This is a genomic window from Muriicola sp. (genome assembly GCF_049669965.1).
In the GTDB taxonomy this organism is placed as follows: domain Bacteria; phylum Bacteroidota; class Bacteroidia; order Flavobacteriales; family Flavobacteriaceae; genus Muriicola.
In genome coordinates this window covers 1-43,265 of the sequence record NZ_JBATLB010000221.1, presented here as the reverse complement: position 1 = coordinate 43,265, position 43,265 = coordinate 1, and the positions used below count along the sequence as shown (strand labels likewise).

The following is a 43,265-nucleotide window of genomic DNA, read 5'->3' as shown; positions in this document are numbered from 1 at the left end:
TTGCAGGTAAAACCATGCGCGAACATTTTAAATTTGCGGTTGCCTATTGGCATTCATTCTGCGGGCAAGGTGCAGATCCCTTTGGATCCGGAACTCAAACATTTCCCTGGGATCTGCCTTCAGACCCCCTGGAAGCGGCTAAGGCCAAAGCCGATGCGGCATTCGAATTTATCACTAAATTGGGATTTGAATATTTCTGTTTCCATGATTTTGATCTTATACGGGAGGGAAATTCGCTAACCGAATCGGAAAACAGACTTGCTGCTATCGTAGCCTATATAAAAGAAAAACAAAAAGACTCCGGGGTAAAACTTCTCTGGGGCACCGCTAATTGTTTTTCTAATCCCCGCTATATGAATGGCGCAGCTACAAATCCCGATTTCGGGGTAGTTTCACACGCTGGTGCTCAGGTTAAACTCGCTTTAGACGCCACTATGGAACTACAAGGTGAGAACTATGTTTTCTGGGGCGGCAGGGAAGGCTATATGTCGCTCCTGAACACCGATATGAAACGAGAATTAGATCATATGGGTAAATTTCTAGGAATGGCCAGGGATTATGCCCGAAGTCGTGGGTTTAAAGGAAACTTCTTTATTGAACCTAAACCCATGGAGCCTATGAAACATCAATACGACTTTGATGCGGCCACGGTGGTTGGCTTTTTACACCAATACGGACTTCAGGACGATTTTAAACTTAATTTAGAATTCAATCACGCTACCCTGGCCAACCATACCATGCAACACGAAATGTCTGTGGCAGCCTCCCACAACATGTTGGGCAGCCTGGATGCGAACAGGGGTGACTATCAGAATGGCTGGGATACAGATCAGTTTCCCAATAACCTCTATGAAGTAACCGAGGCCATGCTTGTGTTTTTGAAAGCAGGCGGTCTACAGGGCGGTGGCATTAATTTTGATGCGAAGATTCGCAGGAACTCAACGGATGTAGATGACCTCTTTCATGCACATATTGGTGGAGCAGATACCTTTGCAAGGGCGCTTATGGCAGCAGAAAAGATACTTACCCAGTCTCCTTATGCTCAACTGATAAAAGATAGATATAACAGTTTTGACTCCGGGAAAGGGAAAGACTTTGAACAAGGTAAACTAACAATGGAAGACCTGTATACCCTATCCCTGCATGCGGATGAATCCCCGCGAAAAAGTGGGAAACAAGAAATGATAGAAAATATTATTAACCAGTATCTCTAAGTTGGCGTGTCAGAAAACGGCCAATCATAAAATTTACAATTGGGTAACTCCCAGATTTTACTACTTGGCAAAGTAAATATAAATCCCCACTACGATAACCACGATGATGGCACCAAACTGTTTAACGTACTTAAACGGCGTAATTTCGACCTGTTTGGTGTATTCCTGAACATAAGGGGTTGCCCTTGGCCTTAATTTTCCAATCAGAAGCATAATAGCTATGTTCGTAATAAAAAGAATGGCCATCACATGCAAATAATGAGGATAAGCATCTGCTTGTATCAGGGATAGTTCCGCAGCATCAGTTACCCCATTTGCTGCCGCTTCTTCCAAGGCTGCATCTACAAACTTGTCTTGCAACCAGAATTGAGAAATAGTATAAAGTAAGGAGCCAGAGATAATACCTATTTTGGCTGCTATAGCAGGCACTCTTTTGGTCGTATACCCGATGACAATTATGGTTAATATTGGAATACTGTAAATTCCGTTGATCTGTTGTAAATAATTAAATAAACTACCTGCATTCGCGATCATTGGTGCGATAAACATGGCCGCCAGGGCCAAACAAACCCCAAATATCTTCCCATACTTTACGACCGTTTTTTCCGGGGCTTCCTGGTTGATATGCTGTTTGTAAATATCAATCCCGAACAGTGTTACAGAGCTGTTAAGTACGCTATTAAAGGAACTCAATATAGCTCCAAATAATACGGCAGCGAAAAACCCGATCAAAGGTTTGGGCAATACCGCACGCACCAGTTCCGGATAGGCAAGATCTGAGGTAGCCAACCCACCTTCAAAATAATGATAGGCGATCATCCCCGGCAATACCAGAATTAAGGGCCCTAATATTTTTAAAAATGAGGCAAGAAGCAGTCCTTTTTGTCCTTCTGCTAAATTTTTTGCTGCCAGGGCACGCTGTATGATCTGCTGATTGGTACCCCAATAAAATAACTGTACCAGCATCATCCCGGTAAATATAGTTGAGAATGGCACTTCTTGTCCTGGTTCACCGGTAGAATCGAATCGTTCGGGGTTTGTGGCCATCAGGGTATCGAGACCTCCTAATATACTGCCATCTCCAATCGCCATTAATCCAAATACAGGAATAAGAATTCCGCCAATAATAAGGCCGATCGCATTGATACTATCCGAAACGGCTACCGCCTTTAACCCTCCAAAGACCGCATAAATAGACCCGATAATACCAATCCCCCAGATGCACAGCACCAAGGCGGTATTATCCGAAACGTCCAGGAGTTCAGGAACATTGAACATCCCACTGATTGCGACAGAGCCAGAGTACAGAATTACAGGAAGTAGCACCACCACGTATCCGGTAAGAAACAAGGCAGAAGTAATGGTCTTTGTGGTTACATCAAACCTTTTTGCCAGGAATTGAGGAACTGTGGTAAGACCGCCTTTGAGGTAGCGTGGTAACAGAAATACGGCAGTTACCACAATGGCAATGGCCGCTAACGTTTCCCAGGCCATAACCGATAAACCGTCTTTGTAGGCACTACCATTAAGCCCCACTATTTGTTCGGTGGAAAGATTAGTTAACAGCAATGATCCTGCGATTACTCCGGCCGTAAGGCTCCTTCCTCCAAGAAAATAGCCGTCTGACGAAGTTTCATCGGTCGACCTTGTTGCAAAATATGAAATAATGGCCACCATGGCAGTAAAGCCAACAAAGGATAAGATTCCGATCATGGTAAAGGGTAGTTAGTTCGTTTGTTTGCCTAAATATATTGGATTATTTGCAAACAACGTTATTCCTTGTCTATTAAAACAGATGAGTTCTAATAAATCAATAACACTACACTCTCTCCAAAATCCTCATACATCATATACATTTAATTCTTGTCACTATTCGTGACAGCAATTCCCTGTATACAGTTGCCGATTAAAGCAGGTAGATGTTGTGAAATCGCAGTCAAGAATTTGGCAATTGTAAACTGTTAAAAAATCTGATTATTTTCAAAATACTTCCTGAATACATAGGAAGAAAGCCTAACAAACTCTAATTTTGAGGGTTATGTAGTATAGAGTTCTTATAACATGCTAAAATGGGCCATTTTTGCATTCCAGATCCAACCTTCAAAAGAAATAGGTCATTCCATTGATCAAATATCTGGAAAACGAACCTAGTAAAAGAAAATTAAAGTCTACAAATAATGCGTTCTCAAAAGTTAACTTTTATATCCATTTTGTTTTTAATTAGTCTGTTTTTAGGTTGTACTCCAAAAAAAAATAATGACAGTGAATTAAAGGCAACAAAACCCACATTGTTTTCACTCCTGCCACCTGAAAAAACAGGAATTAATTTTATTAATAAAGTAGAAAATCAAAAAAACTTCAACATTTTTAAATACCGTAATTTCTATAACGGTGGCGGGGTCGCCATTGGTGATATAAACAACGATGGTCTTTCTGATATCTTCCTTACAGGGAACATGGTTGGCAATAAACTTTATCTCAATAAGGGAAAACTACGTTTTGAGGATATTTCTGCTACTGCCGGCGTTGAAGGCAGTAAACCCTGGTCTACAGGCGTGGTCATGGTAGATATTAACCAGGATGGTTTACTCGATATCTATGTGAGCAATGCAGGGAATATGGAAGGAAATAATCACGATAATGACCTTTACATCAATAATGGCGACCTTACTTTTACAGAAAATGCAGCAGAATACAATCTGGCAAAAACAGGATTTTCTACCCACGCTTCCTTTTTTGACTACGATAAGGATGGTGATCTGGATGCCTACATATTAAACAACAGTAATATTCCGGTGAGTAGTTTGGGCTATGCCGGGCAGCGAGATGTGCGAGCCCAGGATTGGAAAGGCGTTCCAGATATTTTTAAAGGGGTTGGGGATATGCTACTCCGTAATGATAACGGAAAATTTGTGGACGTAAGTGAAGAAGCAGGCATTTACGGAAGCCTTATTGGATTTGGTCTTGGAATAATGGTCACCGACATAAACAAAGATCTCTATCCCGATATATATGTGTCTAACGACTTTTACGAAAGAGACTATCTCTATATCAATAACCAGGACGGGACGTTTACAGAGGATATTAAGGGATGGACAAGCCATCTTTCTCTTTCTGCCATGGGGATTGATATGGCCGATATAAATAATGACGGGAATGCAGAGATCTTTATCACAGATATGCTACCAGAAGCAGATGAACGGGTTAAGTCTGTCATGGAATTTGATGGGTATGACGTATTTCGATTAAAGCAGGATAAAGATTTCTATCAACAATACATACAAAATACCCTGCAACTCAATAATGGAAATGGTTCATTTTCGGAAATCGCCTATTACAGCGGCGTAGATGCGACCGACTGGAGTTGGGCCGGACTACTATTGGACATGGACAACGACGGGTTCAGGGATATTTTTATTACCAATGGGATTAATCACGATCTTACCGACTTGGATTTTGTAGATTTCTTTGCGAATGAGATCATTCAAAAAATGGCGTTGACAGGGCGTAAAGAATCTATCGATTCTATAATCAACAAAATGCCCATCAGACCACAACCCAACTATGCCTATAAAAACAATAAGGACCTGACCTTTACAAATGCCAATAAAGAATGGGGGTTTGAATTACCTTCCATGTCTAATGGTGCGGCCTATGGGGATCTGGATAATGACGGGGATCTTGATCTGGTTATAAACAATGTGAATATGGAGGCCTTTGTCTATGAAAATCACACCGATTCCATGACAGAGAATCATTACATTAAACTAAAGTTTGAAGGTCCGGAAAGCAACAAATTTGCAATAGGCACCTCCGTAAATCTCTACTATGATAATAATGTGGTATTTCAAGAACTAATTCCATCCCGAGGATTCCAATCCTCTATGGACTACGAGATGACCATAGGATTGGGCAGCACCATAGCAATCGACTCAATACGGGTAATTTGGCCGGATGATCTGACGCAGCTTACTCAAAATGTAAGTGCAGATCAAACCATGGTTTTTAAGCATACAGCTGCAACCGAAAAATATAAACCATTAAAGCCTGAAAGTAGTAAGCCCCATTTACAGGAAGTAAAAAACAACTCCCTATTGGCGCATAAAGAGAATAATTACAATGACTTTGATTACGAAGGACTCATCTACAAATTACTGTCTGAGGAAGGGCCAGCGCTGGCAGTAGGAGATATAGACGGAGATGGTAACGAGGATATATTTTTAGGTGGGGCCAACGGCCAGGCCGGAACTCTTTACAGGCATTTGGGCAATGGAAATGTGCGGCCTATGCCACAAGGAGTCTTTCAAGATGACATGGCTTATGAAGATACTGCAGCGGCCTTTTTCGATGCTGACGGGGACGGAGATCTTGATCTGATGGTAGGTACAGGAGGAAATCAGGTGGGTGAGGAAAGTACCTACCGAAGCAGGTTATATCTCAATAACGGCAAAGGGAATTTTAGTCGGGCCCCAGAAATGCTACCCTCTACCTTTAAAAACATTTCTACCATAGCTCCTTACGATTTTGATGGAGATGGAGATATGGATGTCTTTGTTGGCTCAAGAAGTGTAGTAGGCACATATGGGGTAGACCCGGATCATTTATTCCTTGAGAATGATGGAAAAGGAAGTTTTAAAGATGCTACGGAACGCCTAGCATACGATCTAAAAGACGCCGGCATGGTTACCAGCGCTGTATGGGCCGATATGGATGGGGATGATAAAAAAGATCTTGTAACGGTATCCGAATGGGGAACCCCTAAAATATTTAGGAATTCCGGCAGACGGCTGGCTAAAATGTCTACCTCACTAGACAGTCTTGATGGTCTTTGGAACGTAGTAGAATCAGTAGACCTTGATAATGATGGTGATATTGATCTTGTCCTGGGAAATCAGGGTGCAAATTTGCATTATAAACCTACCTTGAAAAATCCAATGAAAATGTGGATCAATGATTTTGATGGCAACGGCACCATAGAACAAATCGTAACGCTTAATGAGAACGGGAAGGACTATCCCCTGCATCAGAAGAAGGAGCTAACCAATCAGATCGTTTCCCTTAAAAAGCAAAATCTGAAAGCTTCAGAATACGCAAAAAAGACCGTTAATGAACTGTGGTCCGCCGAGGTATTTGGGAATTCTATAATGAGGAAGTCTGGCATCTCAGAATCTGTCATTGCCATCAATGAAGGAGATGGGCAATTCAGTATAAAGATTCTGCCCCCAAGGGTACAACTATCGTGTATCTGTGGAATTTCCTGTGCTGATGTCAATAAAGATGGGTATATAGATCTTATAATGGGAGGAAACAATTTTGAATTTAAGCCTCAATATTCCAGATTAGATGCCAACTACGGCAATGTGCTACTCGGGAATGCAGACGTAAACTTTCAATGGGAAGATTATAACAAAAGTGGATTCTTTATCAGAGAAGAGATCAAGCATTTAAAACTGTTTAAAGATAATAAGGGGCATACGTACGTCATTGCTGCCTTGAATGATACACAACCCAAGATCTACAGGCTTAATGACTAAAACGATTTTATTTTCCGGTGTATTTTTGCTTTTGTTGGGTTGTGGTAAAAGCGGGGGTGATCTTTTTACGAATCCAAGTGAAGAGGAAACTGGTATAACTTTTAGCAACAAGCTTACGGAGACCAACGACCTAAACATTTTAGACTACCTCTACTTTTATAATGGTGGCGGTGTGGCCATTGGCGATATAAACGGAGACGATTTACCAGACATTTATTTCTCAGGCAACCAGGTCAGAAACAAACTATATCTGAATAAAGGAAACCTGACATTCGAAGACATTACCGAAAAAGCCGGGGTTGCCGGGAATAGCACCTGGAATACCGGAGCAATCATGGGCGATGTAAATGGAGATGGACTATTAGATATCTATGTTTGTGCGGTTGTGGGTATAAATGGTTTTAATGGGTATAATGAACTATTTATTAATAATGGTGACCTAAGTTTTACAGAAAGTGCGGCAAACTACGGACTGGATTTTGACACCTTCAGTTCCAACGCAGCCTTTCTAGACTTCGATCAAGACGGGGATCTGGACCTCTATCTACTCAACCACGCAGTGCATACCCAGGAATCTTTTGGCAAAGCCGATCTTCGGTACACCAGAGATTTCCAGACTGGAGATAGGTTATTGCGCAATGATGGGGAAGTATTTGTGGATGTCAGCGAAGAAGCTGGTATTTTTGGTGGGATCAATGGATACGGACTAGGCGTTGCCATTAGTGATTTTAATCAGGATGGATATCCCGATATTTATGTAGGGAACGACTTTCATGAAGATGATTATTACTATCTGAACAATGGAGATGGCACTTTCTCTGAGAATTTAAAAACCTATTTTACCCATACCACCAGGTTTTCCATGGGGAGTGATGTTGCAGATGTGAACCACGACGGTTGGCCAGATATTCTATCCCTGGATATGCTTCCTGAAGACGAGATGGTCCTAAAATCTTCAGAGGGCGATGACGACCTTCAGATCCAAAAAATGAGGATTAACCAATACGGGTATCACTATCAATTTACGCGAAATATGTTGCAGGTGAACAGGCCCGGGTTCGACTTTGAAGAAACTGCTCTTATGAGTGGCATTGCTGCTACCGACTGGTCCTGGAGCGCTCTTTTTGCAGATTATAATTCCGATGGGGAACAAGATGTTTTTATCTCCAATGGCATCCCAAAGCGGCCAAATAACCTGGATTTTATCAATTTTGCATCCGATGATCATATCAAAAAGAAACTGAATAATACAAAATTAGTAGATCAACAGGCACTCAATATGATGCCATCAGGAACCATCCAAAACTATGTATTCCAGGGTACGGATAGTTTAAATTTCATAGACCGTTCTAAAGAATGGATTGCGAAAGATACACTTGTGTCCGGGGCAACAGCCATGGGTGATTTGGACAATGACGGCGACCTGGATCTGGTGACCAATAATATCAATAGCGCAGCTACACTCTATATCAACCAGACCAACGGGGATGCTAACTATTTGAAAATTAAACTCCGTTTTCCAGGAAAGAATTCATTTGGGATCGGCACAAAAATACTTTCCTACCACAAGGGCATACTTCAATTTAAAGAACTTTATACAGTACGAGGATTCCAGGCTTCTTCAGAGCCTATCATACATTTTGGCTATGGAAAAAATACGAAAGTAGATTCATTAAGGATCCTTTGGCCAGACAATACAACACAGGTTTTAAAGAATGTAGATGTAAATCAAACACTGAACATACAACCAGAGGATATTCAGAACTTCACCTATCCCTGGATAAAAGCGACGAGAACCATGCTCTTTAAAAAGCTGGAAGACACCTTAGGAATAGAGTATACCCACCAGGAGGATCCCTATGTAGATTTCAACCGCCAAAAGCTGATCCCCTATGAAGTATCGGATCGTGGTCCGGCCCTGGCTATAGGAGATTTAAATGGTGATGGAGAAGACGACCTGTTCTTTGGGAGTTCTAAGTTTAAACCCTCAACAGTCTATATTCGAACCGCCTATGGATTCCAGGAAACCACCTTCCCCGCAATTGCCAATGATTCCATTAATGAGGATGTTGTGGCTGTTATAGAGGATTTTAATGCCGATGGTCAGAACGATCTGTTCGTAGGTACCGGCGGGGCCGATTTCTTCAATGAGATGGCACCTTTGCTCGATTCATATTACCTGAGATCCGATTCTACCTTTATAAAGCAGGATATACCGGCCTTATTTCAAAATGCTTCCGTCCTTGCACCCGCTGATTACGACATGGATGGAGATATGGACATTTTTATTGGGAATCAGATTATAACGAATGATTTTGGCAAGAACCCAACCTCATATATATTAAAGAACAACAACGGAATATTTGAGCAAGTAGAGAATAAAGACTTAGCCGATCTGGGTATGCTTACCGATGCTATCTGGGACGATTATAATAATGATGGAACCCCGGATCTGATCGTAGTGGGCGAATGGATGGCGCCTGTATTCTTTAAAAATGTAAAGGGCACCCTCGTAAAGGATAAGGTCCTGGAGGATACTTACAGCGGACTTTGGGAAAGTTTGGTGGCTTTTGATATAGATAAAGACGGTGATACTGACTATTTACTGGGCAATTGGGGACTAAACACAAAGTTTAAGGCTTCCGAAAATGCCCCTATGAAAATGTACTACTCAGATTTTGATGAGAATGGCAGCACAGAAACCATTCTATGTATTGAAAAAAACGGAGAATACTATCCCATTGAAGGACTAAAAGGACTTGCAGAACAAATGGTGGGCTTACGCAAAAAGTTTACTACCTATAAGGACTTTGCAGGCAAGTCTATAGAAAAAATATTGGAAAGAGAACAACTAGAACAGGCAACTGTATTAGAGATCAATGAACTACAGTCGGGATATCTGGAAAATAATAGTGGCCGGTTTCGGTTTGTCCCCTTCTCACGTCAGCTGCAAGTAGCCCCCATCATGACCTTTTTAAAGTACGATTTCGATGCCGATGGTACAGAGGAAGTATTGGCCGCAGGGAATTATTTTGGCGTAAAACCCTATCACGGAAGATTGGGCGCCTTTGCCGGAGCTATGATAAAAGGGAAAAATAATGTAATTTTAGGTGATCATTTGGGATTAGACCTCGCACAAAGGTCCATACGACATCTAAGTATCCTTACCATACAGAACCAACCTTATTTATTGGCCACTTTTAATAACGAAAAGGTTCAATTATACCAATTAATGAATAAAAGAGACAAATGATGAAGAAATACCTCCTATTAGTGGTTTTGGTAGTCCTCAGCTGTCAAAAGGAAGAAACGCCTATTGTGGTTACCCCACAACAATTACACAGCTCCATTGATAAAGTTACCGAGATTATGATTCACGATATCTTTTCTCCCCCGGTGGCGAGTCGAATTTACGCTTATCCAAATATTGCCGCCTATGAGATTATAAGTCTAAAGGACGACAGCTATACCTCTTTGGCCGGTCAGATACATGAATTGACCCCCATCCCTTCTCCTGATACCTCCAAGCCCGTGAATAACGATTTGGCAGCTCTAATTGCACACATGGATCTTAGCAGGCGTTTAATTTTTAGCGAAGATAAAATGGAAGCTTTTCGGGATAGTCTGTATACCATATGGTCCACACAAAACAGGAAAGAATTTGAAGCTTCTAAAGAATTTGGCCTGCAAGTGGCAGATCATATTGCAGCCTGGATGGACAAAGACAATTATAAGCAAACCAGAACCATGCCCAAATTTACGGTGAATACGGATGAAGTTTCAAGATGGCAACCCACGCCCCCATCCTATATGGCAGGTATTGAGCCCCATTGGAGCAAAATAAGGCCCTTTGTTATTGAAACAGCAGACCAGTTTAAGCCGGTTCCTCCTCCACCCTTTTCGATGGAAGAAGGCACAGATTTTTACAAGGAAGTAAAAGAGGTCTATGACATTAGTCAGAAAATGACTGAGGAAGGCGACAGTTCTGAAGAAGTACAAATTGCAAAATTCTGGGATTGCAATCCGTATGTATCAGTTAATAGGGGTCACTTAATGTTTGCCACTAAAAAGATCACCCCGGGGGCTCATTGGATAGGCATTACAAAGATTGCCTGTATACAATCGGAAAGTGATTTTGACAAGACCGTCTATGCGTACACGAAGACCTCTATGGCCATTGCAGATGCCTTCATTAGTTGTTGGGATGAAAAATACCGCAGTAATCTAATACGACCAGAAACCCTGATCAACGAACATATTGATGAGAGCTGGAAGCCAGTACTGCAAACTCCACCCTTCCCTGAATACACTAGTGGTCATAGTGTAGTTTCAGGAGCTGCGTCTACCGTACTTACTGACGTTTTTGGTGAAAATTTCTCTTTTAAAGACGATACTGAATTACCCTATGGCCTGCCAGCAAGGACCTTCTCTTCTTTTAAGCAAGCTGCAGACGAAGCGGCCATTAGCCGAATGTACGGAGGGATACATTACCGTGCAGCGGTTGAAGTTGGTGTAAAACAAGGCAGGGATCTTGGATCTTTTGTGGTAGATAAGCTCTCCATGAAAAATAAATCTCGTTTGGCTCAAACCCAGTAATTTTATGAAGAAAGTTAGTTTTCTCCTTTTGTTCCTGGTATTAGGAGGAATTGTTTGGTATGTATTTGTTTACCCCTACGACTATTTGGTAACTATGCGGGTAAAAGCAAATACGGGTACTATTAACCAAACTGTTAAACTTTGGAATACCAATCTGAAAGACTCCAAACTGCAATGGAGCGAAGATCTGACACATTTATCTCAAACCATACATTTTAATGATTCTACGCATATCTATGACTGGAACATTAGCAAGGTCAATGATTCCGTTTCAAAAATTAAGATCTTTACCAAGGATAGCGCACATTCTATTATCAATAAAATTAAGATCCCATTCCTAAATACCAATTTTGAAAAACGCACCAAGAATACCCTGGAAGAATTCACTAAACTTTTAGCTGAAGATCTAAAATTCATCAAGGTGGAAGTAGTAGGAGAAGCTGAGATAGATTCTACCTATTACGCATACGTAAGTAATAAGACGAGTCAGTTTGGGAAAGCCGGAGGAATGATGAGAGACTTTCCCCTCCTGGATCCTTATTTGGTGAACAGGGGTGTAGAATTAAATGGTAAGCCCTTTATTGAAGTAACACATTGGGATATGGCAAATGATAGCCTGGAATTCAATTTCTGTTATCCGATCATCAAAAATGATAGCCTGCCTTTTCATCCGGACCTTAAATATGGCATAAGAAAAAAACAGCAAGCGCTTAAAGCCATCTACAATGGCAATTACATAACCTCTGACAGGGCCTGGTACGCTCTTTTAGACTACGCAGAGAAGAACAACATTAAGACCACAGGTCTGCCTGTTGAAATATTTTATAACAACCCAAATTTAGGAGGTGATGAAATTAACTGGAAGGCAGAAGTATTTATGCCCCTTGCTGAACAGCCTTAAAACGATTTTTTTTCTCTTTTTTAGTATTTTAAGAAACGATTTCCGGCAGCACGGGCAACTAACCTTAGCCATAGATCTACCATATGAAGTAAATATTGCAGGAAACCCCTGAGAGGATTTAAAGCAAAAACTACCAAGATTGGGGAGAGAGAAGAAATTATGAAAGATGGGCGATGTTCCTCACTTTTTTTAAGATATTTATATAAAATTACCCTATGTCTTCCAATACAAGGCTAAACAGCGCCTTCGAGAATTCCCAAACATTGTTATTTGATGATTCTTCAAAGTTTATCTTCTTTAGTGACTGTCATAGGGGAGATAATAGTTTTGCTGACGATTTTGCCAATAACAGGAATATTTATTTTCACGCTATACGTCATTATTACAAGGAAGGATTTCAGTATTGCGAATTGGGTGACGGTGATGAACTTTGGGAAAATATCCATTTTGAAGATATTTTTGAAGCACACAAGAACGTGTACCAGCAGCTTCGGGAATACCATTTGAATGATCGTCTTCATATGATCTGGGGAAACCATGACATGGTGTACAAAGACCCGGATTACGTTAAAAAACATTTGAGTAGTTATTTTGAACCCATCGATGAATCTAACAAAGAACTTTTTAAGGATATTACCTATCACGAAGCATTGATTTTACAACATCGCGATACCGGGCAGCAGATCTTTCTGGTGCACGGACATCAGGCAGACTGGTGGAACTATATTTTTTGGCGCTGGGCCAGATTTTTAGTGAGAGTATTATGGAAGCCTTTACAAGTATGGGGTATTGCAGATCCTACGAGTCCTGCAAAAAACTACAAAGAACTTATTAAGGTGGAACGGCGTATTAAAAAATGGATTTTGAACCACCATAATCTATTAACCATTGTTGGGCATACCCACAGACCGCGTTTTGCACAACCCGGTGAGATTCCTTTTTTTAATGACGGCAGCTGCGTACACCCCCGAAGTATAACAGGTATTGAGATCTCAAAAGGCGAAATCGTTTTGATCAAATGGCAAATTGCAACCAAGGAAGATGGTACCCTGCAAATTGTGAGAGTGGTACTTGAGGGGCCTAGAAAGCTTGCCGATTACCATAAAAACTAGATCCATCTCAGCAATTGCCACATCTGGAGCAATTTTTGAAATGGATCTTTGTAAAATGTCCTTTATTGTATCATAAAATTGATAGGGATGCTATATGGGACGGAAACAGCTCTTCCCCTTTGTTTCCCTGGGGTCATCCTGGGTAACGTAGCTACAATCCTTTCGGCTTCCTTCTCCAGGGTCCTATCCGGACCTCTCATCCTGATTCCTCCGATATTGCCTTTAGAATCTATTAGAAACTGTACAAATACTCTACCTTGAATTCCTAGTTCGAGAGCAGAAGGCGGATACGTAAATTCTTTGTTGATGTGTTCTTGTATCATTTTTTGAAAACAAAGCTTACGTTCTTCATTATTAGTAGCGGATTCGCATCCTGGAAAAATAGGAACGTTCTCAATAATAGCAAAAGGAACTGTTATTTCTTCATCCTCTTCCCCTACTTCCACATCGTCCACTGCTATCACTTCTTCAATTACAGTTTCCTGACTAATTTCAGTACTTTCTATAATAGTTTCTTCGATCTCCTCAGAATCTTCTACCACCTCAATTACTTCAGGTGCCGAAGGGGGTGGAGGGGGTGGGGGGGTTTTAATGCTCTCTGTAATAGGTACATCTTCTTTGAGATCGTCCACGGCCATTGTCATATTTAAGGTTTCAAAATCTTCAGGATATGTTTTATATTCTAAAGCGCGCCATGTTAGGAACAAGACAATAGTGAGCCCTATTACAAAATAAAGGCCACTATTTCTATTTAAATCGAATTTTGGGTTTTTTTTGACTTGCATGATATTGACTTTTAATACATTGAATTTAAGACCAATACCAAAGGATTACTATGACATTTGTCAGTTTTTAAAAGTCTGATTTTAAGTCATCTGAATTCGAGCCGAAAATAAAATTTAAACAGAAGACAGTAGTACCTCATCAAAATTAATCCCTTCCACAGGAATAATTTGTTGCTGTTCATCATCCCATTCTATCCTTCTGCCTAATTTATAGGCGAGTCCCGTCATATGTGCTGTAATCGCTTCCTCAAAACCTTCTTGAATACCGCAGCTCAAATTTCCGCCATTTCGTATGCAACTAAGCCACTCTCTTAAATGAAGGAATGTAGAGTTTACTCTAACACCGTCTATATACGTCCACATAAGGCCTTTATCGGCAAAATATTGAGAAGTAGCAGAAGATACTGCATCTGGCATGTTTGCCCCCGGATTATAATGATAGATGGGCACATTGGGTTTCATTTTTCCAGCCTCTATCATGGCCGCATACTTGGTGGAACCACCATCTGGCCATACCGTAAGATTGTTTCCCAGTTCCATGGTCGCATCATGACCCATTAAAATAGTGGGCCTGTTAAAACCGTTCCCCAGGGTTGCACTATAGGTAAAGGTCATACCTTTTTCCTTCCCTTTTTGCTGACTACTACCCGTACTAAAATCTGGGAATTCCATATTTACCTGCAACACATCCGGCACATTTCGGCCGTCATTGTGTGTGTATACACCTCCCGAGGCTGTTATACTCTGTGGAATTCCCATTCCTAACACACAATTTAATCGATCGTAGTCATGGGTAAGCAGATCTCCGGATAATCCTGAACCATAAGCCCACCATTTGCGCCAGCGAAAGAAATGATTCTTATTAAATGGAACCTTTGGAGCACTTCCCAAAAAGAGATCCCAATCTATGGTCTGCTCATTTGCCTTTTCATCAATATCATAGTTCCATGCACCATTGTCGTCATTTCTGTTTGTAAACGTTTGTATGATAGAGATATGTCCCAGAACGCCTTTCTTAACAATATCATTGGCCGTTTTAAAACTAAGGGTTTGTCTGTGCTGATGGCCCACCATAAGAAGAGCATTAGAGCTTTTGGCAGCCTCCCTAAGTTGATAAGTTTCCTCTATAGTATGGGTCATTGGTTTTTCTACATATACATGTACATTATTATTCAGGGCCTCTATTGCCATGGGGGCATGCCAGTGATCTGGAGTAGCTATAACTACGGCATCTACCTCCCCACTCTGTATCATTTCCTGATGGGTGTTAAACCGTTTTACAGTATTTTCGGGAGTAGAAAAAGAGGCAATGACATGATCGGCCCTTACATCAAAGACATCACAGACCGCATTTATTTGGATGTTTAGCTCCTCTTGATCCAGAAACTCTTGTAATTGAGTGTTCCCGTTAAGTTCTTCTTCAAGTTTCATCTCGTCGAGCCAATCTTGCGTGGCAAAGCCCAATGCACGGCAGAGTTGCTCTCCCCTGATACCAAATCCTATGATCCCAAGTCGGATCGGTGGTCCATCGAGACCAGGCAGTGCTGAAGGTAAGGATGGTTGAATTTTTAATTGTTCCAGAATCTCAGAGCGGTCTTTGCTTTTAACCAATGCATTTGCAGTACCTGCCCACCAAATAGATCCCAGGATGGGCAACCCGCCTAATCCTTTTAATACATCGCGTCTTGTCCATTTCATAATTGTGGTGTTTTTGCTGTGTTAGTTCTTTGACTTTTTAAATAATCCAATCCAAAATAAAAACCTGTGGGATATTGATACAGCACCCATAATGCGGCTAGTTCAATCAAATTCTTATTCACAAACCAATAACTTCCTTCAACATTAAGTTGCTCTAACCAGGGAAATGGAGGATGAGCAAAATAGTACATACCCAAAAGTACCATGCCTGTCAAAGCGCCTAGTTTTTCATAAAACCCGAGGATGAGTGTAATCCCAACAAAGATGAGTGTAATCATATTCAGGGTATCTACCCATCCAATAATTGCCTCGTTCGCCATGGAGATAAACAGCCAATCTAAAGGTCCCTGAGCTGTGGCCAGGTATCCAAAAGCTGTCCAGTCCGGATTAAAAAGTTTAATGACCCCTTCATAGAGAAAGTGCCATCCGATAAGGATCCGCAAAAAAACCAAACTCCTGCTGAGCGATTCTTTGTGAAGAATGTCTGTCATTATTTCTAGATTTTGAATTAATAAATCTGCGCATCTACCTGTGGCAGATGACGTTAAGGGCATTCTGGAAAATGATCAAAACTACTGGCTGTCCTTAAGAAATACTATGATTTTTATCAGTTTAATACAATCCGAGCCTAGGACTTCTTACACGCGTGCTGCCAGGGTCTTCATGGCGCTAATGAATTGGTCCAATTCATTTGTAGTGGTATAGACATTGGGTGTTATCCTACAACCGCGCACATTCTCCTGGTCTATAGCCACTGTAAATATCTTAAATTCCTCCAGTAAGGTTGTTGCCAGATCTGAAGGTTTTATTCCATCAATTCCCACATTGGCAATGCCACAGCTTCGATGCTCTTCCACAGGGGTATTGATGATCACATTCTTTGTGTTCCTTAGGGCATCTGACCAATACCGTTGTAAAAACCTAAGACGTTGTTCTTTTCTTTCCAATCCTATAAGATCCAGGTAGTCCATGGCATCATTGATCGTAAGATCGGTATGAACAGGATGAGTACCAATGTGGTTCAACCTGCCGATGTCATCGTCTTCCCGATGATGTTCCGCTAATAGTGGCCAAATCTTAGCAATATTTTTCTTCGCAACAAAAAGTAGTCCGGCGCCCAGAGGAGTACTCAGCCATTTATGGAGGCTAGATCCGTAGTAATCGCATTGCAGTTCTGATATATTTACGCTAATATGGCCTACACAATGAGCTCCATCCACCATAACCTCCACTCCATGCTTGTGGGCCATATCGCAAATCTTACGTATAGGCATAATCTGGCCCGTAATGTTTACCATATGACAGACCATGAGTAATTTCGTTTTTGGAGTTATTTGGGATTCATATAGAGCGACTAATTCTTCGTCCGTCTTTGGATGGTTAGGGATGGAAACGGTTTTATTAATTATCCCATAACGTTTGGCTATAAGTTTAAAATGCTCGCGCATGGCCCCATAGTCCTGAACAGCAAAGATGGCTTCATCACCTGCTTTCCAGGGAAAGCCGCCAATGATCATATCGAGCGATTCGGTAGTGTTTCTGGTGATGACCAATTCATCGGCACTGCACCCTACTAAGGAAGCCAAACGATTAGCTATGCGTTTCTTATTATCCCACTGAACGGTCCTCATATAATAAGACCCTTCATAATTTACCTGTTCTATATGCTTGTGAAACTTCTGTATGGTAGGGACAGGCGCAATATTATAATATCCATTTTCCAGGTTAATATAGTCTGGTTTCAACGCATAATCTACCCGTATACGATGCCAGAATTCATCATCGGTAGATACCTCATAAGAAGGTATGGAAATAGAGGTATTTGCTGAAAGCTGATAGGGTAAAAAAGGAGTGATAACTGCTGCCTGCCCTATTTTTCGTAAAAAAGATCGTTTGTCCATATGGCCCGGATTGTTTTACAATATAAAAAATAGATCACTTATATCTCTTTTCAAATTGTATATTTATTACGTAAAGCTTTTAGACAACCGCCAAAATAGAACCATGCCCTTAGTAATCGTCATAATTGGGATCCTTATCCTATTTTTCCTGATAGCCCGATGCAAACTAAACCCATTTATAACCTTTATCCTGGTTTCACTTTTTGTGGGTATTGCCGAAGGAATGGACCTGGAAACCGTGGTATCCTCTATAGAAAACGGGATTGGAAATACCCTGGGTTTTCTGGTGATGATCCTTGGTCTGGGAGCCATGCTTGGCAAACTGGTTGCCGATAGTGGGGCCGCACAACGAATTACCTCCAAGTTGGTTGAAAGATTTGGTCGGAAGTATATCCAATGGGCTGCAGTTCTTACTGGTTTCATCGTGGGGATCCCTTTATTCTATTCCGTTGGTTTTGTTATTCTGGTACCCTTAGTATTTACGGTTGCAGCCGCAACAGGCCTGCCCCTTCTCTATGTTGGCCTGCCAATGCTTGCATCGCTTTCCGTTACCCATGGTTACCTCCCACCCCATCCAGCACCAACGGCCATTACCGTAATGTTCAACGCAGATTTGGGTAAAACACTTATCTATGGAATACTTGTCGCGATACCAGCCATCATTATCGGCGGACCATTATTTTCCCGAACCTTAAAAAATATTAATGCAACGCCCTTAAAAGAATTTGTCAATCCCAGAATTCTTACGGATGAAGAAATGCCCAGTATGCGTATAAGCATCTTTACGGCCCTATTACCTATTATACTTATCGCCTTGGCTACCTTGTCCGATCTACTGATACCAGCAGACTTTCTATTAAAAGATGGTATCGCTTTTGTGGGAAATCCTGTTATAGCGATGCTTATCTCTGTCTTAGTAGCAATCTATACCCTGGGGTTACGTAGAGGAAAAAAAATGACCGAAGTAATGGATTCTGTGGGAAATTCTATCTCCGGTATCACCATGGTGCTATTAATTATCGCGGGAGCCGGGGCCCTAAAACAAGTACTTATAGACAGTGGGGTAAGTGAGTATATTGCCGATCTGCTAAAGGATTCTTCCCTGTCTCCATTATTCTTAGCCTGGCTAATTGCCACCGTGATACGAGTTTGCGTGGGGTCGGCAACGGTAGCCGGACTAACAGCAGCAGGTATTGTGCTTCCCTTAATTGAAGCCACGGGAGTAAGCCCTGAATTAATGGTCCTGGCTATAGGGTCCGGAAGTTTAATGCTCTCTCATGTAAATGACAGCGGATTTTGGTTGTTTAAGGAATATTTTAATTTGTCTGTCAGGGATACGTTGAGAAGCTGGACATTGATGGAAACAACCGTTGGGGTCGTTGGCCTTATTGGAATCTTGATTTTAAACCAATTTATATAATATACGATATGAACAAAACTCCTTCACAAAGATTACAGGAACTTGGATTAGTGCTGCCCCCGGCACCTCCGCCTGCAGGTTTATACAAGCCCGTACTGGTTTTAGATGGGTTTCTCTATGTTTCAGGGCAGGGGCCCATGCAAAATGATGGTACCTATATTGTAGGCAAAGTTGGGGATACCATGAATCTTGGCGAGGCCAAACTAGCCGCAGAACAGGTGGGACTTACCATGCTCTCCACCATTCAAACACATTTCGGTAATATCGATCAGATCAAAAGATTGGTGAAAACGCTGGGGATGGTAAATTCCACACCAGATTTTGATCAACACCCTTTGGTGATCAATGGATTCAGTGAATTGATGGCCGATATCTTTGGAAATGATCTGGGAGTAGGGGTTCGCTCTGCAGTGGGGATGACTCTTCCCGGAAAAATTCCTGTCGAAATTGAAGCCATGTTTCAACTACATTGAAATAAGTACCTATGACAAATAAAGCCTGGTATCAAATATCAAATGCTGAGGAAATAGTCTCGCCAACACTACTTATATATCCCGAAAGGATTGAAAAGAATATCCAAATAATGGTTAAGATGGTCGGGGAAGTGGAGCGACTAAGACCGCATATCAAAACACATAAGACCAGAGAGATAATTGAAATGCAAATGGCATATGGTATTCACAAATTTAAATGTGCCACAATTGCCGAAGCAGAACTTCTTGGGCAATGCAAGGCTAAAGACATTCTCCTGGCCATCCAGCCTGTTGGTGTAAACATTACCCGCCTTTTTCAATTAATCGATAAATTTCCGAAATCTTGCTTTTCAGCCATTGTTGATAATGCAGATGTTGTTCGACGTATTTCCGAAAAAGCAGCTTCCCATGGAATTTGCATGCCTTTATTTCTGGATGTGAATACGGGAATGAACCGCACGGGTATAGCGCCAAATGACGAGGCAGTTGCTGTGTGTTCATTAATTTCCGGAGATCCTAATCTAACATTCAGAGGCCTTCATGCCTATGACGGTCATATTAGGGATTCAGATTTAGATAAACGCAAGCAAGTGTGCGACGCTTCTTATGATCTGGTTACAAAATTCAAAACTGTCTTAGAAAAGAAAGGTATTCACGTTGAGACCATAGTAATGGGAGGGTCTCCTACTTTTCCTATCCATGCAAAAAGAAAGGAAGTAGAGGCCAGCCCAGGGACAACCCTTTTATGGGATGAGCGATATTCGAGCTCTTTCCCGGATATGGAATTTTTACATGCCGCGATTTTACTTACCAGAATAATCAGCAAGCCCAAACCGAATATCATTTGTTTAGACCTTGGGCACAAATCGGTTGCGCCCGAAATGAACTTTCCCAGGGTTAAAATTTTTGGTTTAGAAGACTGTGAGCAAATAGGACAAAGTGAAGAACACTTGGTGCTCAGTTGCCCGGATAACATATCACCCCAGCTTGGAGAAGTATTCTATGCCGTTCCTATGCACGTTTGTCCCACGGTGGCAAAATATCCTAAATCGCTTACCGTGTTCAATGGTAAGGTTACAGGATCATGGCAAGTAGCAGCAAGGGACCATAGCCTGGTTATTTAATTTACTCTTATGTTAATATTTGATGCTCATTTGGATCTTGCCATGAACGCCCTGGAATGGAACAGGGATCTCACTACTTCCGTACAAACGATACGGAAGCGGGAAGAAGGGATGACAGACAAACCAGATCGTGGAAAAAATACGGTTTCTCTCCAGGCATTGAGAAAGGGTAAGGTGGGTATTTGTGTGGCTACCCAGATAGCTCGATATTCAAAAATTGGAAATTCCCTGCCGGGCTGGAATTCACCACAGCAGGCAAGGGCGCAAACACAGGGACAGCTAGCATGGTATAAAGAAATGGAGGCGATTGGGGAAATGACCCAAATTACTAATCTTGCACAATTAGATGATCATCTTGCTCTTTGGAAGGGGGATACTGGTAAAAAGAGACCTATAGGCTATATACTTAGCCTGGAAGGTGCAGATTCTATAGTATCTATGGAGCATCTGCAAACGTCTTACGAACATGGGTTGAGAGCCATAGGCCCTGCTCACTACGGCCCGGGGACCTATGCCTATGGCACTAATTCTAGTGGAGGAATAGGTAATAAGGGAAAGGAATTACTACGAGAGATAGAACGCCTGAATCTTATTCTGGATGCCACCCATTTATGTGATGAAAGTTTTTGGGAGACAATGGATGTGTATAATGGACCTGTTTGGGCGAGTCACAATAATTGCAGAACCCTGGTAAATCATAACCGGCAGTTCTCTGATGAACAGATCAAGGAATTAATTGGCCGAAGTGCCGTTATAGGAATGGCACTAGACGCATGGATGATGGTTCCTGATTGGGTGCGTGGCCAATCAACGCCTGAAGAAATGGGAGTAAGCTTGCAAACCATGGCAGACCATATAGATCATATTTGTCAACTTTCAGGGAATTCTCATCATGCAGGAATTGGCACCGATCTGGATGGCGGTTTTGGCAAGGAGCAATGCCCTGCAGATATAGATACCATTGCAGATCTTCAAACTGTTCCCACATTGTTGGCCACAAGGGGGTATTCCAGGGAAGACATTGAAAATATCATGCATAAAAATTTTCTTCGATTTTTACACCGAACCTGGAAGACTACTTAACAATATTTCAAATACGTTTCTTAGTATCAGATAATCCTCTCTTCCCTGAGAAATGTATCTAGGCTGTCTGCTATATCGAAACACCGGCTCACTTTTTCTGCCCCTTCACAATAGCGTGATGATACTTCATGAGAATGACAATTGAACCCTGCCAGGTCTACATTTTCGAAACGGTTATTGATCTTTATGCAACGTTGGTACATCGCATCAATGGTTTCATTTTCTTCCGTTTTTATCTCATTTTTTAAGAGATATCCTTTCAGAAAGTTATGAATGGCACTTTGGGCATTTTTACAAACCAGATAAGATACCACATCTTCTTCAGGTCTGTAAAGCTCCTTCCCTGCCTGCTTCATTTTACTGATTGCTTGGTCAAAATAATTGTTGGCTAAAGCTTCCATCTTATTGAAATTATGATTAAAAATGAATTGCTGGTACTCTAATAATATATGCTACAAAGAGAGAAAAATGAACTTACATATTTCTAAAAAGCTCCAATCGCTCCCATTTGGTAGTTACTTCTTCCTGGGCTTGTTTTAACAATTTTGCTCCTAATTTTGGATCATCTTTAACAACCCGGGTGAAGCGCGTTTCCTTATACATAAAATCCTCTAAAGGTTTTATGGGTCCTTTGGAATCTAGTTTAAACTTTTTTCCTTTGGGTTTAGAAGGATCGAATCTAAATAGTGGCCAATACCCTGTTTCCACCGCTCTTTCCTGATGCATTGCTCCTTCCTTTAAATCATAGCCATGTTCCCCACAATGAGAATAAGCAACAATCAGAGAAGGTCCGGGATATGCTGCCGCCTCTTCTATCGCCCTCAGGGTTTGCATGTCTTTTGCTCCCAGGGCCACTTGTGCAACATACACATTCTCATAAGAAACAGCTTGTAGTGCCAGACTTTTCTTTCCGGTTCGTTTACCAGAAACTGAAAATTTTGCACTGGCACCCAATGGGGTGGCTTTAGATGTTTGCCCGCCTGTATTGGAATACACCTCGGTGTCTAATACCATAATATTGATATCTTCTCCAGAGGCAAGAACATGATCTACACCTCCATATCCTATATCATAGGCCCAACCATCTCCCCCCAGGATCCAAACTGCTTTCTTCCGGAGGTATTCCGTGAGATTCAATAACTTTTTGGCATCAGAATTGTCCTGATGTTTAGATAATCTCTCTTTAAGTATATCGAGGTCTTTAAATTTCTCTTTGCGTTGCGTTTCATCCTCTTCAAGGTTATTAAGAATGGCGTCAACCAGCTCCTTGCCTACCACCTTTTCAAGGGATGTTAGCAAGCCAACGGCAATCTCTTGTTTTTTAGTCAGTGCGAGTTTCATCCCAAACCCAAACTCAGCATTGTCTTCAAACAATGAGTTGGCCCATGCAGGACCCCTTCCCTCTTTATTGGTTTTATACGGAGTGGTGGGTAAATTTCCTCCATAAATAGAAGAACATCCGGTGGCATTGGCTATCAAAATACTATCCCCGAATAGCTGTGTCAATAATTTTATATAGGGGGTTTCGCCACAACCGGAACATGCCCCTGAAAATTCAAATAATGGTTCCAGAAATTGTGAACCTTTTATGTTTGTTATTTGTAAAGCGGTACGGTCATAGTCCGGAAGTTTTGAAAAATAGTCCCAATGTGTATTTTCTAACACATCGTTTTCCAGTTTTTTCCTCATATTAATTGCTTTGAAGTCAGGGATTTCCTTACTTTCTGCCGGACATACGGCTACACAGAGATCGCATCCGGTACAATCTTCAGGGGACACCTGTAAAATGTAAGATTCTGTTTCACTTGTAAAAGGCCTGCCTTTGGCCGGACTCCTTTTTAGAGATGCCGGAGCGTCTTTTAGGGTTTCATTCGATACAACTTTGGCCCGTATGGCGGCATGTGGACAAATAACAACACATTTATTACACTGAGTGCATAATTCTTCTGAATCCCAGATAGGGATAAAATCGGCAATACCTCTTTTCTCATATTGTGTGGTACCTGTTGGAAAGGTTCCGTCTATTGGAAAGTAACTTACGGGTAACTCGTCTCCACGGCCTGCCAGTATCTTGCCCAATACTTCCTTAACGAACGGATCTGGTTCTCCAGACATAATAGATCGCAAGCCCCTGTCATTGGTGGTTTTTTGAGGATAGGTTACTTTTTGCAGATGTTCCAGGGATTTATCTACAGCGTTAAAATTCATTTTTACCACTTTATCCCCTTTGTGAGAATATGATTTTACAATAGCACTTTTAATTTTTTCAATGGCTTCTTCCTGGGGTAAAATACCGGAAATAGCAAAGAAACAAGTCTGCAAAACAGTATTGGTCCGTTTTCCAAGTTTAGCCTCCTGTGCTACCTTTGTAGCATCTACCACATAGAAATTCAATTGATTTTCAATAATCTCTTCCTGCATTATACGGGGTAATTTATCCCAGATTTCATCTTTTGAAAATGGCGCATTTAATAAGAAAGTACCTCCTTTTTTAATATGTGCCAGGACATCGTATTTTTCAATAAAATTAAACTGATGACAGGCAATAAAGTCGGCCGTATTAATTAAATAGGATGAATAAATGGGTTGTGGTCCAAAACGCAAGTGTGAAATAGTTTGTGCCCCTGCCTTTTTGGAATCGTATACAAAATATCCCTGAACATAATTGTCTGTGGTATCTCCTATAATTTTTATGGAGTTCTTATTGGCCCCTACGGTTCCGTCCGAACCAAGACCATAGAACATACAATTGAAGGTGGTTTTTCTGGTTTTAAATACGGGGTTGTATTCAAGGCTGGTATGTCCCAGATCGTCATTTATTCCAATGGTGAAATGATTCTTGGGTTGCTCTTTTAACAATTCATCGAAAATTCCTTTTACCATTGCGGGATTAAATTCCTTGGAAGACAATCCATATCTTCCCCCAACAATGGCTGGCATTTTTCGGTGGCTCTCAACATAGGCGGTTACCACGTCCAGATAGAGAGGCTCTCCAATACTACCGGGTTCTTTGGTCCTGTCTAGCACAGCAATTTTCTTAATGCTTTCCGGCAATTGCTCAAGGAAATAATCGATCGCAAAAGGTCGGTATAGCCTCACCAACAACGCTCCTACTTTTTCGTTTTGTTCCACAAGCGTTTCAACCGTTTCCCGTACGGCACCCTCTCCAGATCCCATAATAATGATAACTCGCTCAGCCTCCGGATGTCCTATATAATCGAAGAGGTCATAGCGGCGACCAGTGTGTTTGTAAAATTCATCCATTACTTCCTTAACAATACCCGGCACTTTTGCATAGTGTGGATTCGAAGCTTCTCGTGCCTGAAAAAAAACATCCGGGTTTTGCGAAGTCCCCCGAATTACGGGATGATCCGGGTCTAAGGATCTATTCTTATGTTCCATGATCTTATCATCGGGCATCATGGCTTTGATCACCTCAACGGGTATATCATCAATTTTGGATATCTCATGGGAGGTACGGAAACCATCAAAGATATTGAGGAAAGGCACCCTGGTTTTTAAGGTGGCTACCTGCGAGATCAATGCAAAGTCCATAGCCTCCTGAACCGAACTTCCAAATAACATAGAAAATCCTGTCTGCCTGGTAGCCATCACATCAGAATGATCTCCAAAAATAGAAAGGGCATGCGTCGCTACGGTCCTGGCCGCCACATGAATAACCGCAGGTAATAATTCTCCGGCTATTTTGTACATGTTAGGGATCATTAATAACAATCCCTGGGAGGCCGTAAAGGTAGTGGTTAGCGCTCCTGCCTGCAGTGATCCGTGAACTGCTCCTGCAGCGCCTCCTTCACTTTGCATTTCAACAATCCTGGGAACATTACCCCAAATATTCTTTTGTCCCTCTGAGCTATATACATCTACATGCTCTCCCATTGGGGAAGCCGGGGTAATCGGATAAATAGCGCAAACTTCATTGGTCTTATGCGCTATCCTTGCTACTGCCTCATTAGCATCACATATTAGTTTTGGAAATTCTTTTTTCATGATAAATAAATTTCATTACGGATCCCTTGTTTATTAACTACACCTAACTTATTTAATTAGTAAAAGACCATTCCATATCATTGAGAATGAACCTATTGTAAAAAGTGTAATTTGCTAAAAGTAGCATTCCTTCTAAGGGAAAACTATGACATTTGTCAGTTACTCAATTCCCTGTTTTATGAGGTGATATGTCAATAAAATACGATACAGGAAATATCTTTTCAGGAATGAAAAATTGAATAACCAGGTGATTATAAAATAAAAAACTACCCTTTATTTATTGGAAATAAAGGGTGGTGATTTCGAATTAGACAATGGCAGAACATTACCGAATATCTGCAAGTATTTTGCAAGTCAATTCTTTAAGTACAAATTTTTATTCGCCGTGCAACCAGGCCTTTTTACCAAGCAGCTGTTCTTCAGATTCTACGTGGTTTTCATCAGGGATACAACAATCCACCGGACAAACGGATGCGCACTGAGGCTCGTCATGAAAGCCTTTGCATTCAGTACACTTATCTGGCACAATGAAATAAAACTCATCCGATATAGGATCGTTTTCCCCATCAGCATCCACTTCTTTTCCCCCTGGGGTTTGAACGATGCCCGCCAAGGCAGTTTCATCTGAATAAGACCACTCCTGATCTGGCTCGTAAATAGCATTGTTTGGACACTCTGAAATACAGGCATCACAGTTAATGCACTCGTCGGTTATAATAATAGCCATAATTTCTAATTTGAAAAATTCGCACTATAAAAGTAATCTTCCTCTAAGGGGTAATTAATGATAAAAATCATGTTTCCTTGCCAATGAAGAAATTAAATTTGATCTTTAATAGTCCCTTACATTTCAAAGAGGTCTATTCCTAATTTTGATTATGATGGAAGCGAAAACCGAGAATCCACAAGAAATCCTTGAAGCCGTAATTATACGCTTTGTTGGTGATTCTGGAGATGGAATGCAGCTCACCGGAACTCAATTTTCAGATACATCGGCCATGTTTGGGAACGATGTGGCTACTTTTCCAAATTATCCTTCAGAAATAAGGGCGCCCCAGGGAAGTTTATACGGCGTATCTGGCTATCAGGTCCATATTGGGAGTGTAGAGGTAAGTACGCCAGGTGATGAGGTAGACCTCCTCATCGCCATGAATCCTGCCGGCTTAAAAACTAATTTGCACGCGGTAAAACCCGGACATACTATCATTGTAGATACTGATTCATTTACAAAGAAGAACTTGGAAAAAGCTTTGTATGAGTTGAATCCCCTGGAAGATAAAAGTCTTGAGAATTACCGGGTAATTGAAGTGGCGATGACCTCCCTTACCAAAGAAGCATTGAAAAGTGTCCAGGGTTTAGATAACAAGGCCATCACCAGGAGTAAGAATATGTTTGCCCTTGGGATGGTATATTGGATGTACCACCGGTCTACAGAACATACTATAGATTTCTTCAAAAAGAAATTCAGTCAGAAACCTGAGATCATCGAAGCCAACACCAAGGTCCTCAACGCCGGATATTACTTCGCAGAAACCCTGGAATTAATCCCCAATGCCTACACAATCTCCCCAGCTAAAATGGCCGCAGGCACCTATAGGATCATCATGGGAAACACGGCTACCGCTTGGGGTTTCCTGGCAGCCGCTGAAAAGTCAGGATTGGAATTATTTCTAGGTTCCTATCCTATTACGCCCGCATCAGACATTTTACATGAGTTGGTAAAGCATAAGCATTTTGGAGTAAAAACACTTCAGGCAGAAGATGAAATAGCCGGAATTACTTCAGCAATCGGAGCTTCCTTCGCCGGAGACCTGGCCATTACAACTACCTCAGGACCGGGCCTGGCGTTGAAAGGAGAGGCTCTTGGCCTGGCCATGATGATAGAGCTGCCTTTGGTTGTAGTTGATGTTCAGAGGGGAGGCCCCTCAACAGGTCTTCCCACAAAAACGGAACAGTCCGATCTATTACAGGCCATGTATGGCAGAAATGGGGAAAGTCCGGTTATTGTGATTGCTGCCAGTACACCAGCAAATTGCTTTAATTATGCTTATGAAGCAGCAAGACTTACGCTGGAACATATGACCCCCGTTATTTTATTAACGGATGGGTATATTGCGAATGGTTCTGCACCCTGGAAGATACAGACCGTAGATGAAATGCCTCCCATAAAAAACAAGAAATTAAAACAATTCAAGGGCGAGTATCATCCTTATGAACGCGACAAAGATTCACTAGCCAGGTTCTGGGCCGTTCCGGGAACTCCGGGAATGGAACACCGGGTAGGCGGACTTGAAAAAGACAAGTTAACCGGGAATGTGTCCTATGTACCCGAGAACCACGAATATATGACCAACATTCGCGCAGAAAAGATCCGACGCGTGCAGAATTATATTCCAGATCAGGAGACAGAATTTGCAGATTCGGGTGATTTACTTGTGGTAGGCTGGGGAGGCACATATGGCGGTCTCCACTCAGCGGTAAAGCATCTTACCGAAGAAGGGTATTCCAATATAGGTTTTTTGCATTTTCACTACCTAAACCCCATGCCGAAAAACACGGAAGCTATTTTAAAACGGTTTAAAAATATCATTGTTTGTGAATTAAATGCAGGTCAGTTGGTTAAAATTCTGAGGTCTAATTATGTCGGATTTGAATTTTTGCAATTCAATAAGATTCAGGGCTTGCCATTTGCCAACCACGAACTGATAAGTAAGTTTAAACAAATTCTATCGTAACCATGGAAGCAGCTGTACAGGAATACACATACAAAGATTTTGCCAGTGATCAGGAAGTGAGGTGGTGTCCTGGTTGTGATGATTATGTGATCCTTCGATCTGTACAAAAGGCCCTCCCAGAAATAGGGGTGAATAAGGAAAATATTGTCTTTATCTCAGGAATAGGATGTTCATCTCGCTTTCCTTACTATATGAATACCTACGGGATGCATAGTATTCATGGCAGGGCAACAGCTATTGCATCGGGAGTGAAGCTCGCAAATCCAGCACTAAGCGTTTGGGTGATTACAGGTGATGGAGATTCCATGGCCATTGGCGGTAACCACTTTATCCATGTGCTCAGAAGAAATATTAATCTAAATATTATCCTGTTCAATAATGAGATCTACGGACTCACCAAAGGACAATTCTCCCCAACCTCCCTGGTTGGTCAAAAGACAAAGTCGTCCCCATATGGAAATACTCAGCCTCCTTTCTCGGCCGGTGAACTGGCTCTGGGTGCACAGGCCCGGTTTTTCGCCCGAATAGGCGGGAATACTCCAAAAGAGATGACAGACATCTTCATTGCCTCAGAAAAGTATAAGGGCACTGCTTTGGTAGAAGTCCTGCAAAATTGTCCCATCTTCAACGATGGTTGTTATGCAAAATACACCGATAAAAATGTTCGGGAAGACAGGCAATTGTACGTTGAGCATGGAAAACCAATGATTTTTGGCAAGAACAAGGACAAGGGATTATTCCTTAAAGGACTTCGTCTGGAAGTAGCGACCATAGGCGAAAATGGTGTGGAAGAATCCGATATTCTTATTCACAATGCCAAGGAAGAGGATCCTACTTTACATCAGATGCTCGTACGCCTCGAATACCCAATGGTCACAGGTATAATACGAAGTTTTGAGGACGTTACCTTTGAGGAACGTGAAGATGCCTTAACAGTCAAAGTAAAAGCCAATACCTCTTTTAGAAAAACAGCAGATCTGTTCTTCTCAGGGGATACTTATGAAGTCCATTGATCCAAGCATATAGACACTTCTGATTAAACCAAGCCTGCAAATCCTAAAAAAGCCAGGGATAATAGTCCGGCCACCAACAAATTTATGGGTACCCCCTTCATGCCCTCTGGGATGTCCGCAAGTTCGAGATACTCCCGTATGCTTGCGAAAACTATCAGGGCCAGCCCAAAACCAATGGAGCTAGAAAAGGCGAAGAATACGGCCTTCAGTAAAGTACTATCTTCCATCCCCAAAGCAAGGATGGCGACGCCCAAAACCGCACAATTCGTAGTAATCAAGGGGAGAAATACCCCTAAAGCCTGATATAATGGAGGACTAACTTTTTTTAATATGATCTCTACCATTTGCACAAGGGCAGCAATGACCAAAATAAAAGTGATTGTACGCAAATAATACAAGCCGGCGGGTACCAGCACATATTGATGCAATAAATACGTTACAGTAGTAGCTATGGTCATCACAAACATAACCGCTCCGGACATCCCCACAGAGGTAGAGACTTTGTTTGAAACCCCAAGGAATGGGCAAATTCCCAAAAACTGGGACAATACTATGTTGTTAACAAAGACAGCGCTGATTAGGATGACGAAATATTCCATACTATGCGACTTTATGAGTTATTTTGTTAAATAGTACAGCAAGGTAAGCCAGGGCGATAAAGGCCCCAGGGGGGAGAATAAACAGGATAAATGTATTGGTATCCTCCGAGATAAATCTAAAATCGAAAATACTACCATTGCCGAGAATCTCTCGCGTAGCGCCTAAGGCCGTAAGGGCAACGACAAATCCCAATCCCATCCCTAGGGCATCAATTACCGAGGCTGCCAGATCATTTTTTGAGGCAAAGGCCTCGGCCCTTCCCAGGATCAAACAGTTCACCACGATCAGGGGAATAAAAATCCCCAATTGCTCGTACAAAAATGGGATATAGGCTTCCAATACCATTTCCACCACGGTCACAAACGAGGCAATGATTACGATGAATGCCGGGATACGAACCTTGTTCGGGATCTGTGATTTGATCAGGGAGACTACGATATTGGACATCAACAAAACAAATAAGGTGGCCAGGCCCATGCCCAGCCCATTAAAAGCCGACGAAGTTACCCCAAGGGTGGGGCACATTCCAAGCAGCATCACAAAGACCGGATTTTCTTTTATGATACCCTTTAAAAAGTTTTGTCTATAGTCTAAGGGTTTAGCCATATTTTAATTATCTGAATTCATTTCTATTTCACCATATACTAAATACACCTCATAAGCTTGCCGTGTAGCTTCAGAAAAGGCCCGTGTACTTATCGTAGCCCCGGCAAGGGCATCTACATCACCTCCATCTTTCTTTACCCTGAGGTCAAAGCTGGCAGGGTTCTTCCCTCGAAACTGCCTTAAAAACTTTTCCCCCTTCATTTTGGTGCCCAAACCCGGAGTTTCCTTTTGTTCCAAGACAGTGATGTTTTTGATTTTTCCGTCTGGCTCAAATCCTACAATAAGCTTTACCAATCCGTTGTATCCTTTCTCTGAAGACCCCGTTACCGCGGCCCCAACAAGAACACTGTCCTTAGAAGCCGGATAAAATTCAATACTGTCCATAACAGCTTCTACTTTAACTTTAAACCCATCTGCCATCGGGTTATTGTCATACAGAGGCAACACTAAATTAAGGGCCTTCATTTTTTTAGCCAGCCTCGCCCTCCCTTTTGGTTCCAGAGTAATTTCATTTACATATCCCAGGGACAGACCTGCTGTTAAGGTGATCAAGAAAAGAACAACCACCATATTCACTAATGTTGATTCTTTTTTTTTCACGATCATATGATTTTAGCTTTGATCTTTGACCCAAACCTTCTGGGTTTAAAATAGCTGTTGATAAGAGGAACAAAAGCATTCATGATCAGGATGGCAAAAGAGATCCCTTCAGGATAAGATCCCCATAAACGTATTACCACGGTTATAATTCCAATACCTATAGCAAAAACCACCATCCCCTTTTTGGTTACCGGGCTGGTCACCAAATCTGTGGCCATAAAGAATGCACCCAAGACGGCCCCACCAGAAAGCACATGAATCAGTGGATTGGCGTAAATCTCAGGGTTAATTACCCAAAAGACGCCGGTCATTACTGCTATGGTAGCTAATACTGTAATGGGAATATGCCAGGAAATCACTTTTCTAATAAGGAGAAATCCTCCGCCAACAATAAGTGCAATTGCAGATATTTCGCCTATGGAACCTGCCGTTATCCCCAAAAACATATCCGAGGTAGAGGGTATCTGTGTACTGATGACGGTCATGGTCTCTCCAAACTGAAGTCCTTCTTTAATAAGACCCAGAGTAGTAGCCCCCGTAACTGCGTCTACCAGGGTTGTATTGTTTTCGACGGCCGAAGGCCATAGAGTCATCTCCACAGGAAAAGACACGAGCAAAAATACCCTGCCCACCAGGGCCGGGTTGAATATATTGAACCCAAGTCCCCCGAAGGAAAGTTTAGCGATACCTATGGCCACTAAACTTCCCGCAACGATCATCCACACCGGTATTCCCGCAGGCAGGTTAAAAGCCAACAAGATCCCTGTGATCAAAGCAGAACCATCGGTTATGGTAACATTTGTTTTTAAAAGGTGTCTTTGGATGAGATACTCGAACAACACACAGGAAATAACCGCTACTAGGGTAGCGATCAGCGCATTGATCCCAAAGACGTATAGTGAGACGAGAAATACCGGAATCAGGGCAATGACAACATCGTACATCAGTTTTTGAGAAGTTCTATCCGAATGCACGTGAGGTGAGGCTGAAACGATAATGGTCTGACCATTCATAGCTAGGCTTTTTTAGAATGGAGTTGCTTTCCTATCGATTTACCAAATCTGATATAATCTAGTAGTGGGCGATGAGAAGGACAAACATAACTACACGAACCGCATTCTATACAGGTGAGAATATCTTCCTGAAGGGCTTTCTCATACATGCCCTTTTCGGACAAGTTCATCAATAAATGAGGTTCAAGACCCATAGGGCATACGTCAACGCATTCCCCGCATCGGATACAATTTTTTGGTTCTCCTCTACTGGCTTCATCTTCTGAAATGACCAAAATTCCCGAAGTGCCTTTGGTAACGGGCACATCAGTATTTTTTAGGGCCTTTCCCATCATGGGACCACCACTAACGATTTTTCGGGTGTCTTCCGGCACACCCCCAACCGCATCAATCAGGTTGCTGATAGGAGTTCCGATCTTAACCCAGAAGTTCGACGGATTTTGCAATTTTTTTCCGGTCACTGTGACGACCCTTTCCAATAGGGGTCTGTTGTGTTGAACAGCCTGGTAGATAGCAAAAACAGTACCTACATTGTGAACCACCACACCTACATCAAGGGGCAGTCCGTTTTTAGGGACTTCTCTTTTCAGAATTGCCCTGACCAACTGTTTTTCCCCACCTTGAGGGTATTTGACCTGTAGAGCCGCAATCTGGATCCCGGATTTTCCGTTAGTAAGTTTTTTGAATATGTCAATGGCATCTTTCTTATTGTTTTCAATTCCAATAATAGCCCTTTTCACATGCAAGGCATGCATCAGGATCCGGATACCGACCAGGATCTCTTCCGCCTTTTCGAGCATTAACCGATGGTCTGACGTCAAATATGGTTCACACTCCACCCCATTGATTATCAGGCAATCTATGCGTGTATCATTTTTGACCTGCAACTTCACATGTGATGGAAAGGTTGCCCCTCCCAGTCCAACTATACCATAGTCTGAAATGCGTTTCAGGATCTCTTCCGGTTCAATAGTGATGTCCTCCTTGAGTGGAAATTCCACTTCCTGAAAATTCGATTCATTTTTATCATCGGTTCTGATCACGATACACTGCTTCTTGTAACCTTTGGTATCCACAATCATATCCAGTTTAGTAACCGTACCGGCTAAAGGGGCATGAATATTGGATGAAACAAAACCGCCTGATTTGGCAATTACCTGCCCAATCTCTACCTTTTGCTTTACCTCTACTACTATTTCTGCAGGGATGCCAATATGCTGTGATATCGGAACATACACTACCTTAGGCGTTGGTAGCCTTTTGATGGGTGTTGACGATGTCAATTTATTCTCCGGGGGGTGTATGCCTCCTTTTGGAAATGTCTTAAGCATCGTTTTGAGGCTTTATCGATTCGACTTTAACTTTAACCCCATCATCCACTTTCTTTTCCTTCCGTGGTGGAAAATTAGTTTCGATAATGGAATGGGTTGGGCACACTGGAACACATTTTCTGCATAGTGTGCAATATGCCGGGTCGATATAGGCCAGGTTGTTCTCTATGGTAATAGCATCTTTAGGACAAACATCTAAACACTTGGAGCAGCCTATACATGCCACTGAGCAAGCTCTTTTGGCAATACCCGCCTTCTCCTCATTCAGACAACCTACAAAGATTTTAAGATCTCTTTTATGCTTAGGGTGCATTTCGATAATATCTCTGGGACAGGCGTCTACGCACATACCACATGAGGTACACTTATCAGTAATAACCACTGGTAAACCTGTCTCTTCATCCATGTACATCGCGTCAAACTTGCAGACGGCAACACAATCCCCATCTCCCAGACACCCGTATTGACAATCCGTTTCTCCACTGTAGATCAAAGCTGAAATAGCACAAGATTTAGGCCCCTGGTATTCTGAGGTCTTTGGCCGCACGTCGCAACTACCCTGGCAACGTACAACGGCAACAGTAGGATCCTGCTCTGCGACCTCTTTTCCCAAGGTTTCCGATACCAATTTCATAATATCATTCCCTCCAACGGGACAGAACAAATCGGATATATCATCAGAGCTTACTAACTTTTCAGCAAAAGACCTGCAGCCCGGAAAACCACAGCCCGCACAATTGGCAGCAGGTAAAAGTCCCTCCACCTCAGCGATCAAAGGATCTTCATAAACATAAAACTTCTTGGAAACCAAATACAGCACCAAGGCGGCAATTAACCCTAAAATGGCCAGTAAAACTGCACTGTTAAGAATTGAGTCTGCCATATCTGATTAAATTCTCAGAATCGAAATTCTGAAGGTTTTCTGAAAATAATTTTTTTGTGCGTATAAGGTTGCATAATAGGGTATAAGAACAAAGAGCGATAGAAGACCAGCCATCCACTCTGCAACAAAGAAGGAAGCGGTCAATAAGGCCGAAATCATGAGGATAAAGGGAAAAATGTACGCCCAAAAGACAGCTTTTTGACCCAAATTCTTTTTTAAGGTCACCTGCACCGGATCATTGAGCTTAAATGTACCGTTAGAATCAAAGATTTCTACTTCCTTAGAAGCAGAATCTGAAACTCCGCAAGCCCCTTTAGCGCTGCAGGATTCACAATGAACGTTCTTGTCAAGGGAAACAATGACAGATTTACCGTCTATATGCGAAACCACACCCGAATGGATAAATACACTATTTTCCTTTGGCTGTCCTTGCATGACACTTGCTATTTACCTGTACAATTGTTGTGAAATGGAATAATTGTACAGGTAAATCTAATACAATAGATCAAGTAATTTTATGATATATATCAGTCTTACAGATTACTGGTGAGATTGGTAAACTACCAACAAAAAGTCTGTCTGATGTATTCCGAATGTCTCAGAAAATACCGTGAACGTATATCGTATACCTATGAAAAAGGCATAAAAAGGGCCATAGGCCTTTGCCACTTGGAGTACTTGCAAGGGAAGCATTTATCGAATTTAACAGTGATTTAAGTCCTCATGGCAGGGTATTTGCTACCTTTAACCAAAACTAAGTGTTGCTATGAAAGCCTTTGTTAGCCTTTTTTTTATGCTAGGTTTTATTGCGATCGGAATGTCGCAAACCGATATTCCGAAAACACAGCCTTTAAAGATAGGACCAAAGCCGAACCTTGATATGAAAGCCAATCCTATCCAAAATAACGGACTTAGGATGCCATCGGTGATTGATATAAGTAAAACCCCAAACCTTAAAGACTCTCTAATGACTCCCAATATCAAAATGCTTCCAGATAGGGAATTGAGGCAAGCGGGCTATGATATGAAAATTGATCCTAAAGTTGGGGAGCGCGAAAAAGGGAATAGCAAGGAGCATTATGGTGATATGTATTTAGGTGATATTAAAACTACTTCTAAATTTGTTGGAATAGTTTGCCGAGATCATGAATATGTAGACGGAGACAGAGTAAAGATCTATGCCAACGAGGAAGTTATAGATCCTAACATATTACTTACAGGTAGCTTTAAAGGGGTAAACCTTACACTTGATAAGGGTTTTAACCGTCTGGATTTTGAAGCGTTAAACCAAGGGACCTCCGGGCCTAATACGGCTCAGGTAGATGTCTATGACGATATGGGGAAACTGATCTACTCCAACAAATGGTTGTTATCTACAGGGTCTAAAGCCTCCCTTATTATTGTAAAAGAGTAGACTATTTTCGTTTTCCAGGCTTATAGGTTTCTTCTGCCCTTTTTAAAACATCCTCTTTGTAAAATGGCACATCTTTAAATTGCACCTTGGCATAAGGCAGTGCCTGGTCATCAAAATGAGGGGACGAGGGATCACCGCTCTGCCCACCAGCAAGGATACTTTTCGCCTTTACTTTTTCTCCGAATTCTACCACCGCCACAAAACTATTTCCACGAGTACCATAAAGCTTTTTGGTATCATTGGTATATCTGGCTCCGTAGGCCGCCAAGGCACCCCACCTGCCAGAGGCAAAGCCAATTGGAATGCTTGGTTTGGAATCGTCAAAGGGTTGACGGATATCTCCGTTTAATCGCTGGTATCGGTTTACCTCGCCCCAAGGCAACTTCCAGGTTCCGAAATCAGTATTTAAATTAGTAATAACCATTGAGAATAGGCTTAGCATGGATTCATCAGAAATGTAAACACTGGGATTACTTAATGCTTCCAATTCACTTGGTCTTTTTTCCATCTTTCCAGTCATAGCCCAACGTAAGGCTGCAGTTCCATAATAATGAGCTAAAGTCATCGCCACTGATTCCTCCGATGTCTTGAAATCCCAATCTGTAAGCACTTCAATTGCTTCTTTTATTTCATTGTCCTGATTACCAGCCCTGTTTGCAGCCGAAATTAAGTCTGGAATAAGGGCTTCAAAGGCTGGCAAATAGGGGTCATATGCCAGTTTTATGAGGCTATCCAGGGTATATCCTTTTCGTTTCCTCAAAAGCTCTATCGCGTGGATCCCTCGGAAATTTTCACGATCAATAGACATATAGTTAGGATAATTCTCCTTTTTAGGACTGTGTTCCAGGGCAGCCGTATAGGGCGTAGAATTACAATTCTGTATCCAGCCATTGGGGGGATTCAGGACCAGGATATTCTCATCTACTGAGTGCAAACCTTGCCAATCTGTGTTGGGATCATTGCCTTCCACAGGCTGCGAGTAATCATAGAGCGTATCGCGCACGGGGATAAAATTCCCGTGGAAATAGGCAATGTTCCCTTCCGCATCGGCATACACCGTATTATTAGAAGAATTAGTGCGGATATCCATCATCTTCCTAAAACCTTCGTACCCTTGCTGTTTGGAACGTATATATGATTGTTCCAGGGCTTTGACAGGTTCCCACATCATGGCCGAAGCTACTACCCGTTCTCCTTCCATATGGGTAACAGGCCCGTGATGGGTACTGTATGTAGGAAAGGTCTTTTCTTTCACTTGGTCTCCGTCTTTATACTTTAATGTAATTTCAGAAACGGTCACTGGTCGTAGTTCTTCTCCGTATTGATACAACAGCTGCCCGTCCTGCTCTATCACGGTTTCAATAAATTCATCCATAACATCTGTATACGTTGAGGTATGCATCCAGCCTGTTTTTTCATTAAACCCCTGGTAGATAAAGAACTGCCCCCAGGTTACTGCCCCATAGGCATTTAAACCTTCTTCACTGACCATATGGACCTCCCCCCTAAAATAAAAGGACGTATGAGGATTAATTAAGAGCATCGCATTACCAGACTGTGTAAGTTCTCCGGAAATAGCTATCCCGTTAGATCCCTGAGGTTCAACTTCCGCTTCCTTGCGTTCTAATTCCAATTCAACGCTTTCGGTAAAAGAGATCCCCTTTTCATACATTGCCTTTAATTTGCCAGTACTGATCCGCTCAATATCACCTCCTATAGAGCCTTCACTAAAATACATGGGCATCCAGGGTTCAAACCTTGCAAATAATTTGGGTGTAACCTCCGGATGGGTATGTAAATAGTAATTTATCCCTGCAGCAAAGGCATCGCATAATTCCCGTAACCATTCAGGACTTTGTTCGTAGTTGGCGATCGCCTCTTCCTGGGTCATAAACAGCTGTGCCCTAAGGTCGCTGTAAATTGCTTCCTCTCCATCCACCTCAGCCAGGCGGCCTGTGGCCCAGATGTAGTTTTGTTCCACCCTGTTAAAATCATCTTCGCATTGCGCAAATAACAATCCGAAAACAGCATCTGCATCTGTTTTTCCATAAATATGCGGCACGCCAAAGTCATCCCTGATAATGGTTGTATTCCCGGCGTATTCTTCCCATTTCTCTAGCTCGGAAGAATTACCATTAGACTTACAGGAGACTATACATATAATCGCGAGAAAAATATAAAAGTGCCTCATAACTATGCTTTTTTTAAGAATTGAGTTTTAAGAACTATAGTGCTTTTACCTATTCTGCATTCTACCAACTGAGAATCTGAACCAAGTCGGATATTCTTGATCAGGTCACCTCTCTTTAAAGTTTTCTGCATCCCTTTCACTTTAAGATCTTTTGTTACATGTACATTGTCTCCGTCTTCGAGTATATTCCCATTGCTGTCCAAGGTTTCCATATCAATTTTTTATTGCGGAGTGAATTTACCAGTCTTCTTGATGAATTACTAATTTAGGACAAATATTTACTTCGGATATGATGTACAGAATACGCTAGATTTATGTGTAACTTGGGGGCCTTCTACTAATTTTCATTATTTTATTTATGGCTGATAAAAAAGTTAGCATCCTCAAAGCATTCAAGACCATTATTTGGCCAAGGCGCAATCTTGTTTTCATAGGTCTCATTTTAATTGTTATCAGTAAGGCTGCCAGTTTTGTGGCTCCTATGTCCTTGAAATATTTAATGGACGATATTATCCCAAATAAGGATTTACCCTTTTTAAAGCTCCTTATTGGGATCGTAATCCTTGCCATAATGGTACAGGCAATCACCTCCTTTCTATTAACGAAAATATTAAGCGTACAGGCACAGTATATGATCTCTGAACTACGCGCCCAGGTACAACATAAGATCCTTGCCCTCCCTATACGCTTCTTTGATAATACAAAATCTGGCGAATTGGTATCCAGGATCATGACCGATGTTGAAGGTGTGAGAAATCTTATAGGTACTGGTTTGGTACAATTGGTTGGAGGGACTATTACAGCTATAGTAGCCCTGATACTTTTGCTGAACATCAGCGTTACTATGACCCTTTTTACACTTATCCCTCTGGCTATATTTGCAATTGTTGCCCTTAAAGCCTTTAAGATCATTCGTCCAATTTTTCGAACCCGGGGAAAGATCAATGCGGAAGTAACGGGCCGACTTACAGAAACCTTGGGAGGCATAAGGGTCATTAAAGGTTTTAATGCAGAAGTGCAGGAACACGATGTCTTTAAAGAGGGTGTTTATCGACTTTACCAAAATGTGAAGAAAAGTTTGACAGCAACAGCCGTTATGACCAGTTCTTCTACCTTCCTGTTAGGGGTGGCCACCACTGGAATCATGGGCATAGGGGGTTACAAAATTATGAATGACCAACTTACCCTGGGGGAGTTTTTAGAATTCACCTTCTTACTCGGACTTATGGTAGCTCCCATAGTGCAAATGAGTAATATTGGCAGCCAACTAAGTGAAGCATTGGCCGGGCTGGACAGAACGGAAGAGCTGATGAATATGACGGAAGAAGAAAATCCTGAAGAGCGCACTATTACAATTGAAAAGATTAAAGGCGATATAGAATTCAAGGATGTTTCCTTTGCCTATGAGGAAGAAAAAGAAGTTCTTCATAATATTACCTTTTCCGTTCCTTCGGGCTCCGTAGTTGCGCTTGTTGGCAGCTCCGGCTCGGGAAAAAGTACCATCGCAGGTTTGGCAGCCAGTTTTTTGAATCCAGATTCGGGTGTCATCACCGTAGATGGAAACGATTTGTCCAAAGTTTCTTTAGGTAGTTATAGAAAACATCTCGGTGTGGTATTGCAAGACGATTTCCTTTTTGAAGGTACCATTCGGGAGAACATACTCTTCCCCAGGCCTAATGCCACGGAGGAACAACTATTGGAAGCAGTAAAAGCCGCTTATGTAAATGAATTTACGGATCGTTTTGAAGAAGGTTTAGATACCCTCATAGGGGAAAGAGGTATTAAACTATCTGGCGGGCAACGACAGCGAATTGCCATTGCAAGAGCAATATTGGCAGATCCACGGGTACTCATTCTAGACGAAGCTACTTCTAACCTGGATACCGAAAGTGAGGGCTTAATTCAGCAGAGTTTGGCAGCTTTGACCAAAGGCAGGACCACCTTTGTGATTGCCCATAGGCTTAGTACTATCAGAAAAGCAGACCAGATACTGGTCATTGAAGATGGTCTTATTGCAGAAACTGGCACCCATGATGAGCTTATTGCCAAAGAGGGGCGCTACTTTAACTTATTTACCTATCAGGCAAGGATTTAAGCTTTACCCCTCTGGGGCAATAGTAACTCTAAGTTCGTTCAGGTCTCCTTCCAAATTTATTTGGCAACCTAATCTACTATGTTCTTCAACATAGAACGCCTCAGAAAGCATGGCTTCTTCCTCATCAGTTTTTTCCGGCAGTTGGTGTGGCGAAGTAATATAGATCTGACAGGAAGCGCACATGGCCATTCCGCCACAAACACCAATCGTTCCCTCGGGGGCCAGCTCATATGAGCGTATAAGCTCCATCAAATTCATGTTCATGTCTGTTGGAGCGGTAACATCATGAATCTTTCCTGTCCTATCCGTAATGGTGATGCTGATATCGCTCATATACTAAACAATCGCTTTAACGACGGCTTTGGGTGCTTCTTTTGAAGAGCCATCAAAACCCTGAACACCTCCAACAGTGGTGTACTTTAATACGTACTTTTTATTAGGATGGATCCGTTGATAAGCACTATGACACATGAGGGTGGCTTCATGGAAACCACACAAGATCAATTTTAATTTACCGGGATACGTATTCACATCCCCTATTGCATAGATCCCGGGAATACAGGTCTGATAATCCAGGGTATTGTCTACCTTAATGGCATTTCTTTCAATTTCCAATCCCCAGTTGGCTATAGGTCCTAATTTAGGAGATAGACCGAAAAGAGGAATAAAGTGATCCAGATTCAGTCTGAAATCTTCAGTGCTGTCCTTGTCTATGCTTCTTCTTACCACAGCCCATTCAAGACGATCTTTCCCTCCTATTTCCACGATCTCAGCCGGAGTAATCAGTCTAACTTTTCCTTTGTCTTTAAGTGCCTGAACTTTTTCCACTGAGTCTAAGGCTCCCCGAAATTCATTTCTCCTGTGAACCAGTGTCACCTCCTTCGCTATTTCCGCCAGAAAGATGGTCCAGTCGAGCGCAGAATCGCCTCCACCGGCTAACAAAACCCGCTTCCCACAATACTTCTCAGGGTCTTTGATCATGTATTCTACCCCCTTGTCTTCAAAACCTGCAAGGTTCGCCAACAGGGGTTTTCGTGGCTCAAAACTACCTAAGCCCCCGGCAATAGCCACTACAGGGGCTTGATGCTGCGTACCGAGATTGGTGGTAACCACAAATGTCCCATCTTCTTTCTGTTCAATAGTGGTAGCCTGCTCTCCCAACGTAAAACCCGGTTGAAATGGTTTTATTTGCTCCATTAGATTGTCCACAAGCTCTCCTGCCAAGATCTCAGGGAAACCCGGAATATCATAAATGGGTTTTTTAGGATATAATTCCGCACATTGACCGCCAGGCTGCGGGAGGGTGTCAATTATATGGCATTTAAGCTGTAATAATCCCGCTTCAAAAACGGCAAATAAGCCAGTGGGACCTGCTCCTATTATGAGTATATCTGTTTTAATCATGATTGTAAATACTTAAATCAGCAAAAGGGAAGGAAGTGGAACAACATATTAATTGACCATATTAATAACCTGTTCTATTTGAGGCACATATTTCTTAATCGTCATTTCCACACCACTTTTCAAGGTCATTTGGTTTACGGTACAACCCACACAATTTCCTTCCAAACGAACCTTTACCAGGGTACCGCCTTCAATAGAAACCAGTGAAATATCACCACCATCACTTTGCAAAAACGGACGAATCTCATCCAGGGCTTTTTCAACATTAATTTTTAATTCATCAGGAGTCATTATCCTTTCTTTTTAACGGCAGCACATCCTGCCATTGTTGTTATCTTAATTGCCTCTGTAGGAGGCAAGCCTGTATTTCTACGAACAAGTTCTTGAACGGTATTCCTGGTGATCTGTTCAAAGGAAGCTTCAATAGGAGTTGATGATTGAAGCGCCGCAGGTCTTCCTGCATCACTGGCTTCCCTAATACTTTGAACCAAGGGTAACTCGCCTAAAAATGGAACTTCCATATCCTCGGCCAAATGCTTAGCCCCTTCTTTCCCAAAAATATAATATCTGTGATCCGGAAGTTCAGCAGGGGTAAAGTAGGCCATATTTTCAACGATCCCGAGAACAGGCACATTTATAGCTTCTTGTTGGAACATGGCAACCCCTTTTCTCGCATCCGCCAGGGCAATTTCCTGGGGGGTGCTTACCACAACCGCACCAGTCACAGGTAATGCCTGCATAATACTAAGGTGAATGTCTCCTGTACCGGGAGGAAGGTCTATCAAAAGAAAATCGAGTTCTCCCCAATGTGCGTCAAAGATCATTTGATTTAATGCCTTGGCTGCCATAGGACCACGCCAAATAACCGCCTGATTTGGCTGGGTAAAAAAGCCAATAGACAAGATCTTTACCCCATAGTTCTCTATAGGTTTCATTTTAGATTTTCCGTCTACTTCAACCGCTAGCGGTTTTTGGTTGGCAACATCAAACATGATCGGGATAGACGGCCCATAGATATCTGCATCCAGGATCCCTACCTTAAAGCCCATTTTAGCCAGGGTTATTGCAAGATTTGCCGTTACTGTAGACTTCCCCACACCCCCCTTACCAGATGCGACCGCAATGATATTTTGAATACCTGGAATCGCCTTCCCTTTGATCTCGTTCACTTTGGGTTGGGCAGGCGCCTCTACCGTTAAATTCACGGTTATTTTGGCCTTTTCATAAACTTGTCTGTGAATAGTCTGTAAGATTGAAACCTCCGTTTTCTTGCGAGCCTGAAGGCTGGGGTTCTTAATAATAATGTCTACCACTACCTCATCTCCAAAGATCTGAATATTCTTTACAGCGCCACTTTCTACCATATTCTGGCCTTCTCCCGGCACCGATATGGTCTGCAAGGCTTTTAATATTTCATTTTTATCTAATTTCATCTTGGTAAGAGCAGTGTTTAATGTAAAATGATTCTAAACAACAAAGATAGTGCTTAGCCCCGAGAATTGGAAAGAACTAAATGGAAATGACTTATGGG

35 protein-coding genes are annotated in these 43,265 nt (G+C 42.0%); 14 read left to right on the top strand and 21 right to left on the bottom strand.

What is annotated here, in order from left to right; all coding sequences use genetic code 11:
* The coding region (gene xylA / locus WBM49_RS11655) for a xylose isomerase (RefSeq protein WP_424372227.1) at window positions 1–1,214 on the top strand (1,214 nt) is incomplete at its 5' end.
* Between the two features lie 60 nt (window positions 1,215–1,274).
* Here the strand turns inward: xylA and WBM49_RS11650 are convergent.
* Window positions 1,275–2,927 (bottom strand): solute:sodium symporter family transporter, encoded by a 1,653-nt coding sequence (locus tag WBM49_RS11650; RefSeq protein WP_424372226.1) that lies wholly within the window; start codon window positions 2,925–2,927, stop codon window positions 1,275–1,277.
* A gap of 464 nt (window positions 2,928–3,391) precedes the next feature.
* Here WBM49_RS11650 and WBM49_RS11645 point away from each other — a divergent pair, with 464 nt between their 5' ends.
* From WBM49_RS11645 to WBM49_RS11625, 5 genes are all read left to right on the top strand, one after another.
* A complete protein-coding gene (locus WBM49_RS11645; protein WP_424372225.1) occupies window positions 3,392–6,748 on the top strand; it encodes a VCBS repeat-containing protein in 3,357 nt (1,118 codons plus the stop codon).
* Window positions 6,741–10,001 (top strand): VCBS repeat-containing protein, encoded by a 3,261-nt coding sequence (locus WBM49_RS11640; protein WP_424372224.1) that lies wholly within the window; start codon window positions 6,741–6,743, stop codon window positions 9,999–10,001. The genes WBM49_RS11645 and WBM49_RS11640 overlap by 8 nt, the downstream gene beginning before the upstream one ends.
* Window positions 10,001–11,344 carry a vanadium-dependent haloperoxidase gene (locus WBM49_RS11635; protein WP_424372223.1) on the top strand — a complete coding sequence of 448 codons (1,344 nt, stop codon included), beginning with the start codon at window positions 10,001–10,003 and terminating at the stop codon, window positions 11,342–11,344. Before WBM49_RS11640 ends, WBM49_RS11635 begins: the two co-directional genes overlap by 1 nt.
* Before the next feature lie 4 nt (window positions 11,345–11,348).
* Window positions 11,349–12,245 (top strand): AraC family transcriptional regulator, encoded by an 897-nt coding sequence (locus WBM49_RS11630; protein ID WP_424372222.1) that lies wholly within the window; start codon window positions 11,349–11,351, stop codon window positions 12,243–12,245.
* A gap of 215 nt (window positions 12,246–12,460) precedes the next feature.
* A complete protein-coding gene (locus tag WBM49_RS11625) occupies window positions 12,461–13,357 on the top strand; it encodes a serine/threonine protein phosphatase (RefSeq protein WP_424372221.1) in 897 nt (298 codons plus the stop codon).
* A 62-nt stretch (window positions 13,358–13,419) separates the two neighbouring features.
* Here WBM49_RS11625 and WBM49_RS11620 read toward each other — a convergent pair whose 3' ends face one another.
* From WBM49_RS11620 to WBM49_RS11605, 4 genes are all read right to left on the bottom strand, one after another.
* A complete protein-coding gene (locus tag WBM49_RS11620; RefSeq protein WP_424372220.1) occupies window positions 13,420–14,142 on the bottom strand; it encodes an energy transducer TonB in 723 nt (240 codons plus the stop codon).
* 114 nt (window positions 14,143–14,256) lie between these two features.
* Window positions 14,257–15,840 carry a Gfo/Idh/MocA family protein gene (locus WBM49_RS11615; protein WP_424372219.1) on the bottom strand — a complete coding sequence of 528 codons (1,584 nt, stop codon included), beginning with the start codon at window positions 15,838–15,840 and terminating at the stop codon, window positions 14,257–14,259.
* Window positions 15,837–16,331, bottom strand: a complete 495-nt coding sequence (locus WBM49_RS11610) for a DoxX family membrane protein (protein WP_424372218.1) — start codon at window positions 16,329–16,331, stop codon at window positions 15,837–15,839. The genes WBM49_RS11615 and WBM49_RS11610 overlap by 4 nt, the downstream gene beginning before the upstream one ends.
* 147 nt (window positions 16,332–16,478) lie before the next feature.
* Window positions 16,479–17,741, bottom strand: a complete 1,263-nt coding sequence (locus WBM49_RS11605) for an aminotransferase class V-fold PLP-dependent enzyme (protein ID WP_424372217.1) — start codon at window positions 17,739–17,741, stop codon at window positions 16,479–16,481.
* A gap of 103 nt (window positions 17,742–17,844) precedes the next feature.
* Between WBM49_RS11605 and WBM49_RS11600 the strand changes: the two genes are divergently transcribed.
* Genes WBM49_RS11600 through WBM49_RS11585 form a run of 4 tightly spaced genes read left to right on the top strand, consistent with a single transcriptional unit; the run spans window position 17,845 to window position 21,841 of the window.
* Window positions 17,845–19,161, top strand: coding sequence for a gluconate:H+ symporter (locus tag WBM49_RS11600; protein ID WP_424372216.1), 1,317 nt, complete (start codon window positions 17,845–17,847; stop codon window positions 19,159–19,161).
* Window positions 19,162–19,169: 8 nt separating this feature from the next.
* On the top strand, window positions 19,170–19,634 hold the full coding sequence (locus tag WBM49_RS11595) for a RidA family protein (RefSeq protein ID WP_424372215.1): 465 nt from the start codon (window positions 19,170–19,172) through the stop codon (window positions 19,632–19,634).
* 11 nt (window positions 19,635–19,645) lie between these two features.
* Window positions 19,646–20,758: a D-TA family PLP-dependent enzyme gene (locus WBM49_RS11590; protein WP_424372214.1), complete on the top strand. Its 1,113-nt coding sequence runs from the start codon at window positions 19,646–19,648 to the stop codon at window positions 20,756–20,758.
* 9 nt (window positions 20,759–20,767) lie between these two features.
* Window positions 20,768–21,841 carry a dipeptidase gene (locus WBM49_RS11585; RefSeq protein WP_424372213.1) on the top strand — a complete coding sequence of 358 codons (1,074 nt, stop codon included), beginning with the start codon at window positions 20,768–20,770 and terminating at the stop codon, window positions 21,839–21,841.
* Window positions 21,842–21,867: 26 nt separating this feature from the next.
* On the opposite strand, the gene WBM49_RS11580 is transcribed toward WBM49_RS11585, so the two are convergent.
* The 3 genes from WBM49_RS11580 to WBM49_RS11570 form a co-directional block, all read right to left on the bottom strand.
* Window positions 21,868–22,242 carry a hypothetical protein gene (locus WBM49_RS11580; RefSeq protein ID WP_424372212.1) on the bottom strand — a complete coding sequence of 125 codons (375 nt, stop codon included), beginning with the start codon at window positions 22,240–22,242 and terminating at the stop codon, window positions 21,868–21,870.
* Between the two features lie 73 nt (window positions 22,243–22,315).
* Complete coding sequence (gene nifJ / locus WBM49_RS11575; RefSeq protein ID WP_424372211.1) at window positions 22,316–25,849, bottom strand: pyruvate:ferredoxin (flavodoxin) oxidoreductase; 3,534 nt, start codon at window positions 25,847–25,849, stop codon at window positions 22,316–22,318.
* Window positions 25,850–26,225: 376 nt separating this feature from the next.
* Window positions 26,226–26,576, bottom strand: coding sequence for a 4Fe-4S dicluster domain-containing protein (locus WBM49_RS11570; RefSeq protein WP_424372210.1), 351 nt, complete (start codon window positions 26,574–26,576; stop codon window positions 26,226–26,228).
* Between the two features lie 151 nt (window positions 26,577–26,727).
* Between WBM49_RS11570 and WBM49_RS11565 the strand changes: the two genes are divergently transcribed.
* Complete coding sequence (locus WBM49_RS11565) at window positions 26,728–28,584, top strand: 2-oxoacid:acceptor oxidoreductase subunit alpha (RefSeq protein WP_424372209.1); 1,857 nt, start codon at window positions 26,728–26,730, stop codon at window positions 28,582–28,584.
* A 2-nt stretch (window positions 28,585–28,586) separates the two neighbouring features.
* On the top strand, window positions 28,587–29,597 hold the full coding sequence (locus WBM49_RS11560; RefSeq protein WP_424372208.1) for a 2-oxoacid:ferredoxin oxidoreductase subunit beta: 1,011 nt from the start codon (window positions 28,587–28,589) through the stop codon (window positions 29,595–29,597).
* Between the two features lie 23 nt (window positions 29,598–29,620).
* On the opposite strand, the gene WBM49_RS11555 is transcribed toward WBM49_RS11560, so the two are convergent.
* Genes WBM49_RS11555 through WBM49_RS11525 form a run of 7 tightly spaced genes read right to left on the bottom strand, consistent with a single transcriptional unit; the run spans window position 29,621 to window position 35,065 of the window.
* A complete protein-coding gene (locus WBM49_RS11555) occupies window positions 29,621–30,196 on the bottom strand; it encodes an electron transport complex protein RnfA (protein ID WP_424372207.1) in 576 nt (191 codons plus the stop codon).
* A gap of 1 nt (window position 30,197) precedes the next feature.
* Window positions 30,198–30,803 (bottom strand): RnfABCDGE type electron transport complex subunit E, encoded by a 606-nt coding sequence (locus WBM49_RS11550; RefSeq protein ID WP_424372206.1) that lies wholly within the window; start codon window positions 30,801–30,803, stop codon window positions 30,198–30,200.
* A gap of 3 nt (window positions 30,804–30,806) precedes the next feature.
* Window positions 30,807–31,403 carry an RnfABCDGE type electron transport complex subunit G gene (locus tag WBM49_RS11545; RefSeq protein ID WP_424372205.1) on the bottom strand — a complete coding sequence of 199 codons (597 nt, stop codon included), beginning with the start codon at window positions 31,401–31,403 and terminating at the stop codon, window positions 30,807–30,809.
* Between the two features lie 2 nt (window positions 31,404–31,405).
* A complete protein-coding gene (locus WBM49_RS11540) occupies window positions 31,406–32,416 on the bottom strand; it encodes an RnfABCDGE type electron transport complex subunit D (protein WP_424372204.1) in 1,011 nt (336 codons plus the stop codon).
* Window positions 32,417–32,418: 2 nt separating this feature from the next.
* Complete coding sequence (gene rsxC, locus WBM49_RS11535) at window positions 32,419–33,747, bottom strand: electron transport complex subunit RsxC (protein WP_424372203.1); 1,329 nt, start codon at window positions 33,745–33,747, stop codon at window positions 32,419–32,421.
* A complete protein-coding gene (locus tag WBM49_RS11530; RefSeq protein WP_424372202.1) occupies window positions 33,740–34,630 on the bottom strand; it encodes a Fe-S cluster domain-containing protein in 891 nt (296 codons plus the stop codon). Before WBM49_RS11530 ends, rsxC begins: the two co-directional genes overlap by 8 nt.
* A gap of 6 nt (window positions 34,631–34,636) precedes the next feature.
* Window positions 34,637–35,065, bottom strand: a complete 429-nt coding sequence (locus WBM49_RS11525; protein ID WP_424372201.1) for a SoxR reducing system RseC family protein — start codon at window positions 35,063–35,065, stop codon at window positions 34,637–34,639.
* 331 nt (window positions 35,066–35,396) lie between these two features.
* Here WBM49_RS11525 and WBM49_RS11520 point away from each other — a divergent pair, with 331 nt between their 5' ends.
* Complete coding sequence (locus WBM49_RS11520) at window positions 35,397–36,044, top strand: hypothetical protein (RefSeq protein WP_424372200.1); 648 nt, start codon at window positions 35,397–35,399, stop codon at window positions 36,042–36,044.
* A 1-nt stretch (window position 36,045) separates the two neighbouring features.
* Here WBM49_RS11520 and WBM49_RS11515 read toward each other — a convergent pair whose 3' ends face one another.
* Both WBM49_RS11515 and WBM49_RS11510 read right to left on the bottom strand, forming a co-directional pair.
* Entirely contained in the window at window positions 36,046–38,235 is a 2,190-nt protein-coding gene (locus tag WBM49_RS11515) for an acylase (protein WP_424372199.1), read from the bottom strand.
* 2 nt (window positions 38,236–38,237) lie between these two features.
* The gene (locus tag WBM49_RS11510) at window positions 38,238–38,447 is read right to left on the bottom strand and encodes a PhnA domain-containing protein (protein ID WP_424372198.1); all 210 of its coding nucleotides are present in this window, start codon (window positions 38,445–38,447) and stop codon (window positions 38,238–38,240) included.
* Between the two features lie 146 nt (window positions 38,448–38,593).
* On the opposite strand from WBM49_RS11510, the gene WBM49_RS11505 reads away from it, so the two are divergent.
* Entirely contained in the window at window positions 38,594–40,330 is a 1,737-nt protein-coding gene (locus tag WBM49_RS11505; RefSeq protein ID WP_424372197.1) for an ABC transporter ATP-binding protein, read from the top strand.
* A gap of 3 nt (window positions 40,331–40,333) precedes the next feature.
* Here the strand turns inward: WBM49_RS11505 and WBM49_RS11500 are convergent, their stop codons facing one another.
* The 4 genes from WBM49_RS11500 to WBM49_RS11485 are packed head-to-tail and all read right to left on the bottom strand — an operon-like array spanning window position 40,334 to window position 43,167.
* The gene (locus WBM49_RS11500) at window positions 40,334–40,663 is read right to left on the bottom strand and encodes a ferredoxin (protein WP_424372196.1); all 330 of its coding nucleotides are present in this window, start codon (window positions 40,661–40,663) and stop codon (window positions 40,334–40,336) included.
* A 3-nt stretch (window positions 40,664–40,666) separates the two neighbouring features.
* The gene (locus WBM49_RS11495; protein ID WP_424372195.1) at window positions 40,667–41,734 is read right to left on the bottom strand and encodes an NAD(P)/FAD-dependent oxidoreductase; all 1,068 of its coding nucleotides are present in this window, start codon (window positions 41,732–41,734) and stop codon (window positions 40,667–40,669) included.
* 48 nt (window positions 41,735–41,782) lie between these two features.
* Window positions 41,783–42,025 carry a NifU family protein gene (locus WBM49_RS11490; RefSeq protein WP_424372194.1) on the bottom strand — a complete coding sequence of 81 codons (243 nt, stop codon included), beginning with the start codon at window positions 42,023–42,025 and terminating at the stop codon, window positions 41,783–41,785.
* Window positions 42,025–43,167 (bottom strand): P-loop NTPase, encoded by a 1,143-nt coding sequence (locus tag WBM49_RS11485; RefSeq protein ID WP_424372193.1) that lies wholly within the window; start codon window positions 43,165–43,167, stop codon window positions 42,025–42,027. Before WBM49_RS11485 ends, WBM49_RS11490 begins: the two co-directional genes overlap by 1 nt.
* Window positions 43,168–43,265: the final 98 nt, after the last annotated feature.

Bases quoted from the DNA above. Each gene is read 5' to 3' on its own strand.
- WBM49_RS11650 (WP_424372226.1), bottom strand. From the start codon at position 2,927: ATGATCGGAATCTTATCCTTTGTTGGCTTTACTGCCATGGTGGCCATT.
- WBM49_RS11645 (WP_424372225.1), top strand. From the start codon at position 3,392: ATGCGTTCTCAAAAGTTAACTTTTATATCCATTTTGTTTTTAATTAGT.
- WBM49_RS11640 (WP_424372224.1), top strand. From the start codon at position 6,741: ATGACTAAAACGATTTTATTTTCCGGTGTATTTTTGCTTTTGTTGGGT.
- WBM49_RS11635 (WP_424372223.1), top strand. From the start codon at position 10,001: ATGAAGAAATACCTCCTATTAGTGGTTTTGGTAGTCCTCAGCTGTCAA.
- WBM49_RS11630 (WP_424372222.1), top strand. From the start codon at position 11,349: ATGAAGAAAGTTAGTTTTCTCCTTTTGTTCCTGGTATTAGGAGGAATT.
- WBM49_RS11625 (WP_424372221.1), top strand. From the start codon at position 12,461: ATGTCTTCCAATACAAGGCTAAACAGCGCCTTCGAGAATTCCCAAACA.
- WBM49_RS11620 (WP_424372220.1), bottom strand. From the start codon at position 14,142: ATGCAAGTCAAAAAAAACCCAAAATTCGATTTAAATAGAAATAGTGGC.
- WBM49_RS11615 (WP_424372219.1), bottom strand. From the start codon at position 15,840: ATGAAATGGACAAGACGCGATGTATTAAAAGGATTAGGCGGGTTGCCC.
- WBM49_RS11610 (WP_424372218.1), bottom strand. From the start codon at position 16,331: ATGACAGACATTCTTCACAAAGAATCGCTCAGCAGGAGTTTGGTTTTT.
- WBM49_RS11605 (WP_424372217.1), bottom strand. From the start codon at position 17,741: ATGGACAAACGATCTTTTTTACGAAAAATAGGGCAGGCAGCAGTTATC.
- WBM49_RS11600 (WP_424372216.1), top strand. From the start codon at position 17,845: ATGCCCTTAGTAATCGTCATAATTGGGATCCTTATCCTATTTTTCCTG.
- WBM49_RS11595 (WP_424372215.1), top strand. From the start codon at position 19,170: ATGAACAAAACTCCTTCACAAAGATTACAGGAACTTGGATTAGTGCTG.
- WBM49_RS11590 (WP_424372214.1), top strand. From the start codon at position 19,646: ATGACAAATAAAGCCTGGTATCAAATATCAAATGCTGAGGAAATAGTC.
- WBM49_RS11585 (WP_424372213.1), top strand. From the start codon at position 20,768: ATGTTAATATTTGATGCTCATTTGGATCTTGCCATGAACGCCCTGGAA.
- WBM49_RS11580 (WP_424372212.1), bottom strand. From the start codon at position 22,242: ATGGAAGCTTTAGCCAACAATTATTTTGACCAAGCAATCAGTAAAATG.
- nifJ (WP_424372211.1), bottom strand. From the start codon at position 25,849: ATGAAAAAAGAATTTCCAAAACTAATATGTGATGCTAATGAGGCAGTA.
- WBM49_RS11570 (WP_424372210.1), bottom strand. From the start codon at position 26,576: ATGGCTATTATTATAACCGACGAGTGCATTAACTGTGATGCCTGTATT.
- WBM49_RS11565 (WP_424372209.1), top strand. From the start codon at position 26,728: ATGATGGAAGCGAAAACCGAGAATCCACAAGAAATCCTTGAAGCCGTA.
- WBM49_RS11560 (WP_424372208.1), top strand. From the start codon at position 28,587: ATGGAAGCAGCTGTACAGGAATACACATACAAAGATTTTGCCAGTGAT.
- WBM49_RS11555 (WP_424372207.1), bottom strand. From the start codon at position 30,196: ATGGAATATTTCGTCATCCTAATCAGCGCTGTCTTTGTTAACAACATA.
- WBM49_RS11550 (WP_424372206.1), bottom strand. From the start codon at position 30,803: ATGGCTAAACCCTTAGACTATAGACAAAACTTTTTAAAGGGTATCATA.
- WBM49_RS11540 (WP_424372204.1), bottom strand. From the start codon at position 32,416: ATGAATGGTCAGACCATTATCGTTTCAGCCTCACCTCACGTGCATTCG.
- rsxC (WP_424372203.1), bottom strand. From the start codon at position 33,747: ATGCTTAAGACATTTCCAAAAGGAGGCATACACCCCCCGGAGAATAAA.
- WBM49_RS11530 (WP_424372202.1), bottom strand. From the start codon at position 34,630: ATGGCAGACTCAATTCTTAACAGTGCAGTTTTACTGGCCATTTTAGGG.
- WBM49_RS11525 (WP_424372201.1), bottom strand. From the start codon at position 35,065: ATGCAAGGACAGCCAAAGGAAAATAGTGTATTTATCCATTCGGGTGTG.
- WBM49_RS11520 (WP_424372200.1), top strand. From the start codon at position 35,397: ATGAAAGCCTTTGTTAGCCTTTTTTTTATGCTAGGTTTTATTGCGATC.
- WBM49_RS11515 (WP_424372199.1), bottom strand. From the start codon at position 38,235: ATGAGGCACTTTTATATTTTTCTCGCGATTATATGTATAGTCTCCTGT.
- WBM49_RS11510 (WP_424372198.1), bottom strand. From the start codon at position 38,447: ATGGAAACCTTGGACAGCAATGGGAATATACTCGAAGACGGAGACAAT.
- WBM49_RS11505 (WP_424372197.1), top strand. From the start codon at position 38,594: ATGGCTGATAAAAAAGTTAGCATCCTCAAAGCATTCAAGACCATTATT.
- WBM49_RS11500 (WP_424372196.1), bottom strand. From the start codon at position 40,663: ATGAGCGATATCAGCATCACCATTACGGATAGGACAGGAAAGATTCAT.
- WBM49_RS11495 (WP_424372195.1), bottom strand. From the start codon at position 41,734: ATGATTAAAACAGATATACTCATAATAGGAGCAGGTCCCACTGGCTTA.
- WBM49_RS11490 (WP_424372194.1), bottom strand. From the start codon at position 42,025: ATGACTCCTGATGAATTAAAAATTAATGTTGAAAAAGCCCTGGATGAG.
- WBM49_RS11485 (WP_424372193.1), bottom strand. From the start codon at position 43,167: ATGAAATTAGATAAAAATGAAATATTAAAAGCCTTGCAGACCATATCG.